At 69.0% G+C, this 57,671-nt stretch carries 44 protein-coding genes and 1 riboswitch (2 of these 45 cut by a window edge); of the genes, 17 read left to right on the forward strand and 27 right to left on the reverse strand.

What is annotated here, in order from left to right; all coding sequences use genetic code 11:
• A protein-coding gene (locus ACQ4LY_RS00270) for a bifunctional methylenetetrahydrofolate dehydrogenase/methenyltetrahydrofolate cyclohydrolase (RefSeq protein WP_431073982.1) crosses the window boundary here: on the reverse strand, window positions 1-279 show its 5' end (the start). It extends 600 nt beyond the left edge of the window; only the first 279 of its 879 coding nucleotides appear in the window; the start codon lies at window positions 277-279; the stop codon falls past the left edge of the window.
• A complete protein-coding gene (gene glyA, locus ACQ4LY_RS00275) occupies window positions 276-1,550 on the reverse strand; it encodes a serine hydroxymethyltransferase (RefSeq protein WP_431073984.1) in 1,275 nt (424 codons plus the stop codon). Before glyA ends, ACQ4LY_RS00270 begins: the two co-directional genes overlap by 4 nt.
• Window positions 1,551-1,587: 37 nt before the next feature.
• Window positions 1,588-1,672: riboswitch (ZMP/ZTP riboswitch) on the reverse strand.
• A gap of 52 nt (window positions 1,673-1,724) precedes the next feature.
• On the opposite strand from glyA, the gene ACQ4LY_RS00280 reads away from it, so the two are divergent.
• From ACQ4LY_RS00280 to ACQ4LY_RS00305, 6 genes are all read left to right on the forward strand, one after another.
• Window positions 1,725-3,236 carry a beta-N-acetylhexosaminidase gene (locus ACQ4LY_RS00280; protein WP_431073986.1) on the forward strand — a complete coding sequence of 504 codons (1,512 nt, stop codon included), beginning with the start codon at window positions 1,725-1,727 and terminating at the stop codon, window positions 3,234-3,236.
• Entirely contained in the window at window positions 3,233-4,399 is a 1,167-nt protein-coding gene (gene nagA / locus ACQ4LY_RS00285; RefSeq protein WP_431073988.1) for an N-acetylglucosamine-6-phosphate deacetylase, read from the forward strand. Before ACQ4LY_RS00280 ends, nagA begins: the two co-directional genes overlap by 4 nt.
• 474 nt (window positions 4,400-4,873) lie before the next feature.
• The gene (locus tag ACQ4LY_RS00290; RefSeq protein ID WP_431073990.1) at window positions 4,874-6,886 is read left to right on the forward strand and encodes a sigma-70 family RNA polymerase sigma factor; all 2,013 of its coding nucleotides are present in this window, start codon (window positions 4,874-4,876) and stop codon (window positions 6,884-6,886) included.
• Between the two features lie 57 nt (window positions 6,887-6,943).
• Complete coding sequence (locus ACQ4LY_RS00295; RefSeq protein ID WP_431073992.1) at window positions 6,944-7,315, forward strand: YrdB family protein; 372 nt, start codon at window positions 6,944-6,946, stop codon at window positions 7,313-7,315.
• The gene (locus tag ACQ4LY_RS00300; RefSeq protein WP_431073994.1) at window positions 7,312-8,676 is read left to right on the forward strand and encodes an FAD-binding oxidoreductase; all 1,365 of its coding nucleotides are present in this window, start codon (window positions 7,312-7,314) and stop codon (window positions 8,674-8,676) included. The genes ACQ4LY_RS00295 and ACQ4LY_RS00300 overlap by 4 nt, the downstream gene beginning before the upstream one ends.
• Complete coding sequence (locus ACQ4LY_RS00305; RefSeq protein WP_431073996.1) at window positions 8,669-9,076, forward strand: NUDIX hydrolase; 408 nt, start codon at window positions 8,669-8,671, stop codon at window positions 9,074-9,076. Before ACQ4LY_RS00300 ends, ACQ4LY_RS00305 begins: the two co-directional genes overlap by 8 nt.
• Window positions 9,077-9,086: 10 nt before the next feature.
• On the opposite strand, the gene nagB is transcribed toward ACQ4LY_RS00305, so the two are convergent.
• The 5 genes from nagB to ACQ4LY_RS00330 all read right to left on the reverse strand — a co-directional run bounded on the left by nagB (window position 9,087) and on the right by ACQ4LY_RS00330 (window position 16,594).
• Window positions 9,087-9,866 (reverse strand): glucosamine-6-phosphate deaminase, encoded by a 780-nt coding sequence (gene nagB, locus ACQ4LY_RS00310; protein ID WP_431073998.1) that lies wholly within the window; start codon window positions 9,864-9,866, stop codon window positions 9,087-9,089.
• The gene (locus tag ACQ4LY_RS00315) at window positions 9,859-10,824 is read right to left on the reverse strand and encodes an ROK family protein (protein ID WP_431074000.1); all 966 of its coding nucleotides are present in this window, start codon (window positions 10,822-10,824) and stop codon (window positions 9,859-9,861) included. The genes nagB and ACQ4LY_RS00315 overlap by 8 nt, the downstream gene beginning before the upstream one ends.
• A gap of 40 nt (window positions 10,825-10,864) precedes the next feature.
• The gene (locus tag ACQ4LY_RS00320) at window positions 10,865-12,052 is read right to left on the reverse strand and encodes an ROK family transcriptional regulator (protein ID WP_056309042.1); all 1,188 of its coding nucleotides are present in this window, start codon (window positions 12,050-12,052) and stop codon (window positions 10,865-10,867) included.
• Window positions 12,053-12,131: 79 nt separating this feature from the next.
• Entirely contained in the window at window positions 12,132-15,386 is a 3,255-nt protein-coding gene (locus ACQ4LY_RS00325; protein WP_431074003.1) for a family 20 glycosylhydrolase, read from the reverse strand.
• Window positions 15,377-16,594: an alanine racemase gene (locus ACQ4LY_RS00330; RefSeq protein ID WP_431074005.1), complete on the reverse strand. Its 1,218-nt coding sequence runs from the start codon at window positions 16,592-16,594 to the stop codon at window positions 15,377-15,379. Before ACQ4LY_RS00330 ends, ACQ4LY_RS00325 begins: the two co-directional genes overlap by 10 nt.
• A gap of 25 nt (window positions 16,595-16,619) precedes the next feature.
• On the opposite strand from ACQ4LY_RS00330, the gene ACQ4LY_RS00335 reads away from it, so the two are divergent.
• The gene (locus ACQ4LY_RS00335) at window positions 16,620-17,030 is read left to right on the forward strand and encodes a RidA family protein (RefSeq protein ID WP_431074007.1); all 411 of its coding nucleotides are present in this window, start codon (window positions 16,620-16,622) and stop codon (window positions 17,028-17,030) included.
• 94 nt (window positions 17,031-17,124) lie between these two features.
• Window positions 17,125-18,651 (forward strand): L,D-transpeptidase family protein, encoded by a 1,527-nt coding sequence (locus tag ACQ4LY_RS00340; RefSeq protein ID WP_431074009.1) that lies wholly within the window; start codon window positions 17,125-17,127, stop codon window positions 18,649-18,651.
• A 180-nt stretch (window positions 18,652-18,831) separates the two neighbouring features.
• On the opposite strand, the gene ACQ4LY_RS00345 is transcribed toward ACQ4LY_RS00340, so the two are convergent.
• Window positions 18,832-21,051 (reverse strand): NADP-dependent isocitrate dehydrogenase, encoded by a 2,220-nt coding sequence (locus ACQ4LY_RS00345; RefSeq protein ID WP_431075728.1) that lies wholly within the window; start codon window positions 21,049-21,051, stop codon window positions 18,832-18,834.
• A gap of 181 nt (window positions 21,052-21,232) precedes the next feature.
• On the opposite strand from ACQ4LY_RS00345, the gene ACQ4LY_RS00350 reads away from it, so the two are divergent.
• From ACQ4LY_RS00350 to ACQ4LY_RS00380, 7 genes are all read left to right on the forward strand, one after another.
• On the forward strand, window positions 21,233-21,691 hold the full coding sequence (locus ACQ4LY_RS00350; RefSeq protein ID WP_056309050.1) for a GNAT family N-acetyltransferase: 459 nt from the start codon (window positions 21,233-21,235) through the stop codon (window positions 21,689-21,691).
• Between the two features lie 206 nt (window positions 21,692-21,897).
• Window positions 21,898-22,911, forward strand: a complete 1,014-nt coding sequence (locus ACQ4LY_RS00355) for a LacI family DNA-binding transcriptional regulator (RefSeq protein WP_431074012.1) — start codon at window positions 21,898-21,900, stop codon at window positions 22,909-22,911.
• A 124-nt stretch (window positions 22,912-23,035) separates the two neighbouring features.
• Window positions 23,036-24,343 (forward strand): ABC transporter substrate-binding protein, encoded by a 1,308-nt coding sequence (locus tag ACQ4LY_RS00360; protein ID WP_431074014.1) that lies wholly within the window; start codon window positions 23,036-23,038, stop codon window positions 24,341-24,343.
• 58 nt (window positions 24,344-24,401) lie between these two features.
• Window positions 24,402-25,367: a carbohydrate ABC transporter permease gene (locus ACQ4LY_RS00365; protein WP_431074016.1), complete on the forward strand. Its 966-nt coding sequence runs from the start codon at window positions 24,402-24,404 to the stop codon at window positions 25,365-25,367.
• Window positions 25,367-26,254, forward strand: coding sequence for a carbohydrate ABC transporter permease (locus ACQ4LY_RS00370; RefSeq protein ID WP_431074018.1), 888 nt, complete (start codon window positions 25,367-25,369; stop codon window positions 26,252-26,254). The genes ACQ4LY_RS00365 and ACQ4LY_RS00370 overlap by 1 nt, the downstream gene beginning before the upstream one ends.
• The gene (yicI, locus tag ACQ4LY_RS00375; RefSeq protein ID WP_431074020.1) at window positions 26,254-28,488 is read left to right on the forward strand and encodes an alpha-xylosidase; all 2,235 of its coding nucleotides are present in this window, start codon (window positions 26,254-26,256) and stop codon (window positions 28,486-28,488) included. Before ACQ4LY_RS00370 ends, yicI begins: the two co-directional genes overlap by 1 nt.
• Window positions 28,485-29,918: a GH1 family beta-glucosidase gene (locus ACQ4LY_RS00380; RefSeq protein WP_431074022.1), complete on the forward strand. Its 1,434-nt coding sequence runs from the start codon at window positions 28,485-28,487 to the stop codon at window positions 29,916-29,918. The genes yicI and ACQ4LY_RS00380 overlap by 4 nt, the downstream gene beginning before the upstream one ends.
• A 47-nt stretch (window positions 29,919-29,965) precedes the next feature.
• Here the strand turns inward: ACQ4LY_RS00380 and ACQ4LY_RS00385 are convergent, their stop codons facing one another.
• Window positions 29,966-30,769, reverse strand: a complete 804-nt coding sequence (locus ACQ4LY_RS00385) for a hypothetical protein (protein ID WP_431074024.1) — start codon at window positions 30,767-30,769, stop codon at window positions 29,966-29,968.
• A 353-nt stretch (window positions 30,770-31,122) separates the two neighbouring features.
• Here ACQ4LY_RS00385 and ACQ4LY_RS00390 point away from each other — a divergent pair, with 353 nt between their 5' ends.
• Window positions 31,123-31,971 carry an endonuclease domain-containing protein gene (locus tag ACQ4LY_RS00390; RefSeq protein WP_431074026.1) on the forward strand — a complete coding sequence of 283 codons (849 nt, stop codon included), beginning with the start codon at window positions 31,123-31,125 and terminating at the stop codon, window positions 31,969-31,971.
• A gap of 109 nt (window positions 31,972-32,080) precedes the next feature.
• Here ACQ4LY_RS00390 and ACQ4LY_RS00395 read toward each other — a convergent pair whose 3' ends face one another.
• The 11 genes from ACQ4LY_RS00395 to ACQ4LY_RS00445 all read right to left on the reverse strand — a co-directional run bounded on the left by ACQ4LY_RS00395 (window position 32,081) and on the right by ACQ4LY_RS00445 (window position 52,382).
• Window positions 32,081-33,895 carry an ABC transporter ATP-binding protein gene (locus tag ACQ4LY_RS00395; protein ID WP_431074028.1) on the reverse strand — a complete coding sequence of 605 codons (1,815 nt, stop codon included), beginning with the start codon at window positions 33,893-33,895 and terminating at the stop codon, window positions 32,081-32,083.
• Window positions 33,892-35,829: an ABC transporter ATP-binding protein gene (locus ACQ4LY_RS00400; RefSeq protein ID WP_431074030.1), complete on the reverse strand. Its 1,938-nt coding sequence runs from the start codon at window positions 35,827-35,829 to the stop codon at window positions 33,892-33,894. The genes ACQ4LY_RS00395 and ACQ4LY_RS00400 overlap by 4 nt, the downstream gene beginning before the upstream one ends.
• A gap of 290 nt (window positions 35,830-36,119) precedes the next feature.
• The gene (locus tag ACQ4LY_RS00405) at window positions 36,120-36,617 is read right to left on the reverse strand and encodes a methylated-DNA--[protein]-cysteine S-methyltransferase (protein WP_431074032.1); all 498 of its coding nucleotides are present in this window, start codon (window positions 36,615-36,617) and stop codon (window positions 36,120-36,122) included.
• A complete protein-coding gene (locus ACQ4LY_RS00410) occupies window positions 36,614-38,101 on the reverse strand; it encodes a DNA-3-methyladenine glycosylase 2 family protein (RefSeq protein WP_431074034.1) in 1,488 nt (495 codons plus the stop codon). The genes ACQ4LY_RS00405 and ACQ4LY_RS00410 overlap by 4 nt, the downstream gene beginning before the upstream one ends.
• Before the next feature lie 74 nt (window positions 38,102-38,175).
• The gene (locus ACQ4LY_RS00415; RefSeq protein ID WP_431074036.1) at window positions 38,176-40,767 is read right to left on the reverse strand and encodes a LuxR C-terminal-related transcriptional regulator; all 2,592 of its coding nucleotides are present in this window, start codon (window positions 40,765-40,767) and stop codon (window positions 38,176-38,178) included.
• A 52-nt stretch (window positions 40,768-40,819) separates the two neighbouring features.
• On the reverse strand, window positions 40,820-41,458 hold the full coding sequence (locus ACQ4LY_RS00420) for a hypothetical protein (RefSeq protein ID WP_431074039.1): 639 nt from the start codon (window positions 41,456-41,458) through the stop codon (window positions 40,820-40,822).
• Window positions 41,459-41,540: 82 nt separating this feature from the next.
• Window positions 41,541-47,798, reverse strand: a complete 6,258-nt coding sequence (locus tag ACQ4LY_RS00425; protein WP_431074041.1) for a DUF6923 family protein — start codon at window positions 47,796-47,798, stop codon at window positions 41,541-41,543.
• Between the two features lie 156 nt (window positions 47,799-47,954).
• Window positions 47,955-48,404 (reverse strand): hypothetical protein, encoded by a 450-nt coding sequence (locus ACQ4LY_RS00430; protein ID WP_431074043.1) that lies wholly within the window; start codon window positions 48,402-48,404, stop codon window positions 47,955-47,957.
• A gap of 304 nt (window positions 48,405-48,708) precedes the next feature.
• Window positions 48,709-50,316, reverse strand: a complete 1,608-nt coding sequence (gene purH, locus ACQ4LY_RS00435) for a bifunctional phosphoribosylaminoimidazolecarboxamide formyltransferase/IMP cyclohydrolase (protein WP_431074045.1) — start codon at window positions 50,314-50,316, stop codon at window positions 48,709-48,711.
• 40 nt (window positions 50,317-50,356) lie between these two features.
• Window positions 50,357-50,944: a phosphoribosylglycinamide formyltransferase gene (gene purN, locus ACQ4LY_RS00440; protein ID WP_431074047.1), complete on the reverse strand. Its 588-nt coding sequence runs from the start codon at window positions 50,942-50,944 to the stop codon at window positions 50,357-50,359.
• A 43-nt stretch (window positions 50,945-50,987) separates the two neighbouring features.
• On the reverse strand, window positions 50,988-52,382 hold the full coding sequence (locus ACQ4LY_RS00445; protein WP_431074049.1) for a cell division protein PerM: 1,395 nt from the start codon (window positions 52,380-52,382) through the stop codon (window positions 50,988-50,990).
• A gap of 91 nt (window positions 52,383-52,473) precedes the next feature.
• Here ACQ4LY_RS00445 and ACQ4LY_RS00450 point away from each other — a divergent pair, with 91 nt between their 5' ends.
• Entirely contained in the window at window positions 52,474-53,931 is a 1,458-nt protein-coding gene (locus tag ACQ4LY_RS00450; protein ID WP_431074051.1) for an NCS2 family permease, read from the forward strand.
• Window positions 53,932-54,023: 92 nt separating this feature from the next.
• On the opposite strand, the gene ACQ4LY_RS00455 is transcribed toward ACQ4LY_RS00450, so the two are convergent.
• From ACQ4LY_RS00455 to sucC, 7 genes are all read right to left on the reverse strand, one after another.
• On the reverse strand, window positions 54,024-54,401 hold the full coding sequence (locus ACQ4LY_RS00455) for a DUF2510 domain-containing protein (RefSeq protein ID WP_431074053.1): 378 nt from the start codon (window positions 54,399-54,401) through the stop codon (window positions 54,024-54,026).
• Window positions 54,395-55,144, reverse strand: coding sequence for a hypothetical protein (locus tag ACQ4LY_RS00460; protein WP_431074055.1), 750 nt, complete (start codon window positions 55,142-55,144; stop codon window positions 54,395-54,397). The genes ACQ4LY_RS00455 and ACQ4LY_RS00460 overlap by 7 nt, the downstream gene beginning before the upstream one ends.
• On the reverse strand, window positions 55,144-55,455 hold the full coding sequence (locus tag ACQ4LY_RS00465; RefSeq protein WP_431074057.1) for a hypothetical protein: 312 nt from the start codon (window positions 55,453-55,455) through the stop codon (window positions 55,144-55,146). The genes ACQ4LY_RS00460 and ACQ4LY_RS00465 overlap by 1 nt, the downstream gene beginning before the upstream one ends.
• Entirely contained in the window at window positions 55,448-55,987 is a 540-nt protein-coding gene (locus ACQ4LY_RS00470) for a hypothetical protein (protein ID WP_431074058.1), read from the reverse strand. Before ACQ4LY_RS00470 ends, ACQ4LY_RS00465 begins: the two co-directional genes overlap by 8 nt.
• Before the next feature lie 29 nt (window positions 55,988-56,016).
• Window positions 56,017-56,313 carry a WXG100 family type VII secretion target gene (locus ACQ4LY_RS00475; RefSeq protein WP_056309118.1) on the reverse strand — a complete coding sequence of 99 codons (297 nt, stop codon included), beginning with the start codon at window positions 56,311-56,313 and terminating at the stop codon, window positions 56,017-56,019.
• A gap of 107 nt (window positions 56,314-56,420) precedes the next feature.
• Complete coding sequence (gene sucD, locus ACQ4LY_RS00480) at window positions 56,421-57,323, reverse strand: succinate--CoA ligase subunit alpha (protein WP_056508436.1); 903 nt, start codon at window positions 57,321-57,323, stop codon at window positions 56,421-56,423.
• Between the two features lie 18 nt (window positions 57,324-57,341).
• Window positions 57,342-57,671: the end of an ADP-forming succinate--CoA ligase subunit beta gene (sucC, locus tag ACQ4LY_RS00485; protein WP_056309122.1), read on the reverse strand. 837 nt of this gene lie beyond the right edge of the window; the window shows 330 of its 1,167 coding nt (coding positions 838-1,167); its start codon lies beyond the right edge, outside the window — the gene reads right to left on this strand; it ends in the stop codon at window positions 57,342-57,344.

The following is a 57,671-nucleotide window of genomic DNA, read 5'->3' on the forward strand; positions in this document are numbered from 1 at the left end:
GCCGTGGCAGTCCGGATCGGCGTTGAGCTCATCGATCAGCGCCTCGACGTCGGCCTGGGTGGCGTCGGCCGGCAGCTCGCGCTGGATCGAATTCATCCCGATCGCCTCGGACTGACGGTGCTTCATGCCCACGTAGAGCTGGGATGCCGGGTCGGCACCGACGAGAACGGTCGCGATGCCCGGGACGATGCCCTTCGCCTTCAGCACGGCGACCCGCTCGGTGAGCTCGGCCTTGATCGCAGCCGACGCCGCCTTGCCGTCGAGGATCGCAGCGGTCATTGCTGCAGGTCCGGGTAGAGCGGGAAGCCTGCGGCGAGCGCATCGACGCGAGCACGGAGGGCCTCGACATCGGCACCGGGAAGCAGCGCGAGCGCGATCACATCGGCGACCTCGGTGAACTCGGCGTCGCCGAAACCGCGGGTCGCGAGCGCCGGCGTACCGATGCGCAGGCCCGAGGTCACCATGGGCGGGCGTGGGTCGTTCGGCACCGCGTTGCGGTTGACGGTGATGTGGATGTCGTGCAGGAGGTCTTCCGCCTGCTTGCCGTCGATGTCGGCGTCACGCAGGTCGACCAGCACGAGGTGCACGTCGGTGCCGCCCGAGCGCACTCCGATGCCCGCGTCCTTCACATCCTGCTGCGAGAGACGCTCGGCAAGGATCGATGCGCCGCGCAGGGTGCGCTCCTGACGCTCCTTGAACTCGGGGGTGCCCGCGAGCTTGAATGCGGTCGCCTTGGCGGCGATCACGTGCATGAGGGGTCCGCCCTGCTGCCCCGGGAAGACGGCCGTGTTGATCTTCTTCGCGAGGTCGGCGTCGTTCGTCAGGATGAAGCCCGAGCGGGGGCCGCCGATGGTCTTGTGCACGGTCGATGAGACGACGTGCGCATGTGGCACCGGGTTCGGGTGCAGGCCCGCGGCGACGAGACCGGCGAAGTGCGCCATGTCTACCCAGAGCAGCGCGCCGACCTCGTCGGCGATCGCGCGGAAGGCGGCGAAGTCGAGCGTGCGGGGGTACGCCGACCAGCCGGCGATGATGACCTTCGGCTTGTGCTCGATCGCGAGGCGACGCACCTCGTCCATGTCGATGGTCGAGGTCTCGGGGTCGACGCCGTAGGCGACGATGTCGTAGAGACGGCCCGAGAAGTTGATCTTCATGCCGTGGGTCAGGTGACCGCCCTGGTCGAGGGCGAGACCGAGGAGCGTGTCGCCCGGGCGCGCGATCGCGTGCAGCACGGCGGCGTTGGCGGATGCTCCCGAGTGGGGCTGCACGTTGGCGAACTCCGAGCCGAACAGGTCCTTCGCACGCTGGATCGCGAGTTCTTCCGCGACATCGACCTCTTCGCAGCCACCGTAGTAGCGGCGGCCGGGGTAGCCCTCGGCGTACTTGTTCGTGAGCACGGAGCCCTGTGCCTGCAGCACCGAGACGGGAACGAAGTTCTCGGATGCGATCATCTCGAGGAACGTCTGCTGGCGCTTGAGCTCACGGTCGAGGACCTGTGCGATCTCGGGATCGACCTCGGCGAGCGGGGCGTTGAAGTAACGGTCGGTCATGACATGCTCCTCTGACAACGGATTCGAAAGGGGTATACCTATCGGCCCAGGCGCGCGGTCGAATTCCGTGGTCAGTCGCTCCCCGGTGGTAGTCCACCCAGACGCCAGTCGCGACGGTTACGAGCATAGCCGATTTCCCTGTGCTCCCGGCGCGGCGCAGGGTAGGTTTTGTTCATGGTCCTTCCCCATTCCATGCCTCTGGTCCCTCTGCCCGTTTCCGTCATCGTCGGCGATGGCCGGATGCCCCTCTCCCAGACAGCTCGAGTCGTCGGCGACTCCCCTGTCGCCGCTCACCTGATCGACGCCGTCGCTCGTCGCAGCGACATCCACCTCACCCGTTCCTCCGACACGACGGGAGAGATCCTCCTCCGCATCGACGCAGAGACGGCAGCCCCCGAGGGCTACACCCTCACGGTCACGGACTCCGTCGAGATCGTCGGCGGCGACGAGGCCGGCCTGTTCTACGGCGTGCAGACGCTGCTGCAGCTGCTCCGCGAGGACGACGACGGCTGGGGACTGCTCCGCGTCGAGATCACCGACGCCCCCCGCTTCACACGACGCGGCGTGATGCTCGATGTCACACGTCACTTCTTCTCCGTCGACGAGGTCAAGAAGTTCATCCGCACCACGAGCGCCCTCAAGTTCAATACCCTGCACCTGCACCTCACCGACGACCAGGGATGGCGCATCCACATCGACTCCTGGCCCAGGCTCACGGAGCTCGCCTCCTCGACCGCGTCGCTGGGCGATCCCGGCGGCTTCTACTCGAAGGACGACTACCGCGAGATCGTCGCCTACGCCGCAGCGCACCACATGCTCGTGATCCCCGAGGTCGATCTGCCCGGGCATACGCACGCCATCGGCGTCGCCTACCCCGAGCTCGTCGAGGCTCCGGTCATGAACGACGGTCTGCTCGCGGAGTCGGAGCGCCTCGGGCAGCCGCTGCCCGTCGCCGGTGAGCCCTACCTCGGGTGGGGAGTCGGGCATTCGAGCGTCCGCATCCACGAGGAGCGCACCTACGGGTTCGTGCGAGATGTCGTGCGGGAACTGGCAGAGCTGACCCCAGGTCCGTACATCCACATCGGCGGAGACGAGTCGCTGGGCACCCCTCAGGCGGACTTCGATCTGTTCGTCGAGCGGGCGACCGCGATCGTCGTGGAGGAGGGCAAGATCCCGCTCGCCTGGCACGAGGTCGGTGCGGCCAGGAACATCGCCGAGGGCACCGTCGGTCAGTACTGGGGCAAGACCACCCCGGAAGGCACGCACGCCGCAGAGGCCGCGCACTTCGTCGAGCGCGGCGGCGCGCTCATCATGTCGGCAGCCGACGTCGCCTACCTCGACATGAAGTACTCGGCCGACTACCCGCTCGGACTCACATGGGCCGCGATCATCGACGTCCGCTCCGCCTATGAGTGGGAGCCCACCGAGGTGCTGGACGTTCCCGACAGTGCGATCCTCGGCATCGAGGCTCCGCTGTGGAGCGAGACCACGCGCACGTTCGACGAGGTCGAACGACTGGTGTTCCCCCGCGCGGCCGCACAGGCCGAGGTCGCATGGTCCCCGCGAGACGCCGCCGAGCGCGACTGGGAGTCGTTCCGGGTGCGTCTCGGGTCGATGGCGCCGCTGTGGAAGGCTGAGGCCGTCGACTTCCACCCCGCAGCAGAGATCCCCTGGAGCACACGATGACACCCGATTCCTCCGCGACCGGCTCGCTCGTCGTCCACTCGGCGCGGCTGGTCGACGACGGCGCGATCGTCGACGACGCCTGGGTGCGCGTCGAGCACGGTCGGGTCGTGGCACTCGGCGTCGGAGACACCTGGACTCCGGCCGATCAGGTCATCGATGCTTCGGCGGTCGCCGGGCCCGGTGCCGTGCTCACCGCCGGGTTCGTCGACATCCACGGTCACGGAGGCGCCGGCGCGTCCTTCGACGACGGCGTCGAGGCGATCCGCACGGCTCGAGCCCTGCATCGCCGGCACGGCACCACGCGTGCCGTCGTCTCGTTGGTGACCGCACCGCTCGATGACCTCGCACTGCGGATCGGTGAGATCGCGGATCTCATGGAGACGGATGCCGACATCCTCGGATCGCACCTCGAGGGTCCGTTCCTCGACCCTGCCCACCACGGCGCCCACGAGCCGACGCTGCTCCGGGATCCCCTCGCCGCCGACGTCTCCAGACTGCTCGCGGCCGGCCGGGGCACGATACGACAGGTCACGATCGCCCCCGAGCTCGACGGAGGGCTCGACGCGATCCGCCAGATCGTCGATGCGGGAGCCGCAGCCGCCGTCGGCCACACGAGTGCGGATGCCGCGATGGCGGTCGCCGCCTTCGAGGCCGGCGCCTCTGTGCTCACCCACGCGTTCAACGCGATGCCCGGCATCCACCACCGCGCGCCCGGGCCTGTGCTGGCGGCAGCCGCCGACCACCGAGTGGTGCTCGAGGCGATCGCCGACGACGTGCACCTCGACCCGCACGTCATCAAGCTCGTCTTCGACTCCGCGCCGGGGCGCGTCGCGCTCATCACCGACGCGATGGCAGCGGCCGGAAGCGCCGACGGCCACTACGACCTGGGTGCCGTCGGCGTGACGGTGAAGGACGGCGTCGCCCGCGCCGACGACACCGGCTCGATCGCGGGTTCGACACTCACGCAGGACGTCGCGCTGCGCAGGGCGATCGCCGCGGGCGTCGCGCTGCCCGAGGCGGTGCGGGCGTTGACTGCGACCCCTGCCCGTGCAATCGGATACGGCGACAGGCTCGGACGTCTCGTCGACGGCTTCGTGGGAGACGCGGTGCTGCTGGACGCGCAGCTGCGCGTCGTGCGCGTGTGGGTGGGCGACCGACCGTAGGCGGACGCCGCGCGCGCATCGACGCGCAGCTCTGCGTTCTCCGGTCGCGCCCCTCGCGGGTGAGGGGCCGCCGTTCCCCAGAGCGGCGGCCCCGTCACATTCCCCCACGTCGAGAGCTGGCGGGCCGAGCGCTCCTCCCCCGAGGTGCCCGACCCGCCATGCCGGTGCACTTGCCCCTTGCACCAGCGCCTGAGCTCCGCCCCCCGGTGGAGCTCCATGGCTGTCTCTATGTGATGAGACGAAGTCGACCCGGATTCATTACGCGACTTCTCAGAAATTTTTGGAATATTCTCGTCCGGGTCGGCCAGATCCTCTCCTGAACTGGGATTTCTCCGATAAGCCTCGATCGGATGAAGATTCCTTCAAGGGGTGGCGACCCTGGGAGATTGGAGAGAGAATGGAGAAGACGCGTGATGAAAATGGGGTTCACGCGTCTCTTCATGTGGAGGCGCACTCGCGCTCCACGACAGATGGATGACAGTGGACCAGGACAGCACTTCGCACGAGGAATCGATCGCAGACGCCGATCTCGTCCTGCGCACCCGCTCGGGTGACGCGGCGGCGTTCGGAGAGCTCTGGAGGCGGCACTACCCGTCGGGGATGTCCGTCGCGCGGTCGATCACGTCGTCGATCGACCCGGACGACCTCGTGCAGGAGTCATACACCCGCATCTATCAGGCGATCATCAAGGGCGGCGGCCCCAACGGATCCTTCCGCGCCTACCTGTTCACGAGCATCCGCAACACTGCCGCCGCATGGGGGCGGTCGCGTCGCGAGTCGGCGATCGACGAGCTCGACAGCGTCGCCGACCCCGACAGCACCGACCAGGCCGCCAACGAGGCTCTCGACCGAAGCCTCACCGCGCAGGCGTTCCGCAGCCTCCCCTCCCGGTGGCAGGAAGTGCTCTGGTACACCGAGATCGAGCAGATGAAGCCGCAAGAGGCCGGCCCGCTGCTCGGGATGAAGGCCGGCGCCGTCTCGCAGCTCGCGTTCCGCGCCCGTGAGGGTCTCCGCGAAGCGTGGATCCAGGCGCACCTGCGCAGCGCAGCGCCCGGCTCGGACTGCCAGTGGACCATCGAGCACCTCGGCGCGTACTCGCGCGGCAACCTCAGCACCCGCGACCACAGGCGACTCGAACTGCACCTCGACGAATGCGCACGCTGCATGATCGTCGCCGCTGAGGCCAAAGATGTGTCGAAGCGACTCGCACTCGTGCTGCTCCCGCTCGTGCTCGGAGTGGCCGGCTCGGCCGGCTATCTCGCCACCCTCCAGGGCGGCGGCACCCCGATCGTCGCACTCGCGGCGATGCCGTCGGGCATCACCCAGGGCGCAGCGGTCGTCGCAGGCGGAGGAACCGCATCCGGCGGCGTCGCCGGCGGTGCTGCGAGTGGGTCGGCAGGGGGCTCCGCCGGAGGAGGCGCCGGAGGCGCGACCACCGGAGGAATCTTCAGCGGAGTCGGCGCGCTCGTGGGAGCCGGATCCGCCGCACTCGTCGTGGCAGGCGTCGTCGCCGCGGCCACGATCATCCCGGGGCTCGCCGGAGCGAACCCCGCCGCGTCCCTTCCGAGCGCCGGCGACAGCGATTCCTCCTCGATCAGCTCCGATGTCGGTCCTGACGAGGCGATGGCAGAAGACAAGCCGGTGATCGTCGACGACACCGAGCCCGAGAAGCAGCCTGAGGCACCACCGGTCGAAGCGCCGGTGACCCCGGAACCCGCCGAGGACACGGCTCCTGCACTCGTGGCCCCCGCCGCTCCGGTCGAGATCGTCAAGCCCGCACCGCCCGTGGAACCGGGTACGCCTGAGGAACCGACCGATCCCGTCGATCCGACCGACCCCACCGACCCCACCGATCCGACCGACCCGACCGATCCGGCCGTTCCGACCACGCCGATCGAGACGCAGGGCGCGAGTATCTGCGTGGACGATGACGGCGACGGTGTCACGCACGTCTCAGTGCCCGTCCTCGGGCAGCCGGGCGCCGAGATCGAGGCGTTCCTCGGCCGCGGCGGCGGCGGAGACAGCCTTTCACTGAGCGACGCGGGAACAGGCACGGTCGACCTTCGACCGACCCTTGGTCAGATCGTCCTCGGCACGACGGTCGAGATCCATTACGTGACGGATGGCGGGCCTGTGCTGCCTCACAACACGACCCTCGCAGGGCTCGGCGTGACACTCGACTCGGTACTGCTCGCGCCGTCCTGCGGCGGGCAGGTCGACGAGGTCCTCGACGAGGCACCGGCCGACGAGCCTGCGCCGGTCGACCAGACGCTCGTCGCACCCGCGCAGACCGAAGCCCCCGCACCGGTCGAGACCGCCCCCGTCGAGGCACAGGCTCCTGCGGAGGCGCCTGCTGAGTCACCGGTTCCTGTCGACGCCCCCGCAACGACGCCCGCACCCGCGCCCGCTGAGGCGGTCACCCTCGCAGACGAGGCTCGGGTCGACGAGCCCGTCGCCGTCGTGGATGAGGCCGTACCCGCGCTCTAAGTCTGCGTCTGCATCTGCGGCGAATAGCCCTGCGTCTGCGGCGAATAGACTGGATGCATGCCCCAGGATCCCGCCTCAGTACCCGGCGTCGACCGCCCGAACTTCACCGCCCTCGACATCGTCCGCTCGATCGTCCTGGTCGTCGCCGTCGGCACTCTCGCACTGTGGGGCTTCGCCCTGTGGTCGTTCCCGTGGAACATCATCATCGGCATCGGCGCTCCCGTCGTCGTGATCCTGGTCTGGGCGCTCTTCCTCTCCCCTCGTCCGGTGCTGCGACTGCACCCGTTCCTCCGCGCGGCCGTCGAGCTGCTGATCTACGTCGGGGTGACGATCGCCTGGTGGCTGATGGAGCAGCCGATCATCGGCATCGCCTTCGCCGTCGTCGCTGTCGGCGCCGGCGTGGTCAGCGGACGGCGTCGCATCGCATGAGCGTGCTCGCACAGCTCACGGCAGTTCTCGGCGAACTCGTCGACACGGCACCGGCCACCCTCGAAGACGCTCGCGCCGACAAGTCCGGACACGCGGCCCCCGGACGCCCGCTGGCGGTCGTGCACGCCGAGACCGTCGAGCATGTCCAGAGCGTGATGCGCATCGCCACCGAGACGCGCACTCCCGTCGTCGTGCGCGGCGCAGGCACCGGCCTCGCGGGTGCTGCGAACGGCGGAGAGGGAGAGATCGTGCTCTCCACCCGACGCATGACCGCGATCCGTGAGATCCGCGCCGACGACCTGCTCGCCGTCGTCGAGCCGGGCATCCTCAACGCCGACCTGAATGACCTGCTCGCCGAACACGGCCTGTGGTGGGCGCCCGACCCCGCGAGCCGTGCGATCTCGACGGTGGGCGGGAACATCGCCACCGGTGCGGGCGGTCTTCTGTGCGCGAAGTACGGAGTGGTTCGCGATGCGGTGCTCGGCCTCGACCTCGTGCTCGCAGACGGACGCCTGCTGCACCTCGGCCACCGCAGCGTCAAGGGGGTGACAGGGCTCGATCTCACATCGCTCGTGATCGGCTCTGAGGGCACGCTCGGCGTCGTCGTCGGCGCGACCCTGAAGCTCCGCCGACTCGTCGAGGGCACGACCTGCACGGTCACCGCGACGTTCCCCGATGTACGTTCCGCCGCTGCCGCCTCCGCCGCAGTGACCGCTTCGGGGGTCCAGCCCGCGATCATGGAGCTCATGGACGCAGCCAGCCTGGCCGCCGTGGCCGCGCTGCTCGATCTCCCCCTCCCTGCTGCCGGCAGCGCCCAGCTGACCATCCAGACCGACGGGCCTGCGGCCGTCGCCGAGGCCACGACGATCGCGGCGATCCTCTCGGCGCACCACGGCGAGACCCAGGTCTCCCATGACCGCGAAGAGGGCGAGCGCCTGCTGGCGATCCGCCGTGCCATGCACCCGGCCATGTCCGCTCTCGGCACGACCCTCATCGAGGACGTCTCGGTACCCCGCAGCGCCATGCCGGCGATGTTCGACGAGATCGCCCGGATCGAGAAGGCCTACTCGATGAGCATCCCGACCGTGGCGCATGCGGGCGACGGCAACCTGCACCCCAACTTCATCTTCGAGGGCGCAGAGCCTCCCCCCGTGGTGTGGGCGGCCGCAGACGAGCTGTTCCGGGCGGCGATCGCGCTCGGTGGGACGCTGACCGGCGAGCATGGGATCGGAACGCTGAAGAGCCGCTGGCTGGCCGACGAGCTCGGTGACGACCAATGGGAGCTGCAGCGGCAGATCACCCGGGTGTTCGATCCGCTCGGCATCCTCAACCCCGGCAAGGTCTTCGCGGTCGATGCCTGACATCCATGTCAGTGCCGCGGTGATCGTCGACGACGCGGGCCGGGTGCTGGTGGTCCGCAAGCAGGGCACGACGCGCTTCATGCAGCCCGGGGGCAAGCCCGAACCGGGCGAGACCCCATCGCAGACGTTGATCCGCGAGCTGCACGAGGAGCTCGGGCTGCGCCTCGACGAGGGAGACCTCGAGCCGTTGGGGACGTTCGTCTCCGAGGCCGCGAACGAACCGGGTCACCGCGTCGTCGCCGAGGCATTCTCCGTATCGATCGCAGCAGCCGAGGTCGCGGTGCAGGCGGAGCTCGCCGAGCTCCGCTGGATCACCCCGGCCGACGCCGAGACGCTGCCTCTCGCACCGCTCAGCGTGGAGCACCTGCTCCCGCTCGCGTGGCCCACGACGGGGCGCTGAGGCCGAGCCCTCAGATGCCCTGCCAGGCGGGCTTGTTCGCGTAGGTGTAGCGATAGTAGTCGGCGAGCTTCAGACGCGATGCCGCGGCCTCGTCGACCACGACCGTCGCGTGCGGGTGCAGCTGGATCGCGGAGCCTGGGAGGATGGCCGAGAGCGGCCCCTCGACGGCATCCGCGACGGCCTGTGCCTTGCCCTCGCCGAAGGCGAGCAGCACCAGATGACGAGCGCGCAGGATCGTGCCCAGCCCCTGCGTGATGCAGTGCATCGGCACGTCGTCGATCGAATCGAAGAAGCGTGCGTTGTCCTCACGGGTCTGCTCGGTGAGGGTCTTCACACGCGTGCGCGAGGCGAAGGACGAGCCGGGCTCGTTGAAGCCGATGTGGCCGTCCGTGCCGATGCCGAGGATCTGCAGGTCCACGCCCCCGGCCGCGTCGATGGCGGTCTCGTAGTCTTCGCCGGCGTGCTGGATGGTGGCCTGGGCGCCGTTCGGCACGTGGATGCGCCGTGGGTCGAGTCCGAGCGGCTCGACGACCTCGCGCGTGATCACCGAACGGTAGCTCTCGGCGTGCGCCGGGTCGAGGCCGACGTACTCGTCGAGGGCGAATCCGCGGACCTGCGACACGTCGCGACCCGCGAGCCTCGCACGCAGCGCCTGGTACACGGGAAGCGGGGTCGAACCCGTCGCGAGTCCGAGCACGGCATCCGGGCGACCGTCGATCAGCTCGACGATCTCAGCGGCGACCAGCGCGCCTGCCGCTTCGGCGTTCTCGACGATGACGACTTCAGCCATGGGAAACAGTCTCCTTGGTGGGGGTGGATGATCCGACGAGAGCGGCACCGAGGGCCGCAGCGGGCGAACCCGCCGGGAGCAGCTCTATCCGTTCGTCGAGGTGCAGTGAGCGCATGAACGCCGAGGCCTCGGCTCCGGCCTGGAGGGCATCGCGCACGCCGGCGTGGAGGCGATCGCCGAGGGAGGTGAGACCGCCGCCGATGATCACGCGTTCGACGTCGGCCGAGAGCACGAGAGCGCGCACCGCGGCCGCGGCGCCGTGGAAGAGATCGGCGCGGAGCTCCAGGGCGCGCTCATCTCCGGCGTCCGCGGCGTCCAGGATGTCGCGCACGGGTAGAGCGCCAGGACGATCCCAGGCGCGTGCCAGCGCACCTCCGCCGCAGAACGTCTCGATGCACCCGCGCTGACCGCAGCCGCACAGGCGTCCGTGCGGATCGACCGAGAGATGGCCCACCTCGCCGGCCGTCCCTCGCGCGCCGCGCCAGATGGTGCCGTCGACGACGATCCCTGCAGCGACTCCCGTGCCGAGATTGAGGTAGGCCATGGAGCCGTCGATGCCGCGGAGCCTGGCTGCGCCGAGTGCGGCTGCCTTCACGTCGTTCTCGACCTTGACCGGGATGCCGAGCCGGCGGCCGGCGAGACCGGCGAGGTCGAGCGATTCGACGCCGAGGTTCACGGCGTGCAGCACGCGCCCCGTGTCGGCGTCGACGAGTCCGGGGATGCCGACACCCACCGATTCGACGGCGGAGCGTGCGAAGCCGCCTTCGGCGGCCAGCGCGTCGACGGCGTCGACGATGCTGACGACGACCGCGTCCTCGCCCCATCCCGTCGCACGGCGGAGGCGCGCGAGGATGTCCCCTTCGGGAGACACCGCCACCGCGTCGATCTTGGTTCCGCCGACATCCAGGCCCACTCGAATCCGCCGACCGGAAAGGTCGACGGCGATCGCATCCGTCATCGGATGTCGCTCCTGCTCGTCTTCGAGTCGCCCACGCGCATCACGAGACGCCCAGCTGACTGGACAGCACCATCACGGCCGCACCTCGCAGAACGATGTCGTCCTGCTGCGTGCGGCGGATGAGAGCGTCTTCGAAGACACCCTCGAGCGTGCGGGCGTGGAGGGTCTCGACGGCGGCATCGATCAGCACGCCGTCGAGCAGATCGCCGGGCCCCGAGAGCACGACCTCCGACAGGTCGAGAGCCGCGACGATCGGTGCGATCGCGATGCCCATGCGGGTGCCGGCGTCGCGGAGGATCTCGTCGCGTGATCCGGGAGACGCGTCGATGGCCGGGCGGAGTCGTGTCTCACTGAGCCAGGCTTCGAGGCAGCCGTCCTTGCCGCAGGCGCAGCGCGGACCGCCGTCGGTGCCGACCACCACGTGACCGATCTCACCCGCGGCGAACCGGCTGCCGAGAAGCGGCTGGCTGCCCGTGATGACACCGGCACCCACTCCTCGACCGATCTTGATGAGCATGAAGTCCGCCTTGGCCTCGCCGAACGTGTACTCGGCGAGAACGGCGGCGTTGGCGTCGTTGCGGACGAGCACCGGAAGGTCGAGGTCGATCCCGAGCTTGGCCTCGAGCGGGAGGTTGCTCCACCCGAGGTTCGGGGAGCTGAGCACGACGCCGTCGGGGCGGACGACACCCGGCGAGCCGATGCCGACGCCGAGGATCGGCTGGGTCGCGGTCGCGGCCAGGGCGCGCGCGAGCTCGAGCGTGGCGGCGTAGGCGGCATCTCCGTCTGCGGTCTCCGGACGAGGGACCTCTCGGCGTTCGAGCACATCGCCGTCGAGGCTGAGCAGCGCGCCCACGAAGGCGTTCGGACCCGACAGATCGAGACCGATGATCTGGTGCCCCACACGATCGATGTCGATCAGGATCGGGGGCTTGCCCGGACCGACGGTCTCACGTACGCCCATCTCGATCACGATGCCGTCGGCGATGAACTCGGCGACGAGGTCGGAGATGGTGACTCTCGTCAACCCCGTCTCCCGCGAGAGGTCCGCCCGGCTCATGGCGCCGGAGTGGTAGAGCGTCTGCAGGACGAGCGCGCGATTGTGGCCGCGCGCGTGCTCCGGGAGCACCTTTGAGCGCGAGCGCAGGTGGCGCCCGGGGCCGAAGGCGTGTGCGCTCGCAGCGACGTAGTCTGACGACGTCGATGGACGAGGATCATCCGATACGGACATGTTTGTTAGTAGACCTTACGAACAAAAATTGCGCAACCCCTGCCTCGTGTAGCACAGGGAGGGTTACGGAAACGTTACATTATGCCGAGAGTGGCTCGTCGGCGCTTGTGGACGGGTCGATCAGACGAGCCACGAGACCCGCCACGATCTCTTCCCGTGCCTCCCGCGTGAGTGGCTTCCCCGGCACTCCGGGACGCCGTTGCAAGGGCGTCGGCCCGTCGAGAGGACGATACCGCACCCCCGCTTCGGCGAGCCGCCGGAGGTGGGCGGGAAGCCGACGGGCGAAGCCCTCGAAAGCGGGAGGATCGCCGCCGTCCCAGAGCCGCTCCGCGATCGCCGCGAGCCTGGGGAACATCGCGAAGTCGACTCGATTCCTGGTCGGCAGATGCTCGGTCCAGACGTTGGCCTGGCCCCCGGACGCGCCTTCCTCGATGCGGAGCGTGTACGCACGCTCGATCGGAAGAGGCGGCCCGACGCGGATCGGCTCCTCGGCCGAATCGGACTGGGGGTAGTCGAGGTACACCTCGAGATCGGGACACGCGATGACCGGGATGCCGCGACTCAGCGCCGCACGCATCGCGACCGGACCGCGCCACGCGAGGATCTCGACGCCGTCGGGCACCTCTCCCTCCAGCACTTCGTCCCATGCCAGCGCCGTGCGGCCACGAGCTCGCACGTGTGCGACGAAGTGCGCCGTGAACCACGGTTGGACGTCGTGCGGTGTCGCAAGTCCCAGTTCGCGCATCCGCTCCCCCGCAGCCGCGCTCTGAGCCCACTCGGTCACGGGCACCTCGTCGCCGCCGATCCCGATCCACGGCGAGTCGAACAGGTCGCACAGCGCGTCGATCGCGGCTCGTCCGAACGCGAGCGCCTCGTCCGACGGTGCGAGGGTCCGCGGATTCACACCGAACCGCTCCCACGGCGCCGTGACCGGTTCGCCCACGTCGGTGTTGCCGAGCTCGGGGTAGGCGGCCAAGCCCGCCTGGATGTGCCCGGGCAGCTCGACCTCCGGCACGATCGTGACGAAGCGCTCGGCGGCGTAGGCGACGAGATCGCGCAGCTCGGCATCCGTGTAGTGCCCCTCGTGTACGCCGGGTTCGACGGTGGCGAGCGGGCCATGCCCCCGTTGCGTCGACTCTCGGCGAGCGCCGACCTCGGTCAGCCTCGGGAATCCGGGCACCTCGAAGCGCCAGCCCTGATCATCGGTGAGATGCAGGTGCAGCACGGTGAGGTGGTGGTCGGCGAGCAGGTCCACGAGCCGGCGCACATCATCGACCGGACGGAAGTGCCTGGCGACGTCGAGCATCACGCCGCGCCATCCGTAGGCGGGCGCGCCCTGCCACGTGCCTGCAGGGATGCGGGACTGCTCCGCGCCGGGTTCGCGCAGCTGCCGCAGCACCGTGACGCCCCGGAAGACGCCGACCGCGCTCGCACCGCTGACCTCGACCCCAGACGCCGAGACCTGCACCCTGAAGGCCTCGTCGCCGATGCGTCCGCTCGCGAACGACTCCCCCGCCAGGGACTCGTCGATCCGGAGCGTGATCGCGGGACCCGACCCTTTGTTCTCCTGAGGAGTGCTCAGGCGTGCGGCGGTCGAGGCGAGCGAAGTCGGCGCGACGACCGGGGTGCGCGCCGTCCAGTGGAACGGTGGTGCGGTCGCGTCGATCTCGAACTGCGCGAGCGGAACGGTGGCGCGGTGCGCGGGCGGGCTCATGCGCAGAGCACGACCGGGCGTCGATCCTGTGACCGAACCGTCGGTGACCACCGGCACTCCTGCGACGAGCACTTCGGCTATCCCGAGCGGAGCGCCGTGCGGCGACTCGAACGTCGCCCCGGCTGCGATGGTCTCCGGGTCGAACAGCACCAGATCGGCGGTCGCCCCTTCGCGGATGATCCCCCGCGGTGCATCACCTCGGTCGAGGCCCAGACGCGAAGCCGGTGTGCCCGACAGGTGCAGGACCGCCTCTTCGAGGGTCAGTACTCCGAGTTCTCTCACGTAATGCCCGAGGTAGCGGGGGAAGGTGCCCCGACCTCGGGGATGAGGCCGCGCGCCGATCAGGATCCCGTCGCTCCCGCCGCTGTGGCGGGGGTGGCGCATGATGGCGCGGACGTTGTCCTCGTCGCCGATGTGCATCAGGATGCCCGTCGCCCCGGCATCCGCGAGGATCGTGTCGAGCACCACGTCCACGGCGCGCCTGCCCGACGACGAGGCGATCTCGGACACGGTGCGTCCCACCAGGTCCGAGAGCCGCGGATCGGCGGTCCCGGAGATCTGGATGGCATCCCAGTCGGCGCGTTCGCCGTGGAATCCGTCGCATCCGATCTCTTCCAGGTCGACGCGCACGCCCTCTCGCCCTGCGTCGTCGAGCGCGGCGATCGTGCCCAGCAGATCGCCGCTCTCCGCGAGCCGGCTCGGGAGCAGCGCCGCGAGGGTCGTAGCACCGGGGAGATACGGATAGGTGTCGAGGGTGACGTCCACCCCGTCGTCGACGGCAGCGTCGACGAGAGCCAGCAGCTCTGCCGCGCGGCCGCGGTTCGGCGCGAAGTTCATCGTGGCGTGCGTGAGGTGGATGGGGCATCCGGTCCGTCGGCCGATGTCGAGCGCCTCGCGGTAGGCGTCGAGCGCCGCCCCGCCGTAGCTGCGGGTGTGGGGCGCCCAGTATCCGCCCCGCTCCGCGACGATCCGGCAGAGCGCTTCGAGTTCGGCGGTGTCGGCGTACATCCCCGGGGTGTAGGTCAGTCCGCTCGACATCCCGAAGGCACCGGCATCCATCGCCGCTCCCAGGATCTCGGACATCTCGGCGATCTCGCCCGCGGTTGCCGCACGGTTCTCGTGTCCGACCACCATCATCCGGAGATTGCCCTGGGGCACGAGCACCGCGGCATTGGCGACGGAGACGGCGTCGATCGCGGCGAGCAGATCGTCCATCGACCGCCACGGCACGTCATCGGGAAGGCCGTTCCAGCCGGCGATCTGCGCGGGGATGATCGCCGCGGTGGCGTCGTCGAGGGGCGCATAGCCCAGGCCGTCCTGCCCGAGCACCTCGGTCGTCACGCCCTGACGGATCTTCGCCTCGTGGCTCGCACCCCGGAGGACCGCCAGCTCACTGTGCGCGTGCATGTCGATGAAACCGGGGGCGAGCACCAATCCCGTGGCCGGGATCTCGACCGCATCGGCCGGGAGATCGAGCTCTCGCTCGTCTCCCTCACGGAGGACCGCGACGACGCGCGCGCCCTCGACGGCGACGTCGGCGACGAATCGGGCGGCTCCCGTTCCATCGACCACAGTGGCGCTCCGATAGACCCTGACGGGCTTCTCTCCGCTCAGAAGCATGTCGCCACCGCTCCGATGACACGCGGATCCGCGGCATCCGGGTCGTCGATGACTGCGACGACCCGCCACTTGTCGAAGGCGGTGCACGGGTGCGAGAGCCCGAGGCGCACCACGTCGCCCTGCGAGATTGATGCCCCGGGCGCGAGGCTCAGGAAGGCGTGCTGGTCGTTGAGGGCCGTGATCTCACCCCCGACGCTCTGCGGCACCGGCAGGTCGAGATCGAACGGCACATCGCGGCGCCCGGCGTCGAGCAGGGCGAGTCCGTCCTCAGGCTGAGACACGACCCTCGACCACGCGTGCATGGCGGAACGGAGCGGGGCCGTCGACGTCAGCGCGCCGAACGGCGACATCCGCGAGTAGAAGCCGTCGTCGTGGATCTGGAACGCCCCCGAGCGCAGCACGATGTCGGCGTCGTCGCGGTGCGGAGCCAGGATCGCGGCCGCGCGATCAGGGAACGAGCTTCCGCCGGCGCTGAGCACGGGGCGGATGCCGCGCGGGTAGGTGAGTCGCTCGTGCAGCTGCACGAGCGTGGACAGATACGCGTCGACGGATGCGACGGACGCCTCGCTGCGATCGGGACCGAACGGCCCTTCATAGCCCGTGACTCCGGCGAGTCGGAGGCCGGGCGATGCGGTGATCGCCCGGGCGATGCGCTCCCCCTCTTCCAGAGTGCGCGCTCCCGTGCGACCTCCGGCCCCGCCGAGCTCGACGAGGACGTCGAGGGGACGCGGCGCGTCGGCGAGCTCGGCGGCGAGGATGTCGACGGTCACCACGGAGTCCGCCCAGCAGAGGATGCGGAGGCCGTCGTCTGCGGCGAGGAGGTCGCCGAGGTGGCGCGCCGCCGCAGCATCGGTGACGGCGTTCGCGATCAGGACGGTTCTGACCCCGGCGTCGACGGCGACCTCGGCCTGCCACGGCGTGGCGACCGAGATGCCCCACGCCCCCGCATCGAGCAGGCGCTGCCAGAGCGCCGGCGCCATGGTGGTCTTGCCGTGCGGGGCCAGCAGCACCCCCTGCGCCGCCGCCCAGCCGAACACGGTCGACTCGTTGTGGGCGAGCGCCGCCTCATGCACGGTGAGCACGGGGGTCACGAGGTCCGACAGGTGCAGATCCGCGCCCGGCACCTCCGAGAGACGCAGGCCCGAGGCGTGCGCGGGAAAACCTTTGGTCCAGGGGCCGAGAACAGGATCCGGGATTTGTAGAGGCATCTAACAAGGCTACTAGGCTGGTCACATGACTGCGAAGATCCGCGTTTCGACCGACGCCGCCCCCGCTCCCGCCCACACGTTCTCCCAGGGCATCCGCAAGGGTCCGATCGTGCAGGTCTCCGGCCAGGGGCCCGTCGACCCTCAGACCAACGAGTACCTCTTCCCCGGCGATGTCGCCGCGCAGACCACCCGCACGCTCGAGAACGTCAAGGCGATCGTCGAGGCGTCGGGCGCCACGTTCGACGACGTCGTGATGCTGCGCGTGTACCTCACCAAGCGCGAGGACTTCTCGATCATGAACGATGCGTACGGCGAATTCGTCACGGCCCACACCACCAGCGGCGTGCCGCTGCCCTCACGGACCACGGTCTTCACCGGTCTGCCCCGCGAGGAGATGCTGGTCGAGATCGACGGACTCGCCGTCGTCTCGGACTGATCGGCGCGGGGAATCACCCCGACCTGAGGACCGTTGCCTCCCCGTTACCTGCGATCGCGTAGCATATCGCTAAGGACACGTGAGAAACCGGGGGGTGAAGTTCGTGACCGATCTGATCTCAGCGCAGGATGCGAAGACCGAGAAGCTGACCGAGGCGACCGCCTCCGGCGACCGGTCCGCCGTTGCCGCGCCCACGCACTCGGGCGACGATGCGCCCACCGATTCCATGCCGCCGAACGGCGGTGACCAGGAGCTCGCCTGGGCACCCATCGAACCCGCTCCCAAGAAGAAGCGCCTCGGCCTGTGGATCGGTCTCGGAGTCGGCGTCCTCGCGCTCGGCGCAGGCGCTGCGTCGATGATCCTCATCGCACCGGGAACAACGGTCGCGGGGATCCCCGTCGGCTGGCTCACGCCCGGCGCCGCGGCGGACACCATCCAGGCACACGTCTCCCAGACCGAGATCACGCTCACCGGAGCAGGCGACGACGCCGTGCTCACAGGGGCAGACCTCGGCGCCACGATCGACGCGACCGCTCTCGCCGACCAGGCGTTCGCCGAACGCCCGCTCTGGAACGTGAGCATGTGGATGGGCGACCCCGTCCCCGCCGAGATCGCCCTCGATCCGGCCAAGGCGGACTCCGCACTCCGTGAGGCCGTTCCGTCGAGCTTCGAAGATCCGCTGGACGCCGGCGTCGTGTTCGACGCGGCGACAGGCGCCTACGTGATCACACCGTCCGCCACCGGCACCGCCGTCGACGTCGACGCACTCGCTGCGGCCATGGTCGATACCATCGCCGACGGCGGCAGCAGCCTCGAGTTCCCTGGCGACCCCGCCGAGGCCGCACCGGCGGTCACCGATGAGGACGCCACGACCGTCGCTACGTCGCTGAACACGATGCTCGGCACGATCGGCTTCTACATCGGCGAAGAGCGCACCGTTCCGGTCGATGCCGCGACAGCCTCGACCTGGTTCTCGGTCGTCGACGACGACGGCGAGCTTCGCATCGTCGCCGACGAGACGGCGATCCAGGCCACGATCGCCGGGCTCCCCGCCGCAGTCGACCGTGCTCCCGTCAACGCGACCAACATCGTCGACTCTGCGGGAAAGATCCTCCGTACCGAGTCCGAGGGCATCAACGGTCGCGCGATCGGCGACACGTCGAACCTCGCCTCCGAGGTCGCGTCGAAGCTCGAGGCCGGAGACGGCGTCATTCCGATCACGGTCTCCGAGACCCCGTTCGAGTCCGTCAACCTGGTTCGCAAGATCGACGTCGATCTGGGTTCTCAGACGGCGACCCTCATCGAGAACGGCGCCGTCGTGCGATCGTGGAAGATCTCATCGGGCAAGAGCGCGACACCCACGGACACCGGGAACTTCAAGGTGTACGCGCACGTGCGGATGCAGACGATGAAGAGCCGCGAACCGGACGGCTCGATCACCGAGACGCCGAACGTCCCGTGGGTCACGTACTTCAACGGCGACGAGGGCTTCCACGGCACGTACTGGCACAACGCCTTCGGATCCCCGCGCAGCCACGGCTGTGTGAACATGCCGATCGACGTCGCGAAGTTCGTCTATGAGTGGTCGCCGGTCGGCCTCGAGGTCTCGGTCCACAACTGACCTCCGAACTCCGCTGAGCGGGAGCATCGGGTCTTCTCACCGTCGATGCGCGGTCGATGTTCGTCGAGCGCGCGTCCCCGCGGCCCGTCCAGCGCGTCTTCTGACAGGGGCACGATTCTTCTTCGAGAGCACGAAAAAGGGGGCCGGATGCATGCGCATCCGGCCCCCTTTCTGCCGTCGTCAGCTCAGGGCGTCAACGATGCCGTTCAGCGTCGAAGACGGGCGCATGACTGCGGTCACGAGCGCGTCGTCTGGACGGTAGTAGCCGCCGATCTCGACGGCCTTGCCCTGCACGGCGTTGAGCTCGGAGACGATCGTCTCCTCGTTCTCGGCGAGCGTCGCGGCGATCGGAGCGAACGCCGCTGCGAGGTCGGCATCCTTCGTCTGCTTCGCCAGCTCCTGCGCCCAGTACAGGCCGAGGTAGAAGTGGCTGCCGCGGTTGTCGATCGTGCCGAGTGCGCGGCCCGGTGAACGGTCCTCTTCGAGGAAGGTTCCCGTGGCCGCATCCAGAGTCTCCGCGAGGACACGCGCCTTCTCGTTGCCGGTGCGGTCGGCAAAGTGCTCGAGCGACGCGGCGAGAGCGAAGAACTCACCCAAGGAGTCCCAGCGCAGGTAGTTCTCCTCGACGAGCTGCTGCACGTGCTTGGGCGCGGAGCCGCCGGCACCGGTCTCGAACAGACCGCCGCCCGCGAGCAGCGGCACGATCGAGAGCATCTTGGCGCTCGTGCCGACCTCGAGGATCGGGAACAGGTCGGTGAGGTAGTCACGCAGCACGTTGCCCGTCACCGAGATGGTGTCGAGGCCGTGACGCATGCGCGCGAGCGTGTACCGCGTCGCCTCCTCGGGGGCGAGGATCGTGATCGTCAGACCCTTGATGTCGAGCGTGGCGAGTCCCTGGTGCACCTTGGCGATGATCTGCGCGTCGTGCGAACGGTTGGCGTCAAGCCAGAACACGGCAGGGTCGCCGGTCGCGCGTGCACGGGAGACGGCCAGCCTGACCCAGTCCATGACCGGGATGTGCTTCGTCTGGGTCGCACGCCAGATGTCGCCGGCGCCGACCTCGTGCTCGATCAGCACGGTGCCCTCACTGTCGAGCACCTGCACGGTGCCCGCCGCGGCGATCTCGAACGTCTTGTCGTGGCTGCCGTACTCCTCGGCCGCCTGCGCCATCAGCCCCACGTTCGGAACCGTGCCGATGGTGGCTGGGTCTAGGGGGCCGTTCGCGATCACGTCGTCGATGACCGCCTGGTAGACGCTCGCGTACGAGGAGTCGGGGATGACCGCGAGCGTGTCCGCCTCGCCGCCGTCCTTGCCCCACAGCTTGCCGCCGTTGCGCACGAGCGCGGGCATCGAGGCGTCGACGATCACGTCGCTCGGGACGTGCAGGTTCGTGGTGCCCTTGTCGGAGTTCACGTACGACAGACGCGGTCCCTCGGCGATGGCCTTGTCGAACGCGGCCGCGATCTCGTCGCCGCCGGCGATGTCGCCGAGACCCGCGAGGATCGAGCCGAGGCCGTCGTTCGCGTTCAGGCCCGCAGCGGCGAGCTTGTCGCCGTACTGCGCGAACACGTCCTTGAAGAAGGCGCGGACGACGTGGCCGAAGATGATCGGGTCGCTGACCTTCATCATCGTGGCCTTGAGGTGCACCGAGTACAGGACGTCGTCGTTCTTCGCCGTCTCCAGCGTCTCGGCGAGGAACGCGTCGAGGTGCTCGGCCGACAGGAACGTGGCGTCGATGATCTCGCGCGGAAGGACCTTCAGCCCCTCTTTGAGGACCGTCACGGTGCCGTCTGCGGCGGTGTGGCGGAAGCTCAGCACGTCGTCGTGGGCGGCGACCCACGAGCGCTCGTTGTGCTTGAAGTCGTCGTGGCCGAGTGTGGCGACGCGCGTCTTCGAGCCGTCGGCGAAGGGCTTGTTGCGATGGGGGTGCTTCTTGGCGTAGTTCTTCACAGCCAGAGGCGCACGGCGGTCGCTGTTGCCCTCACGGAGCACCGGGTTGACCGCTGATCCCTTGATGCGGTCGTAGCGCGCGCGGACGTCCTTCTCCTCGAGCGAGGACGGCTCGTCCGGGAAGTCGGGGATGTCGTATCCCTGCGACTGCAGCTCGGCGATCGCGCCCTTGAGCTGCGGGATCGAGGCCGAGATGTTCGGGAGCTTGATGATGTTCGCCTCGGGCAGTGTGGCCAGGCCACCGAGCTCGGCGAGCGAATCGCCGACCTGCTGCTCGGGCGTGAGCTTCTGCGGGAACGCCGCGAGGATGCGGCCGCCGAGCGAGATGTCGCGGGTCTCGACCTCGATGCCCGCCTGACCCGTGTAGGCCTTGATGATCGGCAGGAAGGAGGCGGTAGCGAGAGCCGGAGCCTCGTCCGTGTAGGTGTAGATGATGGCGTCGTCGGTCACCAGGAGGTTCTCCGTTCGCGAGGGCATATTTGTCTCGATACCAAGATACCTGAGGCGCTCCCGACGCATGTCCGCCGACCGGTCGGGCCGCGCATCGACTTCCGGCATCGCGCACTCGCCCACCCCTGACGAAAGTCGACGTTTCCGCACAGCTGACCACCGAAGGGGTTAGCCTGTGACTATGTCCGAACTGCGCATGGTCGAACTCTCCGCTGCGACGATCGTCGCCGTGAACAACCTGTCGCTCAAGCCCGGACAGGAGCAGTTCCTCGCTCCGGTGTCCTACGGCATCGCAGCGACCGTCATCAATCCGCAGACCTCCTGGCAGCGAGTCGTCCTCGACGGCGATCACGTCGTCGGTTTCGTCAGCGCCAACTTCGATGCAGAAGCTCCCGAGGAGCACTTCCGCTCGGTCCTGTGGCGCATCAACGTCGATGCCGAGGGCCAGGGCAAGGGTGTCGGGCGCTTCGCTGTCGAGAGCCTCCTCGAAGAGGCGCGTGCCCGCGACTTCGATCACGTCAACGTCATCTATGAGGCCGGAGAAGACGGCCCTGAAGCGTTCTTCCTCCGCGTCGGGTTCACCCCGGTCGGCGAGACCGAGTACTCGGAAGTCATCGCCCAGATCCGCATCACGTCGTAGACCGGCGGCGGGGTCTCGAATCCCCTCCCCCATCGAAACCCCGTCGCCCTGTCCGGTCTCTGCGTGGGAACGCTCCCGCGAGCGTACGAGCCGATTTGTTGCGAGTGACCACAAAAGGCTTGCTTTCGGTGGACGAGGGTGTCTATCATCGCTCCAGAGGCCTTAGCGAAACGCTTCGACGATTCACACACGACGATGGAGTCCTGATGACGACGATCCACCAGGTGGCCGCGGCCGCCGGCGTATCGATCAGCACGGTCTCCTATGCGCTGAGCGGCAAGCGCCCGGTGTCGGAGAAGACCCGACGCCGCATCGAAGACGCCGTGCAGACACTGGGCTACGAGCCGGATGCCGGAGCACGGATGCTCGCCGGGCGCCGCACTCACATCTTCGGCCTGACCGAGCCGCTGCGCGCCGACACACACGCTCCGACGCACATGGCCTTCGTGCTCGCGACCGCGGTCGCCGCTCGTCGCCGCGGGTACGACATCCTCCTGCTCACGGACGAGCAGGCGTCGGAGGGCATGAATCGCGTGGCCGCGAGCAACCTCGTCGACGCCATCCTCGTGCTCGACGTCGCGCCGGACGATGAACGGGCCGACATCGCCCGTTCGCTGCGCTCTCCCACGGTCTTCATCGGAATCCCTGACGAGGCAGACGGTCTGACGTGCGTCGACCTCGACTTCGAGGCCGCAGGCCACCTCGCCGTGGATCGACTCGCAGATGCCGGTCACACCGCCGTCACACTGCTCGGGCAGACCGAGGTCTCGTACCGCAAGTCGAACTTCCCCCGTCGCCTGCTGCGCGGAGTGCAGAGCCGCACGAGGGATCGGGGGCTCACCCTCGAATGGGCGACGACCGGAGTGACGACCACGGATGCGTCGGCCGTGCGCGCCGCTGTCGGACAGGCGCTCGATCGAGGCGACCGCGCCTTCATCGTCCACGCCGTCGGCGACGTGCACGAGGCGCTTCTCGAGACCCTCTCCGCCCGCGGACTGAGCGTCGGCGACGACGTCTCGGTGATCTCGGCGGCGGCGTCCTTCGACACCTCGGGTCTTCCTGCGCCGATCGACACCATCCCGCTCGTGCCGCAGCAGTCCTGTGAGCTCGCCGTCGATCTCGCCGTGCAGCACCTCGAAGCGCCGGGCATGCCCGCGCAGGTCCACCTCATCCCTCCCGAATATCACTCCGCCGGTTCCGTGGCCCGCCCACGCGAGTGACCGCGGACGGAACAGTCTTCCGCTTCGCCGTCATCGAAACGCTTCGACGATGGCTTCCTCACAACTGAAAACCCGACCCACCGATGTGTCCGGCCTCAGGGCCACCGAGAAAGGAGTGCCGACGATGGCACGCAATATCCGCAGGACGAAGACGTTGGCGGCTCTCGCCGCCCTCACCGTGACCGGCATCGCGCTGAGCGGCTGCACCGCCGGATCATCCGACGAGGGCGGCGACGGGCAGACCCTCAAGCTCTGGCACTACGAGGGCGCCGACAGCGCTATGGGCAAGGCATGGGCCGAAGCGATCGCCATCTTCGAGGAGGAGACCGGCGCGACGGTCGAGTTCGAGGAGAAGTCGTTCGAGCAGATCCAGAAGACCGCCAGCCAGGTGCTCGACACCGATGCCGCGCCCGACCTCATGGAGTTCAACAAGGGCAACGCGACAGCCGGCTTCCTGGCCTCCACCGGGCTGATCGCCGACATCTCCGACGCCGTCGACGAGTACGGGTGGGACGAGAAGCTCGCGCCGTCACTGCAGACCACCGCGAAATACTCGGAAGACGGCGTCATGGGCGGCGACACCTGGTTCGGCGTTCCGAACTACGGTGAGTTCGTCGGGGTCTACTACAACCAGGACGCCTTCGCGGCGGCGGGACTCGAGATCCCCACCACGTATGAGGAGTTCGTCGACGTGCTCGACGCATTCGTAGCGCAGGGCATCACGCCGCTCGCCGAGGCCGGAGCCGAGTACCCCCTCGGCCAGCTCTGGTATCAGCTCGCACTGCTCGAGGGCGACCGCAGCTTCGTGGATTCGTACCAGCTCTACGACGGAGAGGTCGACTGGCAGGGCCCCGAGGTCACCTCGGCGACCGAGACTCTTCAGGAGTACATGGACAAGGGATACATCGCCTCGGATGTGTCCTCCGTCAAGGCGGAAGACGCCGGCGTCTCGTTCATCAACGGCACCTCGCCGATCTTCGTGTCGGGCTCCTGGTGGTTCGGTCGCTTCGTCTCGGAAGCCACCGGCTTCGACTGGACCATGACGGCCTTCCCCGGTGCGGACCTGTCGCTCGGGTCGTCCGGCAACCTCTGGGTCGTCCCCGAGAACGCCGCCAACAAGGAGCTCGCCTACGAGTTCATCGACATCACGATGCGCCCCGAGATCCAGGCGATCATCGGCAATAACGGCGGTCTTCCCGTCGCCGCTGACACCGCCGACATCACCGACGAGAAGAGCGCAGCCCTGATCGAGACGTTCAACGGCGTGCTCGACGCCGACGGGCTCTCGTTCTACCCGGACTGGCCCGCCCCCGGCTTCTACGACGTGATCGTGCAGGAACTGCAGGGCCTGATCACCGGATCGCAGGACGCCGAGACCACCAACAAGAACCTCGGCGAGCAGTACGACGAGGGCACCTCGGAATTCCGTTGATCCACTCGCGGGGGCGGCGGCCTCACGGCTCCGCCCCCGCATCCTCCTGGAGATGAAAATGTCACTCGCCACTCGCCGCGAGGGCCGCACCAAGCTGCCGCCCGAAGAGCCGTCGATCCCACAGCGCAGCGGTGGGACCGGTGCCTACTGGATGTATCTGCTTCCCGGCTTCGTGCTCCTGCTCGTCGTCGTCATCGTCCCGCTGATCTGGAACGTGTACCTGACCTTCACCAAGTGGAAGGGCGTGCGCACGCCGGAATTCATCGGGCTCGAGAACTGGCAGAAGATCCTCACCGACAGCGACTTCTGGACGTCGTTCACGAACTCGGTGTGGATGATCATCGCGATGGTCGTCGTCCCGACCATCGTCGGCCTGATCGTCGCCGCTCTCCTCTTCGACGTCGTCGGTCGCAAGTTCGGCGGCAAGGTCGGCAGCTTCCTGCGTGCCACGTACTACCTTCCGCAGATCCTCCCCATCGCGGTCGCCGGCATCGTCATCGGCTGGATCGTCCGACCGGGCGGAGACGGAGCGCTCAACCAGATCCTCGCGTGGTTCGGCCTCCCCGCCTACGACTGGCTCGGCCAGATGCCCTCGGCGCTCATCGTCCTGATGGTCGTCATGGTGTGGGTGCAGCTCGGCTATCCCGTCGTCGTCTTCATGGCGGCGCTGCAGCGGGTGGACCCCGAACTCTACGAGGCCGCGGAACTCGACGGCGCCAACTGGTTCCAGCGCTTCTCCTCGATCACGATGAGCATCATCCGTCCAGAGATCTTCGTCGTGACCCTCACCTGCACGATCGCCGCACTGAAGGTCTTCGGCCCCGTGTACATCATCACGCGCGGTGGCCCTGCCGGCGCGACGCTCGTTCCGGCCTATTACGCGTACCAGGAGTTCTTCACCAAGCGGAACGTCGGCTACGGCGCCACCATCGCAACGGTGCTGACCATCGTCGTGGTGATCGTGTCGATCATCTTCATCCGCGTCCAGAACTCCCTCGAGCGCAAGGAAAGGGCGGGTCTGTGATGCACGCCACCACCGCCATCGTCACCGGAAAGCCGTCCAAGACCCGCCCCCGCGGGGGGATGACCAAGAAGCGTCCGATCGACTGGCTGATGCTCGCGCTCGTCGTGATCGGCGCGCTCCTTGTCATCGCGCCCTTCTACCTCGTGCTCGTCAACTCGTTCAAATCCCCCGTCGACTACGCGACGTCTGGCCCCCTCGCCTTCCCCGAGAGCCTGGACTTCGGCGGGATCATCAAGTTCTGGGAGCGCGTGAACTTCCCCGAGAAGGTCTGGAACTCGCTCTTCATCGCGGGTGTCGTCTCGGTTCTTGCCGTCGTCATCTCGATGCTGAACGCCTTCGCCATCGGGATCGGCCGCGTCCGCGGGCGCAGCTGGATCGTGCTGCTGTTCCTGCTCGCGAACCTGCTCCCGCAGGAGGCGCTGCTCTACCCGCTGTACTACATGTTCAAATCCGTCGGCCTGTACGACAACGTGTGGTCGGTCATCATCGTCTTCACCGTGATCCAGGCGGCCTTCGGCACCTACCTGCTGTCGTCGGTCTACGGCACTTTCCCGAAGGAGATCCTCGAGGCCGCCTCGCTCGACGGCGCGAGCCGCTGGCAGATCCTCTGGCGAGTGGTCTTCCCCATCAGCCGCCCGACGCTGTCGGTGCTGCTCATCTTCTTCTTCATCTGGACGTGGAACGAGTTCCTGATCCCGCTGACGTTCCTCGCCTCGAACGCGAACCAGACAGTCCCCGTCGCGATCAGCGTGCTGCAGGGCGACCGGCTGATGGATGTCACGACGACCAGCGCCTCTGCGCTGCTGGGCATCATCCCCACGCTCATCTTCTTCCTCATCTTCCAGCGCACCCTCACACGCGGCATCACGGCAGGAGCAGTCAAGTAATGAAGTTCACCGACGGGTTCTGGCAACTGCGACCAGGCGTCACCGCGCTCTACGCGCAGGAGGCCTACGACATCGCCGAGACCAGCGACACCCCCGACGGACCCGGCATCGTCATCACGGCACCCACCATGGTCATCGCGAAACGCGGTGACACCCTGAACCGGCCGGCGCTGACGACGACGCTCTCCTCCCCGGCCGAAGGCGTCATCCGCGTGCGGGTCGCCCATCATGAGGGCGGCCGCTGGCACGGAGGCTTCGACCTTCCCGGTTCCGGTTCCGGGGCACCGACCGTGTCGATCGCGGAGTCCGGCGGCGTCCTCGACGCCGGATCTCTCGTCGCACGGATCAATCCCGGGGCACCCTGGGATCTCGCCTTCGAGGTCGACGGGCGACGCGTCACCGGAAGCGGTCACAAGGCCCAGGGGTACATGCGTCTCGCGCCGGGTGCACAGGTGGACGCGGGGATCGTCGACAACGCACGACAGGGCGGAAGCACGCTGACCGCGTCGACGTTCATGCACGAGCAGCTCGATCTCGGGGTCGGCGAACTCGTGTACGGGCTCGGCGAGCGCTTCGGTCCGCTGGTGAAGAACGGCCAGTCGGTCGACATCTGGAACGCCGACGGCGGAACCTCCAGCGAGCAGGCGTACAAGAGCATCCCGTTCCATCTGTCGAACCGCGGCTACGGCGTGCTGGTCAACGACCCCGGTCATGTGTCGTACGAGATCGGCTCGGAATCCGTCGAGCGCGTGCAGTTCTCGGTCGCCGGCGAGGTTCTCGAGTACTTCGTCATCGCCGGCCCCACGCCCAAGGACGTGCTCGGACGCTACACGGCGCTCACGGGACGCCCGCCGGTCGTTCCTGCCTGGTCGTACGGCCTGTGGCTCTCGACGAGCTTCACGACCGACTACGACGAGCAGACCGTGAACTCGTTCATCGACGAGATGGCCGCCCGCGAGCTGCCGGTGTCGGTGTTCCACTTCGACTGCTTCTGGATGCGCGAGTTCCAGTGGTGCGACTTCGAGTGGGACCCTCGCGTGTTCCCCGACCCGGAGGGCATGCTGTCTCGACTGCACGACAAGGACCTGCGGGTCTGCGTGTGGATCAACCCGTACATCGCGCAGCGCTCACCGCTGTTCCGTGAGGCGGCCGATCAGGGATTCCTGGTCGAGCGGCCCGACGGCACCATCTGGCAGTGGGATCTCTGGCAGGCCGGCATGGGACTCGTCGACTTCACGAACCCGGCGGCGACGGCCTGGTACCAGGCCCACCTGCGTCGCCTGCTCGACCAGGGCGTCGACTGCTTCAAGACCGACTTCGGCGAGCGCATCCCCACAGAGGTCGTGTGGGCGGACGGCTCGGACCCCGAGCGGATGCACAACCTGTACACCGACCTGTACAACCGCGCGGTGCACGACGTGCTGACCGATGCACGCGGAGCGGACGACGCGGTGCTCTTCGCCCGGTCGGCGACGGCGGGCGGACAGAGCATGCCGGTGCACTGGGGCGGCGACTCGACCTCGACGTACACCTCGATGGCGGAGACGCTGCGAGGCGGCCTCTCGCTCGCGTTGAGCGGCTTCGCGTTCTGGAGTCACGACATCGGCGGATTCGAGGGAACACCGGATGCCGGTGTGTTCAAGCGCTGGACGGCCTTCGGGCTGCTCGGCTCGCACTCACGGTTCCACGGGTCGAGCTCGTACCGGGTGCCGTGGGCCTTCGACGAGGAGGCCGTCGACGTCACTCGGACATTCACCCACCTCAAGATGCAGTTGATGCCGTACCTCTATCAGCAGGGCATCGACGCCTCGCGCACCGGTGTCCCGCTGATGCGACCGATGCAGCTGGAGTTCCCGGATGATCCGGCTGTCGGCTATCTCGATCGGCAGTACATGCTCGGGTCGAGCCTGCTCGCCGCGCCGGTGTTCTCCGAAGACGGCCGTGTCGAGTTCTACCTGCCGGAGGGGGAATGGACGTCGCTCCTCACGGGCGAGACCGTGACGGGCGGCGGATGGCGCCGTGAGACTCACGGCTTCGAATCGCTGCCGCTGTACGTGCGCCCGGGCACCGTCCTCCCGTGGGGCGCCCGCACCGACAAGCCCGATTACGACTATCACGAGGGTCTGACGCTGCGCGTCTTCCCCGGCGGCGAAGGCACGGCGACCGTGACCGTGACCGCGCCGGACGGAGAGTCGAAGACGTATTCTGCCGATCTCTCGGAGGTGACCCGATGACGCTCCCCCACGCCGACGACTACCGCGGCTCCGGTCTTCTGCTCCCGGAGGGGTTCCTCTTGGGCTCGGCGACAGCGTCGTATCAGATCGAAGGAGCAGCAGGCGAGGACGGCCGGACGCCGTCGATCTGGGACACCTTCAGCCGAACACCCGGAAAGGTGTGGAACGGCGACACGGGTGACGTCGCGTGCGACCACTACCACCGCGTCGATCAGGACCTCGACCTCATGGCGGACCTGGGGCTCGAGGCCTATCGGTTCTCGATCGCCTGGCCGCGGATCGTGCCGGCGGCCGATGGGGCGGTGAACCAGGCGGGGATCGACTTCTACTCACGGCTCGTCGACGGGTTGCTCGAACGCGGGATCCGCCCGGTGGCCACCCTGTACCACTGGGATCTCCCGCAGTACCTCGAGGATGCCGGAGGGTGGACATCGCGGGCCACGACCGACGCCTTCGAGCAGTACGCCTCGATCATGGGGGCGGCGCTCGGCGACCGCGTGCAGACCTGGACGACGCTCAACGAGCCATGGTGCTCGGCCTACCTGGGCTACGGTCAGGGAGGTCACGCGCCGGGGCGCCACGAACCGGCATCCGCTCTCGCCGCGGTCCATCACCTCAACCTCGCTCACGGGCGCGCGCTGCAGGCGCTGCGTGCCACGTCGACCGGCGACCCCGACTATTCGGTGACGCTCAACTTCCACGTGCTCCGCGGTCAGGGCGATGGGGCGGATGAGGCTGTGAGGCGCATCGACGCCCTGGCGAATCGGGCGTTCACGCACCCGATGCTGCGCGGCGAGTACCCGGCAGACCTTCTCGAAGACACAGCGCACGTCACCGACTGGTCATTCGTGCGTGACGGAGACCTCGCCGCGATCGATCAGCCGATCGACGTGCTGGGCGTGAACTACTACTCCACCGCGACAGTGAGGCTGTGGGACGGGGTCTCGGAGAAGCAGCAGCATGACGGCCACAAGGGCGCGGCAGGAGGCACGGCGTGGCCGGGAAGCGATCGGCTCGTGGAGTTCGTCGAGCAGCCGGGGCCGTATACGGCGATGGGCTGGAACATCGCACCCGAGGGGCTCGAGGAGCTGCTGGTCTCGCTGTCGGAGCAGTTCCCCGGGCAACCGCTGATGGTCACTGAGAACGGTGCCGCGTTCGAGGATGCGGTCGCCGACGACGGTTCGGTCCACGATCCCGAGCGCACCGACTACCTGCGGCGGCACTTCACCGCCGCGCACCGTGCACTCGAACGCGGTGTGGACCTGCGCGGCTACTTCGTGTGGTCGCTGCTCGACAACTTCGAATGGGGATACGGCTACGCCAAGCGGTTCGGGATCGTTCGCGTCGACTTCGACACGCTCGAGCGCACCGTGAAGGACTCCGGCCACTGGTACCGAGAGCTCATCGCCTCACGCACGATCGGGGCCTGACCCCGGACCGGCACGAACGACCGCCGTCTCCCCGAAGGAGACGGCGGTCAGTGCTTGTCGGGGCGCTTGCGGGCGTTCCAGGCGGCGAGCGCGGATGCCGCGGCACCGGCCGCACGATCGATGGCGTCGGCGGAGCGGCTGATCATGTCCTGCGCGGCATCCTGCCAGGCCGATGACGGCTGCGGCGCCTCACCCGCCTGGACCCTCGCCGAATGCTCCGCGGCTTCGAAGGCGCGCTCGAGGTCGGCCACCGCATCGCGATACGCGGCGTAGTCCGTGGGGCTGACCCGACCGGTTGCCGCTCTCCGAGCCTCGACCGCGTTCCCGGCAGCGCGGAGGTACTCGGCCGTGGCCGGCTGCTTGACGTCGGTCATGGCCGGGTAGGCGATCTGGAGCCCCGCGTCGGTCTCGTACCGCATCCAGCGCACGACGATCGCGTCATGCTGCGCCTGCAGCCGCTCGAGTGGACGCGGTGCGGATGCCGCGGGGATCGCCGCTCGAGCGGCACTGAGCCGCACCTGCTTGGCACGGACGTCGGCGTTCGCGGCCTTCGCGTCGTTCTCCTTGGCGCGGAGCATCCGCTTGGCTCCGGCGACCTGTTCGGGTGTCGCGCGTCGCGCACTGCGTTCGGCAGAGAGGCGAGCGACGTCGGCTCTGGCCAGCTTCACGGCCATCCGTCGTTCGACCACCGCCTGCTGCGCGGCCTTGAGATCGTGGCGGGCGGCGTCGTACTCGAGTCGGCGCCCGCTCTTCGTGCTGCGGCGACGGAGTCCGATCGCGCCGGCGACGGCCCCACCCGCGGCGACGGGCGCGATCCACCACAACTCGACGGCGAGCAGCAGCGGGTCCATACTCCGATGCTACCCAGACCGACGACTCGTGTCCCTCTCCCCTCCCTCCCCACTCCCCCCTCTCCCTCCTTCCCCCCTCTCCCCTCTCCCCCCTCTCCCCTCTCCCCCCTCTCCCCCTCCCCCCTCTCTCCCCTCCTCCCCCCCCTCTCCCCTCCCTCCTTCCCCCTCTCCGACATCTGCGGTGATGGGCACTTTCTGCGGCCGGTAGCTGAGCCTGTGGCCGAAGAAGCTCACCCAGGCCGCAGAAGTCGAAGGTGCGACCGGCCCTCCACATCCCGAGTCTGCGGAGCAGCTCTCCTCAGGATGCGGATAGCGGGTCCGCGTGGGGGTTGCAGGGGCGGCATCCTGGGGCGATGGATCTGACGGAGTGGCTCACTGCACGAGGCGGCATCGCCCACCGATCGGACGCCGCCGACCATGGTTTCGCACCGGGACACGTTCGCGCGGCCATCCGCTCTGGGTCCGTGCGCCGCATGCGCGCCCAGTGGGTGGCCCTGTCATCGGCTCCCGACGATCTGGTGGCAGCTGCCGCGGCATCCGGGCGGCTGACATGTGTATCGCTCGCGCGACACAGTGGGTGGTGGGTGCCGGATAAAGCACCGGCAGACCTGCACCTTCAGGTGGGCCCCAATGCGCACCGTCACCGAGCTGACGCGACCCTGCATTGGGGCGCGCCGCTCGTCGACTGCGGTCCGCGGCGCCTCACGGCATCCGTCGAAGACGCGCTGGCGCACATCGCCAGCTGCTGCTCCCGCGAGGACGCACGGGTGATCTGGGAGTCGGCCATCCGCATGGAGCGACTCGACATCGAAGCTCTTCGACTCGTGGAATGGCGTGAGCCTCGATCACGCATACTCGCCGAGGAGGTCGTCGGCCTGTCGGATTCCGGCTTGGAGACGATAGTGGTGGTAAGGCTCAGCGGATGGGGTGTGCCCCTGCGTCAGCAGGTCCAGCTAGCGGGCCACCGGGTCGACATCGTCATCGGCTCGCACCTGGTCGTGCAGATCGACGGATACGCGCACCACTCCTCGTCGGCGCAGCGGGGATCCGATGTAGCCCACGATGCCGAGCTGCGCCTGCGCGGGTACACCGTGTTGCGGTTCTCCTATTCGCAGATCGTGCACGGTTGGGAGGATGTCGAGCGCACACTGCAGGCCGCGATCGCGAGGGGGCTGCATCTTCCGCCGCGTCAGCGCCGGTGATGGGCCGAATGGTTTGCGCGGCCACAGTAACCTTCCGCGGCCACGACACTCCGCCGTGGCCGCAGAAGTTCGCCGAGAGCGACGGAAGTCGGGCCGACTCAGGAGGAGGTCACACCAGCGTCTGCTGCCAGGCGGCGTGCAGCTGGGCGAACTTGCCCGTGCCGCTGATCAGCGTCTCGGGGGTGTCGTCCTCGATGATCTTCCCATGCTCCATCACCAGCACCCGATCGGCGATCGCGACCGTCGACAGGCGGTGCGCGATGATGATCGCCGTGCGGTCCTTCAGCAGCGTCTGCAGAGCATCCTGGATCAGGCGCTCCGACGGGATGTCGAGCGACGCCGTGGCCTCGTCGAGAATCAGCACCGCCGGGTCGGCGAGGAAGGCGCGGGCGAACGAGATCAGCTGACGCTGGCCCGCCGAGACGCGACCACCGCGCTTGTTCACATCGGTGCCGTAGCCGTCGGGCAGCGACGAGATGAACTCGTCGGCGCCCACCGCACGCGCCGCCGCCCTGATCTCGTCGAGCGAGGCGTCGGGCTTTCCGAGGGCGATGTTGTCGGCGACCGTGCCGCTGAACAGGTAGGCCTCCTGCGTCACCATGACGATGGCGCGGCGGAGATCCTTCGGATGCAGGTTGCGCAGGTCGACGCCGTCGAGCGTCACCTTTCCGATCGAGGGGTCGTAGAAACGCGAGATCAGCTTCGCAAGCGTCGATTTTCCCGCGCCGGTGGTGCCGACGAGGGCGATCGTCTGCCCCGCGGGGATGTCGAGCGAGAAGTTCGGCAGGATCGTCTTCTCGCCGTTGTACCCGAAGGTCACCTCATCGAACTCGATGTGCCCGCGAGACTCCCAGAGATCGACCGGCTTCTCGGGGTCCGGTACCGTCGGCACCTCTTCGAGCACACCCGACACCTTCTCGAGCGCCGCAGTTGCCGACTGGTAGGAGTTCAGGAACATCGCGATCTCCTGCATCGGCGCGAAGAAGTTGCGCACGTACAGCACCGCCGACAGCAGCACGCCGACCGTGAGGGCGCCCTCGGACACCCGGATGCCGCCCCACAGCACGACGATGCCGAGGACGAGGGCTGCGACACCCATCAGCCCGGGCTCGAACGTGCCGAACAGCAGCATCGAGCGACGGTTGACATCGCGGTACTCCCCCGCGATCTTCTGGAACGCGACGTCGTTGCGCGGCTCCTTGCGGAATGCCTTGACCGCGCGGATGCCCGTCATGGTCTCGACGAACTGCACGATCACCTTGGCGCTGATCACGCGGGACTCGCGGTAGACCAGCTGCGAACGCGAGTAGAACCAGCGCATCAGGAAGAACAGCGGGATGCCGCCGATCGCGAGGATGAGTCCTGACTGCCAATCCCACACGCACAGGGCGATGAAGGTGAAGAGTCCGAACAGCACGCCCGAGACGAGCTCGTTGAGACCACCGTCGAGGAGCTCCCTGATCGAGTCGAGGTCGCTCGTCTGTCGCGAGATGATGCGCCCGGAGGTGTACGACTCGTGGAACTCCAGGCTCAGGCGCTGGGTGTGCAGGAAGATCCTCTTGCGCAGGTCCAGCAGCACGGCCTGCGTGAGCTTGGCCGCGATGATCACGTACCAGGCGATCATCGCCGCGGCCACGGCACCCGCGAGCAGGTAGACGCCGCCGATCATGAAGGTCGGCATCCAGTCGGCTCGCTCGAGCACGGCGGGCAGCGCACGGTCGAGGCCGATGCTGATCAGGATGGGCCCTGCCACCTGCAGTGCGGTCGAGATCACCAGCACGACCGCGGCGAGCGCGATCCTCGGCTTCAGCGGCTGGACGAGCGAGCCCAGCAGGTGCAGCGACCGGCGACGGATCGCCCTGCTCTCCTCCTTGGTGTAGCGGGAGCGGTCTTCGTCCTGCGTTCCGGTGATGGCGGAGCTCATCGCTGCACCTCCTTCTCGGTGATGATGTCTTCGTCGGCGGATTCCTCGCGGATCCCGTCGCGGACCACGGCCTCGACCTCGTCGATCTCGTCCTCCTCGTGGATGATCGGGATCGCGCCGGTACGCGCGGCTTCCTCCGCCTCGAGGCTCGAGATGACGTGGCGGTAGTGGCGGCTCGTCTTGAGCAGCTCGGTGTGAGTGCCGACGGCCGTGACGCGGCCCGCTTCGAGCAGCGCCACGCGGTCGGCGAGAGCCACGGTAGACGGGCGGTGGGCCACGATCATGGCCGTGGTGTCGGCCAGCACATGACGCAGCGCCTCTTCGACGAGCGCCTCGGTGTCGACATCGAGCGCAGACAGCGGGTCGTCGAGAACGAGCACCTTGGGGTTGGCCGCGACGGCGCGAGCGAGCGCCAGACGCTGACGCTGACCGCCGGAGAGGCTGAGCCCCTCTTCACCGATGATCGTCTCGACGCCGTCGGGAAGCGAGTCCACGAAGGCCGCCTGGGCGACGTCGAGGGCCTCGCGCAGCACGCGCTCGGCCTCGTCGCTGTGGACGTCGAGGTCGGCTCGTCCGAGCAGCACGTTCTCGCGCACGGTCGCCGAGAACAGCGTCGCGTCCTCGAAGGCCATGGCGATGTGCTGACGCAGCTCGGCGAGCGGCAGGTCGCGCACGTCGACGCCGTCGAGCGTGACGCGGCCGCCGGTGACGTCGTACAGACGCGTGGGCAGGGTGGTCAGCGTGGTCTTGCCGCTGCCGGTGAGGCCGACGAGCGCCATGGTCTCGCCGGGGCGCAGCACCAGATCGATGCCGTCGAGCAGGTCGCGCTCGTGCGCTCCCGCATCCTGGTAGCGGAAGTGCGCTCCCTCGAACGCGAGCTCGCCGCGGGGTTCAGCGATGTGCACGGGGTTCTCGGGGTCTGTGATCGAGTTCGTCTCCGAGTAGATGTCGAACACGCGGTCGGTCGCCGTGCGTGCGTCCAGCATGAACGAGAACAGGAATCCGATCGACTCGATCGGCCACCGCAGCACGACGGCCATCGCGAAGAACGCGAACAGCTGCGCCTGGTCGATCTCGCCCTGCGAGATGAGCCAGATGCCCGACATCAGACTCAGACCGAACGCGATCTGCGGCATGAGGTCGAGCCAGAACCAGATCGACGCGATCGCGCCGGCCTTGCTCATCTCGGTCTCCCGCAGCGTCTCGGCCTGGCGGCTGAAGCGGCTGAGCGCGTGCTTGCCGCGACCGAACGCCTTGAGCACGCGGATGCCGTGCACGCTCTCCTCGACGCTGGTCGCGAGGTCGCCGGCCTGGTCCTGGCTGCGGCGCGTGAGCGCGCCGTAGCGCTTCTCGAACAGGTAGCCGCGGATCCACAGCGGGATCGCGGTCACGATGAAGATGACACCCAGCAGCCAATGCCAGCGGAACAGCAGCACCGAGCCGATCACGATCGTGAGGATGTTGACCACGAGCAGCACGAGGCCGAACGCCAGCCACCGGCGGATGAGTCCGATGTCCTGCATCATGCGGCTCAGCAGCTGACCCGACTGCCAGCGGTCGTGGAACGAGACCGGGAGCGTCTGCAGCCGCGAGTACAGCTCGGTGCGCATCTTGTACTCGACCTCGGTCGAGGGGTTGAGCACGAACTGGCGGCGCAGCCAGACCATGAGCGCCTCGCCGAGCGCGAGTCCGAAGACCGCGACGGCGCCCCACACGATCGCGTCGATCGCGCCGGACTGCACGGGACCGCGGATGATCTGCTCGAGGACGATCGGGATCATGAGCGCGATGAGGGCGGCGGCGAGTGCGCTGCCCGCACCCGCGGCGAGTCGGCCGATGACCGGCTTGACGAACGGCTTGAGGCGCCAGAGCGCGGCCGGCGTGGAGAGGGAGGACGAAGGGGACGTGTTCGGCGATGAAGGCGAGGAAGACATGTCTCTCAGAGGAGTTTCGTATGGAAAGCGGTTGCTGATGGGGGCGGACGCAGGAACGGACTCGGAGAGTCCGGCGGCCGGTGCGTGGCGGAGCGGGCTCTAGAGGAGCGGACGCGCCGGGGTCGAGCCGAGAGCGGCGATCTGCGCGACGGCGGTGATCGTTGTCATGGTGTCCTCCTCAGGGGCTCGGCTTCGTCGCCCGGTCGGCGCGACAGCCCACCAGCCTATTCCTGTGAACAAGCTGAGCGCAAGAGCGATTCCCGATCCGCCGAGATCGGCGCCCCTCGACGTCAGACCCGGGCGGATTCGCGCGCCAGCAGCCGTGCCTTGACGTCGACGCCCCACGCGAAACCGCCCAGCCTCCCGTCGCTGCGCAGCACCCGATGGCACGGGACGAAGAGCGCCGGGGCGTTGCGGGCGCAGATCGATGCGGCGGCGCGCACGGCGCGCGGGCTTCCGAGGCGCTCGGCGAAAGACGTGTACGTCAACGGGGCGCCGGCGGCGATCGCACGCAGCGCGGACCACCCGGCGAGCTGCATCGGGGTGCCGACCTGGGCGACGGCGACCTGGTCGATGGCCGCGAGGTCGCCGTCGTAGTACGCGCGCACCGCGTGGGCGGCATCCGTCTCGCCCTCCGCCACGTCGGTCGGGCGATGGGCTGCGCCGAGACGCGCGAGCACCGCCTCGGGGTCCGCGGTCCAGCCGGAGGCGAGCACCCGCTGCCGGTCGTCGGCGAGGATCGTGAACACGCCGTCGGCGGTGTCGAGGGACTGGATGATCGCGGTCATGACTGCTCCTTGCGGATGGGCGTGCGCGCTGCGCGCGTCGGTCGGACGGGCGCAGCGCGCCACAGGTGGGCGCTGAGGTAGCTGCGCCAGGGAGAGGTGCGCTCGGCCCAGCGCACGAGCGGTGCCGGGTCAGCGGGCAGCCCGGACGCCGCGGCTCCCGCGCGGAGGGCGACGTCGCCGGGGAGGAGGACGTCGGGATCGCCGAGCACGCGCATCCGCACGTAGTCCGCCGTCCACGGACCGATGCCGGGCATCGCGATGAGCGCGGCGCGCTGCGCGCCCCCGTCATCGCCCACGGTGAGGGTGAGCGAGCCGTCGGCGAGCGCTGCGGCGGCTCCGACGACGGCGCGGATGCGTGCGGCGGGGCCGCGGAGCACCTCGGCGCCGCGTTCGGCGATCGCGGTCATCGTCGGGAAGAGCAGCCCGTCATCCGTGCGCTCCCCCAGCGCCTCGGTCAGCGCGGTGAGAGCCGTGCGCGCGGCGGCGACCGTGATCTGCTGCCCGATCATCGCGCGGATCAGCATCTCGTGCGGATCCGCCGAGCCCGGCACGCGGATGCCGGGGGTCCGCGCCACGAGCGGCGCGAGCTCGGGGTGCCGACTCAGCGCCTCGTCGACCGCGAGGGGGTCGGCGTCGAGGTCGAAGATCCGACGCACCGTCGAGACGAGCGGGGCGAGATCGCCGAGCTGCGTGACCCGGGCGCGGAGGTGGAGCCGTTCGGCGGCGTCCTGCGACACCTCGAACCAGGCCGGGCCGCCGGGCATCCGCAGGTGGCGGGCGAACGACGTCTCCGTCGCCTCCTCGACGCCTGTGACGGCGCGTGCCCGCATCCAGTCGAAGACGCCGGCCGCGTCGAGCGGTCCCCGGTAGGGCAGGACGAGGTCGATCGCCCCTGGGGCCGCGGATGCCGAGCTCCGACGCCGCGCGCGCAGGGCGCCGGGTGTGAGCCCGAACACCTCCCGGATCGTGTCGTTGCACTGCCGGATGCTCGCGAACCCCGCGGAGAACGCCACGTCGGAGATGGGCAGGTCCGTGCCGACGAGCAGCATGCGGGCGGTGTGCGCGCGATGCGCCCTCGCGAGCGCCAGGGGCCCCGCCCCGAGCTCCGTCGACAGCAGGCGTGTGAGATGCCTGGTCGAGTAGCCCAGCCGACTCGCGAGGCCCGAGACGCCCTCGCGCTCCACGACGCCCGAGGCAATCAGGCGCATCGCCCTGGCGGCGACGTCGCCACGCAGATCCCAGGCGGGCGACCCCGGAGCGGCCTCGGGAAGGCAGCGCTTGCACGCGCGGAACCCCGCCTCGTGCGCGGCGGCGCTCGTCGGGTAGAACGTGACGTTCTCGGCCCGCGGGGTGCGAGCAGGGCAGCTGGGTCGGCAGTAGATGCCGGTCGAGCGGACCGCGGTCACGAACTGGCCGTCGAAGCGGGTGTCGCGCGCGCTGATCGCGCGATACCGCTCGTCGAAGTCGGTCACGGGAAGACTCATGTCTCCACTGTGACACGCTCCACGGACACCGGCTGGCGGAAATCGGACATGACAGTGCCTGCTCCGCGCGGCGGTCAGAGCAGGCGCAGCAGATGCGCCTGACGGAGGGCCTCGACCCTCGAGGACGCCCCGAGCTTCTCGTACAGCGCCCCGAGCTGCGTCTTGACCGTGTTGATGGACAGGAACAGCTCGTCGGCGATCTCCTTGCGGGTCGCACCCGCCTCGAGCGCCAGCAGCAGCGACCTCTCGCGCTCGGTCAGCGCGACATAGTGCACCTGTTCCGGGTAGACGTCCGCGGCGGCGTCCAGCGCCGTGCGCTCCTCGCGGGTGAGCACGATCGCGGCGGCGTCGAGGACGGCATCCAGGTCGGTCCGGCTCACGGTCGTCAGCACGCGCAGCGCCCCCGAGCCCCGCAGGAGCGGGATGGCCCGGTGCGCGGCGGCGCTCGCCGCATCGCGGTCCCCCAGGCGGAGCGCGCACACGGCGTCGAGCAGCAGCAGCTCGAGCCGGTCGCGCACACGGCGTCGCGCGTTCCAGACCTCGGCGCTGATGAGGATCCGCGCCTCCTCGTACTCCCCCGCCAGCAGATGCGCCCTGGCCCGCGGGACGGTCAGCAGCAGGTTCTCCGGGTGCTCGAGCATCCCGGCGACGGCCTCGTGCACGCGCCCCGCCATGAGCAGCAGGTCGGCGCGGGCGCGCGTCAGCAGCACGAATGCGCGCGCATCGCCTCCCCGCTGCGTCGCGTGCGTGCGCTCCGCCTCGTCGAGCTGTGCCAGGGCCGAGTCGGCGTCGCCGAAGTGGAGCGCGTACTGGGCGCTGACGTACGCGATGGCCTGCCACGCGTCCAGCGACGCCGACGCGTCCTCGTTGCGCGCGATCTCCTCCCGTGCACCCTCGCCGTCGAGCGCGTCGAGCTTCAGCAGAGCAGACGCGACGCGGGCGGGGGCGTGCACCAGGTGATCCGCCCAGTGCCCCCGGGTGGGTGCCTGCTGCTGACGCTCCAACCACAGTCGCGCCCTCGGGTGATCCGAACGGTACGCGTAGATGAGTCCGAGGCTGGCGGCCGCGTTCGCGGCGACGAGCGTGACGCCCGAACGCGCGGCGTGCTCCCAGGCGAGCCGATACGCCGGCACCGCCGCGATCTCGTCCCCGACGATCCGGTGGGTCAGGGCGGCCTGCAGGTGGAACCAGCAGAGGCGGTCTCCGGGCTCCTCCCCGTCGACGAGCCGCTGAGCCACGTCTGCGCTCACGCTCGTCGCGAAGGCCACCGCGTCCTCGAAGCGGCCGAGAGCACGCAGTCCGATCAGGCGCGCGGGCGCGAAGTGCAGGAGGTCCCGCAGACTCAGGCCGTCCGTCCCCTCCGCCAGCGCCCGAGACCCCGCCTCGGCATAGGCGCGGAACCACGCCGCGGTGCCGTCGACGCCGTCGCCGATCCCCCCGGCGAACACCGAGAGCGATTCGCGCGTGACGCGCATCCCGCGTTCGTCCGTCGCGACGTCGGGAGGCAGGGCGGCGAGCGCACGGTGGAAGCGCTGCGGGAAGGACATGAAGAAGAGCGTCGCGCGCTCCTGCCACAGGCGTACGGCCATGGGCCAGTCCTGGGCATGCACCGCGTGCTCGAAGGCCGACATGAGATCGTTCTCACCCGCGGCCGCCTCGAACCAGCGCGCGAACTCGCGATGAGCCGTCCGCGCGGCCTCAGGATGCAGGGTCTGGTACTTGTCCCGCAACAGCTCGCGGATCACCGACGGCAGGAGCAGCTCGACCCTGTCCTCCACGTAGCGCCGCTCGAACAGGCCGGGGCGCTCGAGCGCCTCCAGATGCCGATCGGGGTCCTCGGCGCCGGCGAGCGCGCGCACCATGTCCGTGTCCACCACCTCCGGCAGGGAGAAGCGCATGAGCGCTCCGAGCACCCTCTCATCGCGGACCGCGGGGAAGACCGTCGATCCGAAGTACTCGCGCACGGCCGCGAGCGGGAGGGGCGCATCGTCGCGCGTGAGCTCCAGCACGATGCGCACCGCGGAGATCCAGCCGCCGACGGCCTCATGCACCCGGCGCGCGACACGGGCGTCGACCGGTCGCCCCACCAGGCGCGACAGCTCCCCGATCTGGTCCGGCGTCAGCAGCAGCTCGCGCGACAGGATGACCCTGGTCTCGATCTCCGCGGCGCCCAGACGCTCGATCGGATGCTGCCGACGCGTGCTCACGACGATGCGGAGCCCTCGGTTCACCAGCGGCAGCCGGAGCAGGTCGCGGATGACCTCGGGGTCGTCGATCTCCTGGAAGTCGTCGACGACGATGACGACGTCGTCCGGGTCGTCCTCGCGGCCGCTCCACGGCGCCGAGGCGGCCGCCGCCGAGACCAAGGGGGCGTCGCGCACGACCTCCCGCCACTCCCGCCGCAGCGCGCTCTCGAAGCTCGCACGGTCATTCACCGAGGACGACGCCGTGAGCCACACCGTCGGCAGTCCCCGGCCGGCCCGCCGCCAGGCCCACTCGGCGAGAAGCGTCGTCTTGCCGTAGCCCTGCACGCCGAGGACCACGGTGAGCGCGGCACCGTCATCGAGACGCGCGATCAGCTCCGTGCGCGGCAGGAGGTGACGCGGCAGCGTCGGGAATCGGGGTCCCGTGCGCTCGGAGCCTGCGATGCTCGGAAGGACGCCCATGCTGTCATGGTATTGGTCGCCGGGGTCGACCCGGGTCGTCCTCGGCATCATGTCACGCGGGGTCGGACGCTCGTCGTCGCCGTGCGAGGATCACGAGAGTCCCCGCCACCGCGGCCAGGAGGACCGCTGCCGCGATACCGACCATCGGGACCGCGAGCGGGATGCCCTGCTCGGCCGCCGCGACCGGGATGGTCGGCTCTGCGGGGTTCTCGCGATCCGGGATGGTGTTCACGTCCGCCGCGCGGACCACCGGCGCCGACGCGTCGCCGACGTAGACGCTGGCGATCGTCGCGAGCTGGAACTCGGACTCCGGGATCTCCCCGATGTCCAGCGTCGCCGTCACGGTGCGCGACTCCCCCGACGCCACGGACACGACCCAACTGGCGTCGCTCCCTGAGACGGCGGCGTCGTCGGACGCCGCGTACGACGCGTAGCCGGGGGCGGTCAGCACCACGGTCGCGTCGACCGCGTCCGCGCCGGAGTTGGTGAGCGTGGCCTCGACCGTGAGGGCGCCGCCCGGCGACACCTCGTCGACGGCGTCCGAGATCTCGATCGTGAGGCCGGTGGGCGCCTCCGCCGCGGCCGCGGCGGAGGCGGGTGCCAGGGCCGTCGCGCCCACCAGCAGGGCGGTGAGAAGTGCGGGCCCGGCTCCGAGAGCGCGCCGGCGGCCGGGCTGAGAGGATGCGGTCACTGCGATGTCCTTGCCTTTCGTGATGTGCGCGGGTGCGGTGCAGGGGACGACGGCGGGGAGGGCCGTCGTCCCCTGCACCGGCTCAGGCCTCCTGGGTCCGCCGACGACGGCCGATCAGGAAGAACCCGCCGCCGATGAGGAGGGCCAGCAGAGCCGAGAGCCCCGCCGCCGTCCACGCCGCCGCGTCGCCGCCCGTCGTCGCCAGCGGCGGCACGACCGCGGTGTCCGTCGAGCAGCCGTCGAACAGCGCGCCCGGGGCGCAGACCGAACCGGAGTCCGCGGGTGCGATCACCGCGTTGCGCAGCGAACCGCTGCGGACGCCGTCCATCACGGTCACGGAGTACGTCACCTGGATGCTCGCGCCCACTTCCAGCGGACCGGACCACGACAGGACGCCGTCGCTCACCGTCGCACCCGCGCTGGCGTCGCCGTTGTACGTCGCCTCATCGAGCACGTCCGCGAGGTCGTCCGTGAACGATGCGGGCTCCTCCTCCGTGTAGTCCACCTGTCCGGTGTTCGTCACGGTGACGGTGTAGCCCACGACCTGGCCCGCGGTGACCTGCACGGCCGACGCCCGCTTGACGACCTCGTAGGAGGCGATCAGGGTCTCGGGTGCACAGGACTCCTCGTCGATGCAGTCGCCGCCGATCTCGGAGTCCGACAGCACGACGTTCGTCGCGATGCGGTCTCCCGTGGCCGGGGCGTCGACGGTCGCCGTGTAGGTGACCACCGCGGTCTCGCCGATCGCCAGCGGTCCCGTCCACTCGAGCAGCGGGTCCTCGAACGTCAGCTCGTCGCCGGGCGCCTCGGGCTCGTCATCACGCTGCACGATCGCGTCGTCGTTGTACGTCGCGTCGTCCAGCAGGTCGGTCATGTCGTCCGTGAACGTGGCCGACATCTCGCCGGCGTAGTCCACCTGACCGGTGTTGACGACCGTGATCGTGTAGGTGATCACATCGCCGGGACGCGCGGTCTCGGCATCCGAGGTCTTCTCCACGCTGTACGAAGCGACCCGGGAGACCACGTCGCAGTCCTCGGCGGGGTTCTCCGCCGAGCACTCGCCGCCGCTGCCGTCGGGCGTCAGCACCGCGTTGTCGAGGATGTCGTCGCCGGTCGCCGGCCGGTTGACCGTCGCCGAGTACGTGATCTCGATGCTGTCGCCGATCGCGAGCGGACCCGACCACGACAGCACGGGCTCGGTGTACACCGCTCCCCCGGTGGCGTCGTCGTTGTACACGGCGTCGTCGAGGACGTCGCTGAGGTCGTCCGAGAACGACGCCGGCGTCGCGGCGGTGTAGTCGACACGGCCGATGTTGCTCACCGTGATCGTGTACTGCACCGTCTGTCCCGGGACGACGATCTCGGCATCCGACGTCTTCGTGACGTGGAAGGCCGCGATCGGCGTCTCCACCGAGCAGGGCGCCTCCGGCGTGCACTCGCCGCCCGTGCCGTCGTCGGGGACGACGCCGTTCGTCAGCAGGTGATCACCGGTGGAGGGATTGTTCACCGTCACCGAGTAGGTCACGGTGATGCTCTGTCCCACGGCCAGGGGCCCCGCCCACGCGAGCGTCTGCCCCGTCACGACCGCACCGGAGCTCGCGTCGCCGTTGTACGTCGCGTCGTCGAGCACCTCGGAGAGGTCGTCGGTGAACGACGCCGGGTCGGCGGCCGTGTAAGGCGCCGTCCCCGTGTTCGTCACGAGGATCGTGTAGGTCAGGACTCCGTCGAGCGGGACCGTCGTGGCCGATCCGCTCTTCGAGACGGCGAAGGTGCGCTCCGCGGTCTCGGTGGAGCAGTCGCCCTCCGCCTCGCAGCCGCCGCCGTTGGCCCCGGGGACCACGGCGTTGACGAGGCTGCGGTCGCCCGTCGCGGGCGAGTCGACGGTCACCGAGTAGGTGATCGTGACCGACTGACCCACGGCGAGGGCATCCGCCCACGACAGCACCTGACCGGTGACCGTGGCGCCGTTCGTCGCGTCACCGTTGTAGGTCGCGTCGTCCAGGACCGCCGAGAGGTCGTCCGTGAAGGATGCCGGCGCGGCGTCGGTGTACGCCACGTTGCCCGTGTTCGTCACGACGATCCGGTACTCGAGCACATCGCCGGGGATGACGATGTCGGAGGACGCGGTCTTGACCACCGAGAACGACTGCACGTCGGTGACCGTCTCGCAGTCCTCGCACTCGCCGTCGCCGGGGATCACGCTGTTGGTGAGATCGCTGTCCCCGGTGCGCGGTGCGTTGACAGTGACCGAGTAGACGACCGTCACCGACTGCCCGACCGGCACCGCGCCGGCCCACGACAGGGTCGGAGCGGCATAGGTCGCGCCGTTCGTCGCATCGCCGTTGTACGTCGCGTCGTCGACGACATCGCTCATGTCGTCGGTGAAGGTGGCCGGGCTCTGGGCCGTGTAGGCCGCGTCACCCGTGTTCGTGACCGTCACCGTGTACGTCACGACGCTGCCGGGGATCGCGATCCCCGTCGACGCCGCCTTCGACACCGTGTAGGAGCGCACCACGCTGGAGACCGAGCAGTCCTCCGCGCAGTGCCCTCCACCCAGCGGCACGACCGCGTTGGTGAGGTTCTGATCGCCCGAGCGCGGGTCGTTGACCGTGAACGAGTACGTCACGCTGACGCTCCCGCCCACGGGGATGGCGCCGGACCAGTTCAGCACCGACCCGGTGACGGATGCCCCGGAGGAGGCGTCGTCGTTGTACGTCGCGTCGTCCAGGACGCCGGAGAGGTTGTCCGTGAACGCCGCGGGGCTGGCGGCCGTGTACGCCGCCTGACCCGTGTTGACCACGGTCACCGTGTAGGTGATGACGTCGCCCGGGTCGAGCACCGACGCCGACGCCGTCTTGGTGACGGAGAACGAGCGACCAGCGGTCTCGGTCGTGCACTCGCCGGTGTCGACGCAGTAGCCGGGGCCCTGGGCCACGACCGCGTTGCGGAGGATCTGGTCGCCCGTCTGCTGCAGGTTCACCGTCACCGAGTACGTGATGACGATGGTCTGCCCCTGAGCCAGCGCACCCGACCACGACAGCGTCGTGCCCGCGAGCGTCGCGCCGTTGGTGGCGTCGTCGTTGTACGAGGCGTCGTCGAGCACGCCCGACATGTCGTCCGTGAACGAGGCGTTCGGGATGTCGGTCTCACCCGTGTTCACGACCGTGATCGTGTAGGTGACGACTCCGCCCGGGTCGACGACCGTGGTGTTCGCCGTCTTCAGGAGGCTGAAGGAGGCGACATCCGTGGACGTCGAGCAGTCGGGGTCCGTGCTGCCGACGACGCAGTCGCCGAGCGGCGTGGTCACGACGTTGCGGAGGGTGCGGTCGCCCGTGGGCGGGTCGTTGACCGTCACCGAGTAGGTGACGACGATCGACTGCCCCACGCCGAGCGCACCCGACCAGGTGAGCGTCGTCCCGACGACCTGAGCGCCCTGGGTGGCGTCGCCGTTGTAGGTGGCGTCGTCGAGCACTCCGCTGAGGTCGTCGACGAACGACGCCGGGTCGGCTGCCGTGTACGCGGCCTGGCCGGTGTTCGTCACGGTGACCATGTACCCGACGGAGTCGCCGATGTCCGCCTGCGTCGAGGACGCCTGCTTGACGACCGAGTACGACAGGAGATCCGTCTCGGTCCCGCAGGTGACGCAGTCGCCGCCGTCTCCGGGGACGACCGTGTTGTCGAGGTTCCCGTCGCCCGAGCCCGCCGCGCGGACCGTGACGCTGTACGTGATCGACACCGACTGCCCGACGGGGATCGCCCCCGACCAGGAGAGCACCGGAGCCGCATAGCTCGCGCCGCCCGAGGCGTCGTCGTTGTACGCCGCGTCGTCGAGGACGTCGCTGAGGTCGTCCGTGAACGACGCGGGGTTCGCCGCCGTGAACGCGGACTGTCCGGTGTTGGCGACCGTGACGGTGTACGTCACGACGCTGCCGGGGGTGGCCGTCGCCGAGGAGGCGACCTTGGTCACCGCGAACGACCGGAGATCGGTCTGGGTGCCGCAGGTGACGCAGTCGCCTCCGGCGCCCGGGACGACCGCGTTGTCGAGGTTGCCGTCACCGGAGCCTGCGGCTCCGACCGTGACGCTGTAGGTCACGGACACGGACTGCCCGACCCCGACCGCACCGGCCCAGGAGAGGATCGGCGCCGCGTAGGTCGCGCCGCCCGAGGCGTCCTGGTTGTACGTCGCGTCGTCGAGGACGGCGCTCAGGTCGTCGGTGAACCGCGCAGGGTCGGCCGCGGTGTAGGCGACCTCGCCGGTGTTCGTGACGGTGACCGTGTACGTCAGCACGTCACCCGGGGATGCCGTGGCCGAGGACACGCTCTTGGACACCGAGAAGGACTGCAGTCCCGTCTCGGTCTGACACGTCGCGCAGTCGCCGCCCGAGCCGGGAACGACGGAGTTCTGCAGGTTGCCGTCGCCGGAGCCCGCTGCCGCGACCGTGACGCTGTACGTCACCGTCACCGATTGGCCCACCCCGACCGCACCGGCCCACGAGAGGATCGGCGCCGCGTAGGTCGCACCGCTCGAGGCGTCCTGGTTGTAGGTCGCGTCGTCGAGCACGCCGCTGAGGTCGTCGGTGAAGGATGCCGGGTCGCCGGCGGTGTAGGCGACCGTGCCGGTGTTGGTGACGGTGACCGTGTAGGTGACGACCTCGCCGGGAGACGCGTCGCCGGACGACGCCGCCTTCGTGAGCGAGAACGCCTGCACTCCGGTCTGCGTCTGGCACGTCGCACAGCTGCCCGACTGCCCCGGTACGACCGCGTTGAGCATGTTGCCGTCGCCGGAGCCGGCCGCGCGCACGGTCACGCTGTAGGTGATGTCGACGAACTGCCCGACCGGGACGGCGCCCGACCACGACAGCGTGGGCGCCGCGTAGGTGGCGCCGCCGGAGGCGTCGTTGTTGTAGCTGGCGTCGTCGAGCACGCCGCTCAGGTTGTCGGTGAAGCTCGCCGGGTTCGCCGCGGTGAACGCGACGTTGCCGGTGTTCTGGACGCGCACCGTGTAGGTGACCGATTCGCCCGGCGACGCAGCGGTCGTCGAGGCGGTCTTCGTCACCGAGAACCCGGGCTGGGCGACGGGGACGATCGTCGTGGTCGCGCTCGAGGAGTTGTTGGCCGGCACGGGGTCGGCCTCGTAGCCGAGGACCGTCGCGGTGTTGACGATCGTCCTGGGCGATCCTCCGGCGATGCCGGTGAGCGTGAAGGACGTCGACTGTCCGCTCAACAGCTGGTCGCCGGTGCAGGTCAGCTGACTGCCGACGACCGCGCACTCTCCGTCGGGAGAGGAGACGTTCGTGATCCCCGCGGGCACGGTGTCGTTGACGATGAAGCCGGACGAGCCGCCGGGTCCGTTGTTGGTGACCTGGAGCGTCCAGGTGATCTGGCCGCCGACCGTGACCGTCGCGGGCCCGGTCTTGACGATCGCGAGGTCCGCGGGGTCACCGGGCGCCGAGGTGCCGTCGTTGTTTCCGCTGGAGGGCCCCTGCACGGTGGAGATCTTGTTGAACGTCGGGTTGTTGCTGCCCGGGTTCGTGATGCTGATCTGGGTGATCACACCGCTGTTGTTGTTGGAGAAGGCGAGGTTGCCGTTTCCGTACGTCCACGCGCCGCCGTAGGAGCCGGTGTCGGTGAAGAAGTTCGCCGGCACCGCGATCTCGCGCCGCGTCTGGCCCACGGGGTCGATGCGGATGATGTAGTCGCCGTCCTGCGCGACACCCCACAGGTAGCCGTACGCGGCGGTGATGTCGCTCGCACCGTTCGGCGACTGGAGCGCGGGTCCGGTGAGCGCCAGTTCCTGGTAGTTGCCGTTGTTCGGGTTGATGACGTAGAGCAGGTCGTTCTGCGTGCGCGTCACGAGGAAGCGGTCAGCGAACTGACCCTCGCCGAACGTGCCGGCGATCAGGCTGTTCTGCGGCGTGTAGTCCGGCGCCTGCGGGATCGAGCCGACGACCCCGTCGACCTGACCGTCGCTGTTGATGCGCACGATGTTGTGCGACCGCGCGTCAGGGTCCGGGCCGAGCGGCGGCGTCATGCCGTAGATGTAGCTGTTGCTCTGCCGGAAGCCGATCGCGTTGTAGGTGTCGGCCGAGCCGACGGGCGTGAACGAGACCTGACCGTTCGCCTGCGCGGCCTGCGACAGCAGCGTGCCGCCGGCGCCGTCGCCCTGTGAGATCCACACCATGGGGACCTGAGGGTTGAACGGCGCGGCCGCTGCGGGTGCCGGAGCGATGCCGAACGCGACCCAGAAGGTCGACACCACCGCGGCGATGGCGGTCATCGCCAACGCGCGCAAGGGCACACGTCCGATCTTCCGCTCGGTGAACATGGTTCTGCGTTGCACGTCTGTCTCCCTCATGAAGGCACTCTCGGATGCAGACGCGACGCGTCGGCCTCCCCCTGATCTCTTCCTAGCAGCGGCCATCGCGGGCCTCGGAGCGGTTCCGCGACGGCGTCGCGATGGTGTTCCCTCGGTGTCGCATTCGCGTCGTTTCGGCGTTCACGCGTGCCCCGACGTGCCCTGCGCGTGGAGGAACGCGGTGGCAGCGCCGAGCGCCTCGCGGAGGTCGTTGTCCGCGATCGCTTCAGCCGGCGTGCGCTCCGAGAGCGCGGGGTTCGGAGAGATGAACCAGGCGCGCACGGTGCGCGCGGACAGGTGAGCTCCCAGAGCCCGGCAGATCCGGTACGCCGCGAACAGCCGTGTCTGGGTGGCGTTCGCGGGCTCGGGCCCGTCGGGGTTCGCCCAGCGGTAGGCGATGGTGCGATTCCTCGTCCCGGCGAGGGCTGCCACGAGACTGGCGCCGAGGATCGCGTTCATCTCCCTGACGACGCTGTGTATCTCGACGAGCGTCGAACGGGAGTGCATCGCGGCGACCGGATCCGGCCGATCCGGCACGCCGGCGTCACCTCCCGACGACGGCACGGCATCCTTCAGTCGGTCGGTGATCATGGCAGTCCCCCAGCTCTCGTCGGCGCAGGCATCGGCGGCCGGAGCGGCGGGAGGGCATGGCGAAGCACTCCCCCTGCACGGCACGCGCAGATTCGGCGGAGCATCCGCATACCCCGCCGAAAATCAGCCAATCGGCCCGGGTGGGCGCGAGACAAGCGCAACGGGCAGAATCACCCCTCGTTTCGCCCGCCCGTCACCCTTCTCCGCGTCGCGGCCGTCGCGCCCGCACCCTCGCCGCACCCGCCTCGAGACGCCGAGAGCCCGGCCGGAGGACTCCGGCCGGGCTCTCGCACGAAAGGGCGTGTCAGTGGAAGAAGTGGCGCTCCCCCGTGAAGAACATCGTGACGCCGGCCTTGCGCGCAGCGTCCACGACCTCTTCGTCGCGCACCGATCCGCCGGGCTGCACGATGGCCGTGACGCCCGCATCGATCAGCACCTGGGCGCCGTCGGCGAACGGGAAGAACGCGTCGGACGATGCGACGGAGCCTGCGGCCCGGTCACCTGCACGCTCGACCGCGAGGCGGCACGAGTCGACGCGGTTGACCTGGCCCATGCCGACGCCGACCGTGGCGTTGTCCTTCGCGAGGACGATCGCGTTCGACTTCACGGCACGGCAGGCCTTCCACGCGAAGATGAGGTTCTCCATCTCCTCGTCGGTCGGACGCTCACCCGAGACGAGCTCCCAGTTCTTCGCGACCGAGACGATGTCGTCGGGGAACCGGTCGGCATCCTGCAGCAGCAGGCCACCCGAGACCAGGCGCACGTCCATGCGCTCCTGCTGCCAGTCCTCGGGCAGCTGCAGCAGACGCAGGTTCTTCTTCGCCTTGAAGACCTCGAGGGCTGCCGGCTCGAACGACGGCGCGACGATCACCTCGGTGAAGATGTCCTTCAGGTTCTCGGCCATCTTGAGCGTCACGGTGCCGTTCGCCGCGATGACTCCGCCGTACGCCGACACTGGGTCGCACTCGTGGGCGCGGATGTGCGCGCTCGCGATCGGGTCGAGGGCGTTGGGAGCGGTGGTCGCGATGCCGCAGGGGTTCGCGTGCTTGATGATCGCGACGGCGGGCTTGACCATGTCGTAGGCGGCGCGCAGCGCGGCATCCGCGTCGACGTAGTTGTTGTACGACATCTCCTTGCCCTGCAGCTGCGTGGCCTGGGCGATGCCGTGACCGCCGACGCGTGTGTAGATCGCGCCGCGCTGGTGCGAGTTCTCGCCGTAGCGCAGCGTCGCGAGGCGCTCGGCCTGGATCGTGAGGTGCGTGGGCAGGTCCTCGCCGTCGCCCAGCGTGCCCTCGGCGAACCAGGCGGCGACCGCCGTGTCGTAGGCGGCCGTGTGCGCGAACGCGCGCGCTGCGAGCTCGCGGCGCTGGGTGAGCGTGGTGCCACCGCTCTCGATGGCGCTGATGATCCCGGGGTACGACTGCGGCGAGACGACGATCGCGACGTTCGCGTGGTTCTTCGCCGCGGCGCGCACCATGGCGGGGCCGCCGATGTCGATCTGCTCGACGACGTCGTCGCCCTCGGCGCCCGAGGCGACCGTCTCGACGAACGGGTAGAGGTTCACGACGACGAGCTCGAACGGAGCGATGTCGAGGTCGGCGAGCTGGCGCTCGTGGTCCTCGAGGCGAAGGTCGGCGAGCAGACCGCCGTGGATCTTCGGGTGCAGCGTCTTCACGCGACCGTCGAGCATCTCGGCGACACCGGTGACGGCGGCGACGTCGGTCACCTCGAACCCGGCCTCGCGGATGGTCGACGCGGTCGAGCCGGTCGAGACGATCTGCACGCCCGCCTCCGACAGGGACTTCGCGAGCACGAGCAGATCGGTCTTGTCGCTGACCGAGACGAGTGCGCGGCGCACCGGGACGGTGTCGCGATCGCGGTACAGCGAGTGGTCGTGGCGGGGGCCGGCCATGATGGGCTCCTTCGTGCGAGGGTGGCGTGCGTGGTTCGGTTCAGGGTGCGGAGGACAGCGAGAGCTCGCCGGTCGCGATGCGGCGCACCACGTCGATGAGCAGTCGGCGTTCGACGGGCTTGATGCGCTCGTGCAGGGTGTGCTCGGTGTCGCCGTCGAGGACGGGCACCCGCTCCTGCGCCAGGATCGGCCCGGTGTCGACGCCGTCGTCGACGACGATCACACTGGCGCCCGTCTCGGAGACGCCTGCGGCGAGCGCGTCGCGCACGCCGTGAGCTCCGGGGAACTCCGGCAGGTACGCGGGATGCGTGTTGATCAGGCGCGGCGCGAGGCTCGCGACCAGTGATGCCGGCAGCAGTCGCATCAGGCCGCTGAGCACGACGAGGTCGGCGTTCCAGACGGCGAGCTGACGTCCGAGCTCTTCACCCCACGCGTCGCGCGACTCGTGCTCATGCCACGGGACCGTGAAGCTCGGGATGCCGAACTCCTCGGCGTGAGCGAGTCCGTCGGCTTCGCGATCGGCACCGACGACCACCACCCGCGCAGGAAAATCGGGGTGACGAGCGGCCTCGAGGAGGGCGCGAAGGTTCGAGCCGGTGCCCGAGATGAGAACGGCGACCGTGAGCACGCGCCAAGTCTACCGGGGCCGAGGTGACGCCCCGACCCGTGTGTCAGCGCAGCGGATCGTCGGGGTCGCGCTTCGGCAGCCGGAAGCCGCCGTCGTCGCCGAGCGTTGCGGTGTCGAATGCGGAGGGAGCCCCCGGCCACGTCGTCGCGGCGGGCACACGATCCGTCGAGTCGTCGAAGGCGAGGTCGGATGCGGTCATCTCGGCGACCCATCGATCGGTGCGCTCTTCGGCGAGCTCGTCGCGGTGTCGCGGCGAGAGCAGCAGGATCGCAGCGCCGAGCAGCACCTCGCCGCCCAGTGCGAGAGCGAAGGGCAGCACGGCGGGTCCCGCTTCGGCGAGTCGCCCCGGTCCCATCGATCCGCCCGCCACTAGGGCCGCCAGCGCGGCGACCACGGCCGTCAGCACCCCGATGCCGCCGGCGATCGCCGCCCGCGGTCCGGTGCCGAGAGGTGTGCCCTCCCAGACGAGGCGGGACCGCACGGCCCATCCGGCGAAGGCTCCGGCGCCGATCGGAAGAAGGATCACGATCAGCATCCACATCGAGGTGGCCTCGGGCAGCAGCCCGAGCACGGGGATGCCCGGCACGACCCCGAGCTGCGTGCCGGCGGGAGACACGGCGGTGCCGACGCCGACGGCGAACCCCGGTCCGGCGAGCCAGGATGCCGCCCAGACGATGATCGTCGGCAGGTACGCGAGGTGTCCGAGCGTGATGACTCCCGCTCCGAGGGCGTCGACGCGCGCCGCCTGGAACAGCGCGACGACCTCGCCGCCGCGGGTCAGCGTCATGAGGGCCACCGCGAGAGCGGAGACGGCGGTCACTCCGACGAGGGCGAAGGCCGCTCCGCGCACGGCGGCACTCGGCACGGGGCCCCAGTCACCCCAGGAGTCGACCACGTCGTGCACCCGATCGAGGAACCCGCCGTCGCCGTCCTCCCACGCGATGCGCACGGCACCGCAGACCGCGCCCACGAGGTACACGGCGGTCGGCAGGAGGATCGCCGGCACGAGGGCGGTCTGGGCCGCCGAGAGGGTCGAGGTCAGCGCCACGCCGGTTGCGATGATCCCGAAGGTCAGCGCACCCGAGAGTGCGCCGAGCAGCCACGCGCCCGCGCGCGCCGCACGCGCTCCTGACCGTGCGGCGAACAGCAGCGTGAAGAGCAGGAAGGCGAGCGGGGTCACCGAGAGCGTGAAAGCGGCGGCGGCCGGAGCGATGCCTGTCGCACGCAAGACGTCGGCTGTGACGTCGACGTCCAGGGGCACGCCGTGGCCGAACTGCCACAGCGTGCCGGTGAGCGGCCAGAGGGCGCCCCAGTCGGCCGTGACGCCGAACGCGAGCGTCCAGAGCAGCGTGAGCGGCGCCAGCAGGACCACGAGACCGACCGCCGCGGCGATTGCGGCATCGAAGGCGGCGAGGAGCGCGACGAGGAGGCGTTGCATATCGAATCGAGACTACGACGAGAACCCTGTCGTCCCCTGGGGGCGCGCGCGACTCGGGCGACACGATATCGTCTCCAGCGGAGGTTTCCCGATGACAACTGCCCCGTCCCCCACCCGCTCAGAGGCCGAACCCAAGAACGCCCTGGACCGCTTCTTCGAGATCAGCAAGCGCGGATCCACGATCGGCACCGAGATCCGAGGGGGTCTGGTGACCTTCGTCACGATGGCCTACATCGTGATCCTCAACCCGATCATCCTGTCCGGCTCGGCCGACGTCGCCGGCGACACGCTCGATTTCAGCGCCGTCGGCGCCGCCACCGCGTTGACCGCAGGCATCATGACGATCCTGTTCGGTCTCATCACGCGCCTACCGTTCGGCTTCGCCGCCGGCCTCGGCATCAACGCCTTCGTGGCGTTCTCGGTCGTCGGTCAGGTCACCTGGCCCGAGGCGATGGCTCTCGTGATGATCAACGGTCTCGTCATCGTGCTTCTCGCGGCGACCGGCCTGCGGAAGATGATCTTCGACGCCGTCCCGTTCCAGCTGAAGATCGCGATCACGGTCGGCATCGGCCTGTTCATCGCCTTCATCGGGTTCGTGAACTCCGGCTTCGTCACCGCGACCGGCAGCGCGTCCCCGCCCGTGGGCCTCGGCGTCGGAGGATCGGTCGCGACCGTGCCCACCGTGCTGTTCATCGTCACGCTCATCGTCACCGGCGTCCTGGTCGCGCGCAAGGTCAAGGGCGGTCTGCTCATCGGCCTCGTCTCAGGCACCGTCCTCGCGGTGATCGTCGAGGCGATCTGGCACCTCGGAGCAGCTGCCGACGGCAACGCGGGTGGCTGGGGGCTCACGGTCCCCGCCCTCAGCGGATCGCCGTTCGGCCTTCCCGATCTGAGCCTGGTGGGCGCCGTCGACTTCAGCTTCGACTTCAGCAAGGTGAGCCTCGTCGCGATCGTGATGATCGTCTTCACCCTCGTCTTCTCGAACTTCTTCGACGCCATGGGCACCATGACCGGTCTCGCCAAGGAGGCCGATCTCGCGAACGAGAACGGCGACTTCCCGCGCATCAAGTCGGCGCTGGTCGTCGAAGGTGTCGGCGCGATCGTCGGCGGCGGCACCTCGTCGTCGTCGAGCACCGTGTTCATCGAGTCCGGAGCGGGCATCGGAGAAGGCGCGCGCACAGGTTTCGCCAACCTGATCACGGGCGGCATGTTCCTGCTCGCGATGTTCCTCACGCCGCTCACCTCGATCGTCCCGACCGAGATCGCGGCCGCCGCGCTCGTGATCGTCGGCGCGATGATGATGGCGCAGATCAAGTACATCGACCTCACCGAGTTCGACGTGCTGCTGCCCGTGTTCCTGACGGTGACCGTGATGCCGCTGACATACTCGATCGCCAATGGAATCGGCGCCGGCTTCGTCAGCTGGGTGCTCATCCAGGCGCTCTCCGGCAAGGCCCGCAAGATCAGCCCGCTGCTGTGGATCGTCGCCGCCGGCTTCGTGATCTTCTTCGCCCGCGGACCGATCGAAGCGCTGTTCGGCGTCGCCTGAGCGACGAGGAAGATCGGAGGGGCGGATGCGCGTCGCATCCGCCCCTCCGTCGTGTGCGGGACCCGCCGCGTCACCCCTCGCGCAGTGCGGTCTCAGCGGATCGGGTTCAGCCCGAATGGCGGCGGCGCGTCCGGGGCGAGGAGCCGGCGGTATCCCGAGAGCCGCGCCTCGAAGACGATGCTGACTACGATGAACGGCAGCGGCGCGAGGAACCAGATGAGACCGTAGCCGCCTGTCAGGCTCATGACCACGGTCACTGCCACCCACAGGCCGGCCAGAACCCAGAAGGCGGTGGCGAACAGGCGACCCCGGCGTAGGAACGTCGTGCCCGTCTGGCGTGAGTCCGTGCCCGACGATGAGCGGACCACGAGGTCGTCGGTCCATGCGACGCCGTTCCACCATCGGAGCATCGAGGGGGTGAGCGAGATCGCGTACCAGCCCACGGAAGGGGTCAGGGAGGGGATCACCATGCGAACCGCGAATTGGGCCACTCGGTGATCTCTGCTCCGCTCAGAACGCCCGTCAGAGTGTCGGCTCGTGACTGTGACGCCGGCGAGGTGAGCAGCATGCCGATCGCCGACACGATGACGCCGATGACGCCGATCACGAGTCCCACGATCGCGCCGACGCCGGTCACACCCGTCGCCAGCGTGACGGCGACACCCGCGACCGAGACGCAGTATCCGATGGTCGCGAGAAGGTTCTCGGAGTACCAGGAGTCCTGCGACGAGGCACTGTCTCGTAGCACCCGGATGAGCGCATCGATCGGCGCGACGAGGTCGGACACCTGGTCGCGCTGCTCGTAGAAGGCCTCCGAGTAACGGTCGACGATGGGCGAATCCCATGCGGCGTCCTTCAGTCCGTCCATCTCCGAGATGTCGGCGTCGTCTTCGAGTCCCGAGAACGCGGCACGGACTCCGGCCTCGAGACGAGTCGCCTCTTCGCGCAGCTGCGTCGGCATCCCCCACTTCGCGACCTCGTCACGCATGAAGTTCACCGACTCGCGAAGGACCGTGAGCTGGATCGTCACCGTGGTGAGTGCGGCTTCGTATGCGGCGTCCTTCGCCCAGTCGGGGTAGGGCACACCCATGAACTCGAGCCGATCGGCCGCATCGCGAAGCACTCCGGGCAGAATCCGCTCGAGGTCCGCGATGCCGGCGAGGGTGTCATCGAGGACGCGGATGATCTCGCGTCCGAGGGCTTCGGGATGCATCAGGAACCCGCTCTCTCGACGATGGCCTCGGTCTGCGCCTCGGCCTCTTCGTACGCGGAGGCGACCTCATCGAGTCGATCCGCGATCGCCTGCATCGCCCTGGACCCGGCGCTCACCTCTCGGCGGAGATGCCCCAACTTGGCAATGTAGTCGGCACGCACCTGCTCGAAGCCGGGCTGATCAGAGAAGGCCCAGGCATCGAGAGTCGACGCGAGACCGCCGTCTTCCGCCGTGAGCCTTGACGACCAATCCGTCCATCTGGCCACGTCAGAACGCAGCGCGCTGACATCGACCGCGAATCCGTCACCCATCAGCGTCCTCCCTGTCGAATGCCGCGTTCACCCGCGACTTCACCGCCGCCTCCATCTCGTCCAGAGTCGCCGTCGCATACCACCCGGCATCGAAGTGGACGGCGTCGAGACGACCGAGCCGCATGCTGACGGCCACGTCCGGAGCAGGATAGGTCCGAACGTCCCCGAAGAGGTCAGCGATCTGCAGGCTCTTCGCGATCTGCACGGGGCTCTGACCTTCGCGGTACCGGCTCAGCATCTCCGGTGTGCCCTCGACAGCCGCTGACCGCGGCATCCGGTCGATCGCGCTCTGGATGGCGTGGGTGACCGAGGCAGCGAGTTCGAAGACACCGGGAGCGGTCAGCCCGGATGCGATGCGGATATTCGAGATTCTGGAGCCGTCGACTGACGAGACCTCGACTGTCGCCGTGCTCACCTGCGAGAGTCCCTTGATCACCTGGCTCTCGATGTCCGCCATGACAGCGCGATAATCGACGATCGATTCCGTGTAGCGACGCTGCAGGGCGTCGAGTCGCTCACGTCGCTCCGACACGTTCGCATCCCCCAGCGGCGGCCGCTCGCTCATTCTGCCCCGCAGAGGTCTCGGAGCCGCTGCTCCGTGGATGTGTAGATCTCGAGGACGTCTCCCAATGCGGAGATCATCCGCTCGAGCTCCTGTCGACGCACCTCGCCGTCCTCTGCCCACGACTGCTGAGCGATCCGGAACGCCTCGGCGGCGTCGCCCTCCCACAGCTGAAGCAGATACTGCGACTCGGTGTCGAAGGTCTGGAGCGACAGGTTCAGATCGGAGAGGTCTGTGATGAGGCCGTCGATCGCAAGCTGAATACCGTCGAAGTCGACCTCGATTGTCCCCGCCACGTGATCGACGGTAGCAGATCGTCCATCGTCTGGATCAAATCAGTCGGGCCCGGGCATGAAAGAAGGCCCCGGAGTGGAGTCCAGGGCCTTCTCTTCAATCATAGCGCTTAGAGCGCCTCGACGATCTCACGCATCAGAGCAGCGGTCTCGGACGGCGTCTTGCCGACCTTGACACCGGCGGCCTCGAGGGCCTCCTTCTTGGCCTGAGCGGTACCGGCGGAGCCGGAGACGATCGCACCGGCGTGACCCATGGTCTTGCCCTCGGGAGCCGTGAAGCCCGCGACGTAGCCGACGACCGGCTTGGTGACGTGCGCCTTGATGTAGTCGGCTGCGCGCTCTTCGGCGTCGCCACCGATCTCACCGATCATCACGATCGCCTTGGTCTCGGGGTCGGCCTCGAATGCGGCGAGCGCGTCGATGTGCGTCGTGCCGATGACGGGATCGCCACCGATGCCGATGGCGGTCGAGAAGCCCAGGTCGCGCAGCTCGAACATCATCTGGTACGTCAGGGTGCCCGACTTCGACACGAGGCCGATCGGGCCCTTGCCGGTGATGTTCGCCGGGGTGATGCCGACGAGCGCCTCACCGGGGGTGATGATGCCGGGGCAGTTCGGTCCGATGATGCGGGTCGTGTTGCCCTTGCTCTGCGCGTAGGCCCACGCCTCGGCCGAGTCGCCCACGGGCACACCCTCGGTGATGACGACGAGCAGCGGGATCTCGGCGTCGATGGCCTCGATCATCGCGTCCTTCGTGAACGCACCCGGCACGAAGGCGATCGACACGTCTGCGCCGGTCTCCTTCATGGCCTCGGCGACCGAGGCGAAGACGGGGAGCTCGACGGCGTTGCCGTCCTTGTCGGTGTGCGAGACCGTGGTGCCGGCCTTGCGGGCGTTCACGCCACCGACGACCTGGGTGCCGGCCTTCAGCATGAGTGCCGTGTGCTTGGTGCCCTCGCCGCCGGTGATGCCCTGGACGATGACCTTGGAGTCCTTGTTGAGGTAGATCGACATTTCTCTAGTCCTTGTGTCTCAGGCGTTTGCGAGCTCGGCGGCCTTGTCGGCGCCCTCGTCCATGGTGCTGGCGAGCGTGACGAGCGGGTGCGCGTACTCGGCGAGGATCGCGCGACCCTCGTCGACGCGGTTGCCGTCGAGGCGCACGACGAGCGGCTTGGAGGCCGCGCTGCCGAGGGTCTCGAGAGCGCCCTTGATTCCGTTGGCGACGGCGTCGCACGCCGTGATGCCGCCGAAGACGTTGACGAACACGCTCTTGACCTGCGGGTCGCCGAGGATGACGTCGAGGCCTGCGGCCATGACCTCAGCCGAGGCGCCGCCGCCGATGTCGAGGAAGTTGGCGGGCTT

The sequence above is a fragment of the Microbacterium phyllosphaerae genome, from assembly GCF_050628115.1.
Taxonomy (GTDB): Bacteria; Actinomycetota; Actinomycetes; order Actinomycetales; family Microbacteriaceae; genus Microbacterium; species Microbacterium phyllosphaerae_A.

What these genes read in the sequence shown, in the direction of transcription:
- glyA (WP_431073984.1), bottom strand. Translation starts at nt 1,550, where the DNA reads ATGACCGACCGTTACTTCAACGCCCCGCTCGCCGAGGTCGATCCCGAG.
- ACQ4LY_RS00280 (WP_431073986.1), top strand. Translation starts at nt 1,725, where the DNA reads ATGGTCCTTCCCCATTCCATGCCTCTGGTCCCTCTGCCCGTTTCCGTC.
- nagA (WP_431073988.1), top strand. Translation starts at nt 3,233, where the DNA reads ATGACACCCGATTCCTCCGCGACCGGCTCGCTCGTCGTCCACTCGGCG.
- ACQ4LY_RS00290 (WP_431073990.1), top strand. Translation starts at nt 4,874, where the DNA reads ATGACAGTGGACCAGGACAGCACTTCGCACGAGGAATCGATCGCAGAC.
- ACQ4LY_RS00295 (WP_431073992.1), top strand. Translation starts at nt 6,944, where the DNA reads ATGCCCCAGGATCCCGCCTCAGTACCCGGCGTCGACCGCCCGAACTTC.
- ACQ4LY_RS00300 (WP_431073994.1), top strand. Translation starts at nt 7,312, where the DNA reads ATGAGCGTGCTCGCACAGCTCACGGCAGTTCTCGGCGAACTCGTCGAC.
- ACQ4LY_RS00305 (WP_431073996.1), top strand. Translation starts at nt 8,669, where the DNA reads ATGCCTGACATCCATGTCAGTGCCGCGGTGATCGTCGACGACGCGGGC.
- nagB (WP_431073998.1), bottom strand. Translation starts at nt 9,866, where the DNA reads ATGGCTGAAGTCGTCATCGTCGAGAACGCCGAAGCGGCAGGCGCGCTG.
- ACQ4LY_RS00315 (WP_431074000.1), bottom strand. Translation starts at nt 10,824, where the DNA reads ATGACGGATGCGATCGCCGTCGACCTTTCCGGTCGGCGGATTCGAGTG.
- ACQ4LY_RS00320 (WP_056309042.1), bottom strand. Translation starts at nt 12,052, where the DNA reads ATGTCCGTATCGGATGATCCTCGTCCATCGACGTCGTCAGACTACGTC.
- ACQ4LY_RS00325 (WP_431074003.1), bottom strand. Translation starts at nt 15,386, where the DNA reads ATGCTTCTGAGCGGAGAGAAGCCCGTCAGGGTCTATCGGAGCGCCACT.
- ACQ4LY_RS00330 (WP_431074005.1), bottom strand. Translation starts at nt 16,594, where the DNA reads ATGCCTCTACAAATCCCGGATCCTGTTCTCGGCCCCTGGACCAAAGGT.
- ACQ4LY_RS00335 (WP_431074007.1), top strand. Translation starts at nt 16,620, where the DNA reads ATGACTGCGAAGATCCGCGTTTCGACCGACGCCGCCCCCGCTCCCGCC.
- ACQ4LY_RS00350 (WP_056309050.1), top strand. Translation starts at nt 21,233, where the DNA reads ATGTCCGAACTGCGCATGGTCGAACTCTCCGCTGCGACGATCGTCGCC.
- ACQ4LY_RS00355 (WP_431074012.1), top strand. Translation starts at nt 21,898, where the DNA reads ATGACGACGATCCACCAGGTGGCCGCGGCCGCCGGCGTATCGATCAGC.
- ACQ4LY_RS00360 (WP_431074014.1), top strand. Translation starts at nt 23,036, where the DNA reads ATGGCACGCAATATCCGCAGGACGAAGACGTTGGCGGCTCTCGCCGCC.
- ACQ4LY_RS00365 (WP_431074016.1), top strand. Translation starts at nt 24,402, where the DNA reads ATGTCACTCGCCACTCGCCGCGAGGGCCGCACCAAGCTGCCGCCCGAA.
- ACQ4LY_RS00370 (WP_431074018.1), top strand. Translation starts at nt 25,367, where the DNA reads ATGCACGCCACCACCGCCATCGTCACCGGAAAGCCGTCCAAGACCCGC.
- yicI (WP_431074020.1), top strand. Translation starts at nt 26,254, where the DNA reads ATGAAGTTCACCGACGGGTTCTGGCAACTGCGACCAGGCGTCACCGCG.
- ACQ4LY_RS00380 (WP_431074022.1), top strand. Translation starts at nt 28,485, where the DNA reads ATGACGCTCCCCCACGCCGACGACTACCGCGGCTCCGGTCTTCTGCTC.
- ACQ4LY_RS00385 (WP_431074024.1), bottom strand. Translation starts at nt 30,769, where the DNA reads ATGGACCCGCTGCTGCTCGCCGTCGAGTTGTGGTGGATCGCGCCCGTC.
- ACQ4LY_RS00390 (WP_431074026.1), top strand. Translation starts at nt 31,123, where the DNA reads ATGGATCTGACGGAGTGGCTCACTGCACGAGGCGGCATCGCCCACCGA.
- ACQ4LY_RS00395 (WP_431074028.1), bottom strand. Translation starts at nt 33,895, where the DNA reads ATGAGCTCCGCCATCACCGGAACGCAGGACGAAGACCGCTCCCGCTAC.
- ACQ4LY_RS00400 (WP_431074030.1), bottom strand. Translation starts at nt 35,829, where the DNA reads ATGTCTTCCTCGCCTTCATCGCCGAACACGTCCCCTTCGTCCTCCCTC.
- ACQ4LY_RS00405 (WP_431074032.1), bottom strand. Translation starts at nt 36,617, where the DNA reads ATGACCGCGATCATCCAGTCCCTCGACACCGCCGACGGCGTGTTCACG.
- ACQ4LY_RS00410 (WP_431074034.1), bottom strand. Translation starts at nt 38,101, where the DNA reads ATGAGTCTTCCCGTGACCGACTTCGACGAGCGGTATCGCGCGATCAGC.
- ACQ4LY_RS00415 (WP_431074036.1), bottom strand. Translation starts at nt 40,767, where the DNA reads ATGGGCGTCCTTCCGAGCATCGCAGGCTCCGAGCGCACGGGACCCCGA.
- ACQ4LY_RS00430 (WP_431074043.1), bottom strand. Translation starts at nt 48,404, where the DNA reads ATGATCACCGACCGACTGAAGGATGCCGTGCCGTCGTCGGGAGGTGAC.
- purH (WP_431074045.1), bottom strand. Translation starts at nt 50,316, where the DNA reads ATGGCCGGCCCCCGCCACGACCACTCGCTGTACCGCGATCGCGACACC.
- ACQ4LY_RS00445 (WP_431074049.1), bottom strand. Translation starts at nt 52,382, where the DNA reads ATGCAACGCCTCCTCGTCGCGCTCCTCGCCGCCTTCGATGCCGCAATC.
- ACQ4LY_RS00450 (WP_431074051.1), top strand. Translation starts at nt 52,474, where the DNA reads ATGACAACTGCCCCGTCCCCCACCCGCTCAGAGGCCGAACCCAAGAAC.
- ACQ4LY_RS00455 (WP_431074053.1), bottom strand. Translation starts at nt 54,401, where the DNA reads ATGGTGATCCCCTCCCTGACCCCTTCCGTGGGCTGGTACGCGATCTCG.
- ACQ4LY_RS00460 (WP_431074055.1), bottom strand. Translation starts at nt 55,144, where the DNA reads ATGCATCCCGAAGCCCTCGGACGCGAGATCATCCGCGTCCTCGATGAC.
- ACQ4LY_RS00465 (WP_431074057.1), bottom strand. Translation starts at nt 55,455, where the DNA reads ATGGGTGACGGATTCGCGGTCGATGTCAGCGCGCTGCGTTCTGACGTG.
- sucD (WP_056508436.1), bottom strand. Translation starts at nt 57,323, where the DNA reads ATGTCGATCTACCTCAACAAGGACTCCAAGGTCATCGTCCAGGGCATC.